Source organism: Gardnerella sp. KA00718, from assembly GCF_049244285.1.
GTDB lineage: Bacteria > Actinomycetota > Actinomycetes > Actinomycetales > Bifidobacteriaceae > Bifidobacterium > Bifidobacterium vaginale.
Genome location: NZ_CP058370.1, coordinates 403,701 through 461,371, shown reverse-complemented (window position 1 = coordinate 461,371; position 57,671 = coordinate 403,701). Strand labels below are relative to the sequence as shown.

24 protein-coding genes, 3 tRNA genes and 1 riboswitch (1 of these 28 only partly in view) are annotated in these 57,671 nt (G+C 41.4%); of the genes, 5 read left to right on the top strand and 22 right to left on the bottom strand.

Annotated features, from left to right (window positions below; all coding sequences use genetic code 11):
• Window positions 1-69 precede the first annotated feature (69 nt).
• A riboswitch (M-box (ykoK) riboswitch) is annotated at window positions 70-230 on the bottom strand.
• A gap of 289 nt (window positions 231-519) precedes the next feature.
• Window positions 520-2,214, bottom strand: a complete 1,695-nt coding sequence (gene pgi, locus HXT55_RS01905; RefSeq protein WP_004114451.1) for a glucose-6-phosphate isomerase — start codon at window positions 2,212-2,214, stop codon at window positions 520-522.
• Between the two features lie 315 nt (window positions 2,215-2,529).
• Here pgi and HXT55_RS01900 point away from each other — a divergent pair.
• Both HXT55_RS01900 and HXT55_RS01895 read left to right on the top strand, forming a co-directional pair.
• Window positions 2,530-2,602 (top strand) — tRNA-Thr (locus HXT55_RS01900).
• A gap of 37 nt (window positions 2,603-2,639) precedes the next feature.
• Window positions 2,640-2,720: transfer RNA gene (locus tag HXT55_RS01895), tRNA-Leu, on the top strand.
• An 86-nt stretch (window positions 2,721-2,806) separates the two neighbouring features.
• Here the strand turns inward: HXT55_RS01895 and HXT55_RS01890 are convergent.
• The 3 genes from HXT55_RS01890 to HXT55_RS01880 form a co-directional block, all read right to left on the bottom strand.
• The gene (locus tag HXT55_RS01890) at window positions 2,807-4,726 is read right to left on the bottom strand and encodes a glycoside hydrolase family 25 protein (RefSeq protein WP_421792310.1); all 1,920 of its coding nucleotides are present in this window, start codon (window positions 4,724-4,726) and stop codon (window positions 2,807-2,809) included.
• 172 nt (window positions 4,727-4,898) lie between these two features.
• A tRNA-Gly gene (locus HXT55_RS01885) sits at window positions 4,899-4,972 on the bottom strand.
• Between the two features lie 215 nt (window positions 4,973-5,187).
• A complete protein-coding gene (locus HXT55_RS01880) occupies window positions 5,188-5,664 on the bottom strand; it encodes a holo-ACP synthase (RefSeq protein WP_004138637.1) in 477 nt (158 codons plus the stop codon).
• Window positions 5,665-6,236: 572 nt separating this feature from the next.
• On the opposite strand from HXT55_RS01880, the gene HXT55_RS01875 reads away from it, so the two are divergent.
• Window positions 6,237-15,458: a Rib/alpha-like domain-containing protein gene (locus tag HXT55_RS01875; RefSeq protein WP_421792308.1), complete on the top strand. Its 9,222-nt coding sequence runs from the start codon at window positions 6,237-6,239 to the stop codon at window positions 15,456-15,458.
• A gap of 1,204 nt (window positions 15,459-16,662) precedes the next feature.
• Here the strand turns inward: HXT55_RS01875 and pulA are convergent.
• The 4 genes from pulA to HXT55_RS01855 all read right to left on the bottom strand — a co-directional run bounded on the left by pulA (window position 16,663) and on the right by HXT55_RS01855 (window position 36,473).
• Window positions 16,663-22,701 (bottom strand): type I pullulanase, encoded by a 6,039-nt coding sequence (gene pulA / locus HXT55_RS01870; protein ID WP_421792786.1) that lies wholly within the window; start codon window positions 22,699-22,701, stop codon window positions 16,663-16,665.
• A gap of 572 nt (window positions 22,702-23,273) precedes the next feature.
• Complete coding sequence (locus HXT55_RS01865; protein WP_421792306.1) at window positions 23,274-32,822, bottom strand: fatty acid synthase subunit beta domain-containing protein; 9,549 nt, start codon at window positions 32,820-32,822, stop codon at window positions 23,274-23,276.
• Window positions 32,823-32,982: 160 nt separating this feature from the next.
• The gene (locus HXT55_RS01860) at window positions 32,983-34,629 is read right to left on the bottom strand and encodes an acyl-CoA carboxylase subunit beta (RefSeq protein WP_421792304.1); all 1,647 of its coding nucleotides are present in this window, start codon (window positions 34,627-34,629) and stop codon (window positions 32,983-32,985) included.
• Window positions 34,626-36,473: an acetyl/propionyl/methylcrotonyl-CoA carboxylase subunit alpha gene (locus HXT55_RS01855; RefSeq protein WP_004138642.1), complete on the bottom strand. Its 1,848-nt coding sequence runs from the start codon at window positions 36,471-36,473 to the stop codon at window positions 34,626-34,628. Before HXT55_RS01855 ends, HXT55_RS01860 begins: the two co-directional genes overlap by 4 nt.
• Before the next feature lie 150 nt (window positions 36,474-36,623).
• On the opposite strand from HXT55_RS01855, the gene HXT55_RS01850 reads away from it, so the two are divergent.
• Window positions 36,624-37,289, top strand: a complete 666-nt coding sequence (locus HXT55_RS01850) for a biotin transporter BioY (protein ID WP_064623523.1) — start codon at window positions 36,624-36,626, stop codon at window positions 37,287-37,289.
• A gap of 530 nt (window positions 37,290-37,819) precedes the next feature.
• On the opposite strand, the gene HXT55_RS01845 is transcribed toward HXT55_RS01850, so the two are convergent.
• From HXT55_RS01845 to HXT55_RS01810, 8 genes are all read right to left on the bottom strand, one after another.
• Window positions 37,820-39,148: an ABC transporter substrate-binding protein gene (locus HXT55_RS01845; protein ID WP_064623451.1), complete on the bottom strand. Its 1,329-nt coding sequence runs from the start codon at window positions 39,146-39,148 to the stop codon at window positions 37,820-37,822.
• Between the two features lie 114 nt (window positions 39,149-39,262).
• Window positions 39,263-41,398, bottom strand: coding sequence for a glycoside hydrolase family 43 protein (locus HXT55_RS01840; RefSeq protein WP_101892057.1), 2,136 nt, complete (start codon window positions 41,396-41,398; stop codon window positions 39,263-39,265).
• Window positions 41,399-41,420: 22 nt separating this feature from the next.
• Window positions 41,421-42,191 carry a carbohydrate ABC transporter permease gene (locus HXT55_RS01835; RefSeq protein ID WP_225622792.1) on the bottom strand — a complete coding sequence of 257 codons (771 nt, stop codon included), beginning with the start codon at window positions 42,189-42,191 and terminating at the stop codon, window positions 41,421-41,423.
• A gap of 49 nt (window positions 42,192-42,240) precedes the next feature.
• Window positions 42,241-43,224: a carbohydrate ABC transporter permease gene (locus tag HXT55_RS01830; protein ID WP_020759438.1), complete on the bottom strand. Its 984-nt coding sequence runs from the start codon at window positions 43,222-43,224 to the stop codon at window positions 42,241-42,243.
• A 296-nt stretch (window positions 43,225-43,520) separates the two neighbouring features.
• Window positions 43,521-44,549, bottom strand: coding sequence for a LacI family DNA-binding transcriptional regulator (locus HXT55_RS01825; protein WP_004116592.1), 1,029 nt, complete (start codon window positions 44,547-44,549; stop codon window positions 43,521-43,523).
• Between the two features lie 411 nt (window positions 44,550-44,960).
• Window positions 44,961-45,983: a linear amide C-N hydrolase gene (locus HXT55_RS01820; RefSeq protein WP_075038664.1), complete on the bottom strand. Its 1,023-nt coding sequence runs from the start codon at window positions 45,981-45,983 to the stop codon at window positions 44,961-44,963.
• Between the two features lie 46 nt (window positions 45,984-46,029).
• Window positions 46,030-47,001: a DMT family transporter gene (locus tag HXT55_RS01815; RefSeq protein ID WP_004114440.1), complete on the bottom strand. Its 972-nt coding sequence runs from the start codon at window positions 46,999-47,001 to the stop codon at window positions 46,030-46,032.
• A 65-nt stretch (window positions 47,002-47,066) separates the two neighbouring features.
• Window positions 47,067-47,810 carry a glutamine amidotransferase gene (locus tag HXT55_RS01810; RefSeq protein ID WP_004114439.1) on the bottom strand — a complete coding sequence of 248 codons (744 nt, stop codon included), beginning with the start codon at window positions 47,808-47,810 and terminating at the stop codon, window positions 47,067-47,069.
• A gap of 275 nt (window positions 47,811-48,085) precedes the next feature.
• Here HXT55_RS01810 and HXT55_RS01805 point away from each other — a divergent pair, with 275 nt between their 5' ends.
• Window positions 48,086-49,072 carry a LacI family DNA-binding transcriptional regulator gene (locus HXT55_RS01805; RefSeq protein ID WP_101892058.1) on the top strand — a complete coding sequence of 329 codons (987 nt, stop codon included), beginning with the start codon at window positions 48,086-48,088 and terminating at the stop codon, window positions 49,070-49,072.
• Window positions 49,073-49,523: 451 nt separating this feature from the next.
• On the opposite strand, the gene HXT55_RS01800 is transcribed toward HXT55_RS01805, so the two are convergent.
• From HXT55_RS01800 to HXT55_RS01775, 6 genes are all read right to left on the bottom strand, one after another.
• Window positions 49,524-51,230: an AIPR family protein gene (locus tag HXT55_RS01800; RefSeq protein ID WP_009994298.1), complete on the bottom strand. Its 1,707-nt coding sequence runs from the start codon at window positions 51,228-51,230 to the stop codon at window positions 49,524-49,526.
• Window positions 51,231-51,659: 429 nt separating this feature from the next.
• Window positions 51,660-53,042 carry a hypothetical protein gene (locus HXT55_RS01795; RefSeq protein ID WP_421792300.1) on the bottom strand — a complete coding sequence of 461 codons (1,383 nt, stop codon included), beginning with the start codon at window positions 53,040-53,042 and terminating at the stop codon, window positions 51,660-51,662.
• Between the two features lie 489 nt (window positions 53,043-53,531).
• Window positions 53,532-54,086: an SIS domain-containing protein gene (locus HXT55_RS01790; protein WP_075038411.1), complete on the bottom strand. Its 555-nt coding sequence runs from the start codon at window positions 54,084-54,086 to the stop codon at window positions 53,532-53,534.
• Between the two features lie 63 nt (window positions 54,087-54,149).
• Entirely contained in the window at window positions 54,150-55,025 is an 876-nt protein-coding gene (locus HXT55_RS01785; protein ID WP_004114428.1) for an ABC transporter permease, read from the bottom strand.
• A 233-nt stretch (window positions 55,026-55,258) separates the two neighbouring features.
• A complete protein-coding gene (locus HXT55_RS01780; RefSeq protein WP_226913175.1) occupies window positions 55,259-56,224 on the bottom strand; it encodes an ABC transporter permease in 966 nt (321 codons plus the stop codon).
• A 59-nt stretch (window positions 56,225-56,283) separates the two neighbouring features.
• A protein-coding gene (locus HXT55_RS01775) for a sugar ABC transporter ATP-binding protein (RefSeq protein ID WP_180372282.1) crosses the window boundary here: on the bottom strand, window positions 56,284-57,671 show its 3' portion. It continues 184 nt past the right edge of the window; 1,388 of the gene's 1,572 nt are visible here — the last part of the coding sequence; the start codon falls outside the window, past its right edge — the gene reads right to left on this strand; the stop codon is at window positions 56,284-56,286.

Below are 57,671 nucleotides of genomic sequence, written 5' to 3'. Positions count from 1 at the left end.
TCATCGTATCATCATTGAACCGGACGGCAAGCAAGAAGACATAAGGTGATTTTTAAATCAAAAGAAATCAGCCTTAATCTTGTCGTTCAAGCTTCAGCTTCGCAGGGCGGTGGTGTTGCATTAGTCGAAGCCTTGAAATCGACAACGACTGTTGACCAACTTGCAGTGTCTCCACTGTGTTGCGGCAGCAACCCGTATCCCCGTGGTAGCCTTACCTACCGACCGTGCTCATTATAAATTATCACTGCTCTTGTGTCAACCTATTTTTGAATCGAAGTGCATTCGCGCGCTACGCTATTCCTCACGGCTATTAGTATCCGCTCGGCTGATTTGGCATGTAAAGTCCACTGGACTTTACATTTGAGCCAAATCACGCTTTGAAGGAGCTTGAAATGCGTTATGGAATTTCAAGCTCAGTCAAAGCGCCCATGCAAGTCGATTAGAGAAAAAGCCTCTTGAAGATTTAATCAACAAGAGGCTTTAAATCAACAATCAAATAAGATTGCTACACACTCACTACTACTTGCGATGAGCGCGATAGAAGCGAATCAAGCTCTGGGTAGAAGCATCCTGAGCTGCCAAAGCATCGTCATCCTTAGAGATTGCAGGAGTAATCTGCTTTGCAAGCTGCTTGCCAAGCTCCACACCCCACTGATCGTAGGAATCCAAGCCCCAAACAGTGCCTTCGACGAAGGTGATGTGCTCGTAGAGAGCAATCAACTCGCCCAAGCTAAATGGAGTCAAAGCTTCGCCGAAGATAGAAGTGGTTGGACGGTTTCCGCTAAATACGCGAGCTGGAACAATCTCTTCTGGAGTTCCTTCAGCGCGAACTTCGTCAGCAGTCTTGCCGAAAGCAAGAGCCTTAGTCTGTGCAAGATAGTTGCCCAAGAAGAGCTCGTGCACATCCTGATCGCCATCTTTAGTAGGATTTGGCGTGTTCACGAAAGCAATGAAGTCAGCTGGAATAAGCTGAGTGCCCTGGTGAATCAACTGGTAGAAAGCGTGCTGGCCGTTGGTGCCTGGCTCACCCCAGAAGATTTCGCCGGTTTCGCTTGTTACAGGAGTGCCGTCCCAGCGCACAGACTTACCGTTGGATTCCATGGTGAGCTGCTGCAAATAAGCTGGGAAACGGTGCAAGTACTGATCGTATGGAAGCACAGCGTGAGAAGCAACCTTGTAGAAGTTGCGGTACCAAACGTTGAGCATACCGAGAAGCACAACAACATTCTTCTCGAATGGGGTTTCAGCAAAGTAAGTATCGATTGCGTGGAAGCCCTTCAAGAACTCTTCGAAGCGCTCTGGTCCAAGAACTACAGCCAAAGAAGTGCCAACAGCGGAATCCACAGAGTAGCGGCCGCCAACCCAGTTCCAGAATCCGAAAGCGTTGGTTGGGTTAATGCCGAACTCTTCAACCTTCTCGAGGTTGGTGGAAACAGCCACGAAGTGCTTAGCAACAGCTTCAGCCTTCTTTGCGTCGCTGCCGTCAATAGCACCGCTCTCCTGAAGCTTGTTAAGCAACCAGGTACGAGCGGTACGAGCGTTGGTCAAAGTCTCCAAAGTGGTGAAAGTCTTGGAAACAATGATGAAAAGCGTGGTTTCTGGATCCAAATCCTTGGTCTTCTCTGCCATATCATTTGGATCGATATTAGAAACGTAGCGAGCGCTAATTCCAGCGTCAGCATATGGCTTCAAGGCTTCGTAAACCATTACTGGACCCAAATCAGAGCCGCCGATACCAATGTTTACAACGGTCTTGATGTTCTTGCCAGTAACGCCCTTCCAAGCGCCGGAGCGAACTTCGTTAGCAAAATCGTAAATGCGACCCAACACTTCACGCACGTCGGCAACGGTATCTTGACCGTCTACCATGAACTTACCAGCATCTTCGGCTGGACGACGCAAAGCGGTGTGCAATACTGCACGATCTTCGGTGTTGTTAATGTGCACGCCAGTGTACATCGCCTTAGTGCGCTCATCAAGCTTAACTGCCTTTGCAAGGTCGGCGAAAAGCTTAAGCGTCTCTGGCTTAATCAAATTCTTAGAAAGATCGAAGTGGAGGTCTCCAGCTTCGAAGCTCAACTTATCCACGCGATTTGCATCCTGAGCAAACCACTTCTTCAGGCTCACGCCTTCGGACTGCAATTCATCATAGTGCTTCTGCAAAGCAGCCCATTCAGGTGTTTTAACGGCGTCAACTGGTGGATTGATGGCCATTTCTTGGTCCTTTCATCTTGAATGAAGTGACGTGATGCCTTGTTTTATCAATCTTTAGGCACACTCGAACACGTTTTAATCACAATAATCATCGAGAATCACAGTGAACTATAAAGTAAACACGTGTAAATGCGCGCAAAGTGGAACTTGTGCATCACTATCTTCCAATTGCCAAGATACTCACAAAAGCGGACAGAAATACACTTTGACTAGAACACATGCGAACATTTGCGGCGCGTCATGCTAGACAAATTGCAAATATTAATATATAGTATTTGATTTGTGCGCGAGTCGCGAATGCTTCTCGGGCAAATTGCCACTTTAGCTCAGTCGGTAGAGCGTCTCACTCGTAATGAGAAGGTCGACAGTTCGATTCTGTCAAGTGGCTCTTAAAGTTTCTTTTTCGCTTGTTTTAGGCGATTTAAGCGCGAGTGGCGAAATGGTAGACGCGCAGGATTTAGGTTCCTGTGTCTTACGACATGTGGGTTCAAGTCCCATCTCGCGCACAAAAATGGACCAGATGCTATTGCACCTGGTCCATTTTTTCTCTTAAACGAAACAACCAGAGAAAATATTAACTCTTAGTCTAAAACTACACTCCAAAAGCATAAGTCTTAGTATCTTTGAGTGTACCATTAGATGTGTAGGCTTCAAAATGTGTCCAATAAATTCCAGGCTTAGGACTCCACAAAGCCCACGGACCCTTAAATTGGCTCACCCATTGTTTGGCGTTATAGTCATATATTTTGATAATCGTGTAACCATTAGGATTATTTGTAGTAGCACCTAGTAAAACATTGCTACCACGCCAAGCCGCATAAGTGCCAGAAATCACGGTATCACCTGTAAAAACAGGAGCCGGTGCATTTTGAATCTCATAATGGAAAGCAATGGTTTTGTTGCCCAAAGGCTTCTTAGTGAACGAATCACGAACATCACAGTGAAGCCAATAATCACCGTTGCTTGTCACCCAAGAAGCCCAATTGCTAACAGACCAGTCAGAAATAGTCTTCCACTGCTTATTAAGCAAATCGTAAGCAAGCCAGCGATATTCCATATGATTGTAAATACTACTACTTGCTGCGGCACCTACAGCTATATCATCACTGCGAATAATCCACGTAAAATCGATGTGAGCGCGGCTTGTAGGCGTAGTTGGCCTAGTACCAAATGCGTTTAAATCAACATTACCTTGAATTCCAGATACAGAACCGCTAGAAGTGTACTGCCAACCACCTAATGGTGTTGTAATGTTAAAAAGCGTAGTGGCACCATAGCTAGCAACCCAGCTTGTGCGATCGTGAATGTATTGGGAATTAAGCGGACCGTTTAAATAATTCGCATAAGAATAAACACCTAGATTAGTGTATCCAGCAGAAGCCAGCTGATTCCACCACGATGCGACAATATTCTGATAAACGTATGGATCAGTAGGTGGTTGATGCCCTGCCCACTCCCATCTTTCCAAATCATAGTAAACAGGGTATGAAAGGTCACTTGGATTAACTCCAGCACCTTGCAAAAGCCTCGCCACATCAGCACCTTCGGAAGCGCCATCAGAAGGCGTTTCAGCGTAGGAATAAACATAAACTCCAAAAGGAATACCTAAACGCTTGCATTCGTTGATATTTCTCACAGCATACTTATCGTAGCCATTATCCCAACCGTAGCTGATGCGAATTATCGCACCTTCTACTCCAGCGGCTTTAGCAGCAGCCCAATCAATTTCGTGCTGATATTCAGAAACATCTATAACACCCCTAGCGTTATAAGCAAACATGTTTCCGTTGCCATCAAAGAATGATTGAGAACCATTGTAATCTTCCCATTCCACGCCATAATTTGTTACAGGCAAATAGGCTTTGCGAACAATACCATCAGTTGTTGTGGCTGTTTTAGAAGACAATATTGTTGAATCTTTTGCTTTAGCAGAAGATTTAGACTCGTCTGGAATAGGCTGATTTGAGCTTATTAGACGAACTTTGGAAGGATTGGCAGAATTTGTAGAATTCGTAGAATTCGTAGAATTGTAGCGCTTAATTGCTTTTCGCAAATCTCCAACAGTAATAGGCGTAAAACGTCTTCCATCGCTCTTAGCAAGAGGATCTGGCTGCTTGTCTTTAGTGCCAATAATTTTAGGATCAGTAACAATATCGCCAGTTTTAAGAGATTTCAAATGACCAGTAGATGTAAGAGCATATTTTGAAGAAACTACTTCGTCACTATTCTTAAATGACGACGCCACTTTTGAAGGCAACTTAAAATCAGGATTATTGGCATCACCATCGGCAAAACCATTCAAACGATTATCTTCAGCAGAATTACTATTCCCATTATCTGCACTTTTTATTGCATTATTTTTGGCACTTCTTAATGAACTTCTTGATGAACTAGAAGCAGAGCCTTCAAAAACACCACGTCCTTCAACATTAATAGATGGAGAAACGTTCATAACAAATGCAGTAGCAACAGAAACTAAACTTGCAATTACACGTACAATAATTTGTCCCACAACTCCTCCAGAGATATGCTTTTACGTGTTTTTACCTCATACAACCATAGCAATATGCGCAAACAGTAAAGAAACAAATCGCAAATCAGAATAACGAAAAAACACAAAAATAACTATGACTAATCACGATATATTTAGAACAATCGGAATCAAAGAAATCACAGAAATCAAGTGGAGCGGATGACGGGAATCGGACCCGCGTCATCAGTTTGGAAGACTGATACTCTACCATTGAGCTACATCCGCAATTGCACGTAATGGAATTTTTATAAGACCCCAAAACAGCGACTCGAACAATTATACAGATGATTTTGACATAAAACAACTAACGACACTCCACTTAGATTCTCAAGAGCGTTGTAGCACACTATTAACATTCCCGCGTTTGTTCCCTTTTTATGCAAATACGACAACAAACGCGGGAAAAATACACAAAACCATACAGTGCAAATCGCAAATATCTAAGCTATTTCTAGAATCACAAACGCAGAGGCGATTGCAGATGCATCTTCAAGCAAACCATCGTGGCTCAAAGAAACATGCCATCTAATAGAAAAACCATTCTGTGCATTAATCATAGGAACCGTGCCTAAAGATTGCATAAGCTTTTCATTAACAGCATCATCAAGATGAACACTTGGGCAACCACGAGAATCATCTAAAATCTCAATACTCGACCACGGTGTGTTATCTAGCGTGTAAGGATATTTTGCATCTTCAAACAAAGATAAAGCCTCGCACCAAGATTTTATAACCGCCTCTTTTCCAGCCCAGCGCGCTGCAATATGCATCGCCTCAGCGTCGTTTTTTGAGTGCGCTCGCATGGCGCACTGTCTAAGCTCTCTCTGAGAAAACAGAGCACGCCAACCATCGCCATCATGCATCTGCTCAGCAAACTGCGCAACGTTTACCAAGTCGTGCCCTATTCCTGCAATCATACACACCTACTTTTAGTACATATACATACTTTTTTATGTTCTACGCAAAAATACTATATAAAATCTTGTATAAAATATATTTAAATCAACAATCACTTGCACGCTTTTACTGCAGTAGCAGACGCCGAAAAAGTCACCGGCAAATGTTTTCCAAAACTACAAAAACGACAGCAAACGCCAGAAAATTACGCCGCTACGACCTGCTTAAGCATGTGTACAAGAAACGCTACAAGTGTGATTAATTCATATGCGAATAAATTACTATAAAACGATAAAATTTTAGATAATTTTAAACAATCCGTCGTTATGACAATATTTTATACATAGAGCACCCCCCCCCCCCGCAGGAAATTTTACAGTTATGGAATACTTAACAATAAAAAAATTACGACAAAATAGTAAAAATACGATATAATATTATGCAGCATGTATATAAGCGTACTTATTGTCTACCGTTGCTTTATGCAAACACAGAATTCGTATTTGAAGAAGAACTAGACACAAGTTTATATACGACACACATTAAGGAACGTTAAATTAAGAAGCACAAGAATAAAGGATTACGGATTATTATGGCAAATAACAACCGCAAAAAGCATGCACGCGAGCAAGTTGAGAGCTCGTTTAAAAACGTTGATTCATCTTCTGCGTATGCAACCATGCGCAAGGTGTCATTGAGCACACTTGCCACAGTTCTTACTGCCGCCACTTGCTTGGGCGGTCAGCCAATCCTCGCATCCTCTAATATTCTTCTTCCTCCAACTACGGCAGCTTTTGCGCAAGAAGTGCGTAACGCAGACCCTACTCCTTGGCTACATACGCCAAACATTCTTGAGTATCAGCGCTACCGTTACTTAAACAGTAGAGGCGAATTTGGCTACGTTGGAGACGACAAAGTTGGCGACTGGGATAGAATCATCAACAAAACCGACATGTATGCACACGTTCAAGGCGAAGGCAATAACAAGTACTTGGTTTTCGACGTGTTCTTTAACAATGACGGCAAATCCATGGTTTCCGCATCAACAAAGCATCAATACGTGTGGCAAATTCCTTATGCAATTGCCGATTTAAGCAACGACGGCTACAAGGGTGACACTATGCGCAATCTTAGTTTTGACTTCTACAAGCGCAATAACAAATCACCTCAAACGTATGCAAATCTTTCACACGATATTGGCTTGTTTGAACACGATGCAAGCAAATCTTTCAATCAAGACTTCTTGAAAGATAGTCAGGATCACAATAACTCAACATATCATTACTCTATAGGCGTACGCCCTGGCGGATCTGGTGCTCAAGATATAAAAGACAACTTCCATGTTAACCCAGATGCTTTGGATTCCGCTATCAAAAAGGCTCTCCCACCAAACCAAAGACCTTATAACAGCTACAACTATGGTATTGGTATAACAACAACTCACGTTGATTACGCTGTACGAATGCATTGCGAGTTAAAGCTTCGACCAGGTGTAACCGATGAAGAAATCAAAAATGCCTTTACTTGGGCAAATAGCAGCTCTTATGGAAGAACTACTCATTCTGCATACACGTTTATTTCTGGTCGCACAAAAGACGAAAATGTGCCACCTACAAAAAGCGATAAAATCCCTCCAAAGCTGTATTTAAACGGCAAGGAGATTGACAACTCCAACAACAGCATAACCGTATATCAGGGAGATATTCCTACAATCACTTTCGGCACATCAGATGACAGCGGAAAGGTTAATAGCTTCTCAGTTAAGGGTCTTCCTAACGGTAATGGAGATGTCACTGAAAACAGTAATGGCATGGAAGCAACTGAAGCTAAGCATCACAACCATGTTGTTAATAGAGTTAAGTTTGAATATAAGAACGGCAACACGCCAGCAAATACTGACTACACGGTTACTGTCTCTGCAACCGACGCTTCTGGAAACAAAGTAGAAAAGAAAGTTACAGTACATCTTAAAAATCTGAACCAGAAGTACAAGGCTCCAACCACTACACCGATTACTGTTGATTGGGGACATAAGGCAACTAATGAAGAATTAAAGAAACATGTTTCTAATATTGAAGGCGGTGGACAACTAGATTTCAATACTTTCCCAGAGACTAAACTACCAGATATAGCTTTTAATGGGAAAGATACTGCTACAACATCCACATCAGCAAAAGTAATATATTCAGACAATTCGTACCATATTGTTACGATTCCTGTAATTGTCAGAAAGCCGCTCGCATTGCAACACAAAAGCGAGCTGAAAGATCACGAAGTTAAAGTAAATGTTGGCGACACTCTTACTAAAACAGAAAACAAGGTTGACGCTAAGCAATATCTTGGCATAACCGATAAGAATGTTAAAGATAAAATTAAGAGCGCAGAGTGGGTGAACGGCGAACCTTCCACAAACGTTGCGGGAAAGAAGACTTACACTGCTAAAGTCACATTTAGCGACGGCAGTACTGCAGAAGAAAAGGTCACTTTCACTGTGCGCCCTAAGAAGCCTACAATTGAGACTGATTTGACTGGTGTTGCAGGCGTAAAGGGCAAGGAAGTTGTAGTTGACGCTGGTCCTGGCACAGCTGGAAGCACTGTAACGCTTAAGAACAGCAAGGGCAATCAAATTGGAACTGGAACCGTTGGAGCTGATGGCAAAGTTACAATTACAGTTGCTAACGGCATTCCTGAAGGAAACATTACTGCAGTAACTACTACTGCAGATTCCGTAAGCTCTGACGCAAGCGACGCTAAGAAGGCTACTAAGGATAACAAAGCTCCAACGCTTACTGCTGATAAAGATAGCGTTACCGTAAAAGTTGGCGAAGATTTGAAAATTCAGCTTACTGCAAAAGATGATGTAAAGATTGAGTCTATTGACACAGCAACAGCAACGATGGCTCTGTTTAACAATGACCCAACAAAGCTGCTTAGTAACCCAACTCGCGCTGGAGTCAAGTACGATTCTAAGAATAATACAGACACACAGAAGAAACTTACTTATACATTCTCCGGCTTTAAGCCTGAAGAGGTTGGCACTTACACTCTTACGTTCTCTGCAACTGATGCTGCTGGTCACAAAACAGAAAAAACTGTGACTGTAAAAGTGGAGAAAAAAGAAGACATTAAGCCGAGAAATATTACTGTTGACTTAGGTCATAAGCTAGACGAAAAAGACGCAAAGAAGGCTATTGCCAACCACAGAAGCTTACCAAAAGGAACTAAGTTTGTTTGGAGCAAAGAAACTAACGGCACTCCAGACACTTCCACTGTTGGCAAAGAAAAGTCTGGAAAAGTTATTGTAACTATTCCTACTAACGACAAAAATCACCCACGCGTTGAAACTGTTGACGTTAAGGTAACTGTTAGGGATAACGAAAGTCCTAAAGTTGCGATTCAGCAAAAGGGCGACGGTGGTACATATAACACCATTAACGGCACACATCTAAGTGGTCCAAAAGACGCACCAGTATTTATTATCAATACGTACCGCGGTGATAAGAACGATATTAAGATTACTGCAACAGACAATAGCGGAGAAGTTACAACTCTTACTTTAACGCCTAAAACTCCAGGCGAGACAGAAAAAGCTCCTACTGGAACTGGCACAACTGCAGATCCTAAGACTTTGACGCTTGACGGCACTACTCCACTCAACACTAAGCCTGGCGAGTATACGCGTACCATCACAGCTGTGGACCCTTCGGGCAACACTAATAAAGTTACTGTGAAGTTTATCGTTAAACCGCAATCAGATAAGTACAGCAAAGTCACAGGAACGCCTGTTACGTACAACATGAGCGACGGCACAAAGCATCCGGATCCTAAGAGCGGCATTGATCCAGAAGCAGTGAAGAAACTGCCTAAGGACGCTAAGTATTCTTGGGCTAAAGAACCAGATTGGAATAAGCCTGGCAAAGATACAACCGCTACAGTCCGCATAACGTTCCCAGACGGCTCAACTAAAGACGTGGAGACAAAAGTTACCGTTAAGGACAATATCGCGCCTGTTATTGAGAACCCTGCTACAAATCAGGTGAAACATGACGATAAACAAATGTACTACCAATTTAAAGTACATAAAGATAAGCCTTTTGATATTGAAATTAAGTCTTACGATAACAGCGGCAAGATTAGTAGCGCAACAATATCAACATTCCCAGGCTACGACGGAAAAATCACTGTTGACAATCAAAACGGAAATTCTGCAGAAAAGCCTGCAACTATTCATATTAAGGGCACTGGAAAGCGAGATCCGAAGTTAACTAATTCGTCCGATAACAAGTGGTCTCGTGATCTTATTGTTAAAGACGAAGCTGGCAATACATCCAAGCTAAAGGTTCAGATTTCCGTATACACGGATGCTGAAGAGCATAATGCTGCTCCTAATGCTACACCAAAGAATCCTGACCAAAACGCTATTACAAACGCGATTATTATTACCAAGAAGGATGACCCGAAGAAGACCCCAATTGATAAGAAAGATTTGACTTTCACAGTTGGAAATATTCCTCAAGATGATGGTGTTCACACTGTTCCTGTAACAATTACATACCCGGATCATTCAACTACAATAGTTAATGTTCCTGTGTTGATTCATAAGGATGCTAAGGATTATGATCCAAAGGGTCAAACAGTTGAAGTTCCATGGAACACTAAGCCAGAAGAATTGACTAAGAAAATCACGTCATTTGATAATGGCGGCGGCTTGACGTGGAATGGCACATCTGGAAAAGATAAACTCAAGTCAGTAGAAATCGTCAACACAAAAGACGTTCCAAGCACCGATAAGCCTGGCGAAAGCCAAGTGCAGGTTAAGGTTACGTATAAGGATGGCTCTAGTGACGTTGCAACAGTAACTGTTAGAGTGCTGAAGCCACAAAGCGAAACTTATAAGCCAGAAGGTCAAACAATTAACATTGACTACAATAAGACGCCGAATGCAGGTATATCCAGCAAGATTACCGGCGTTGGCAAGGATAAAGGTATTAGCTTTGGTAAAGATAAGCAAGGCAAAGATATAACGCTTCCAGAAGGCGCAAGTATTGCTATTGACGACAAAGCTAAGACTGTTCCAGATGGCACTCAGCCTGGTACTTTCGATATTCCTGTAACCATTACATATAAGGATGGCTCTAAAGATCACGCAACAGTAAAGGTTACTGTAGGAAAGCCTCAAAGTGAAACTCATACGCCAAAGGTTGACGGCGGAATCACTAAGAAGTATGGAGAAAGTGGCCCTTCTGACAATGACATCATTGCTAAAGTCACTGTTCCAAATAAACCAAATGGTACAACAATTACAGTTGATAAAGGTCAAACACCTATCGACACTAAGACTCCTGGAACCGTAAACGTTAAGGTTACTGTTAAGTATCCTGACGGTTCTGAGGATCACGTGGAAGTTCCTGTAACAGTTGGCGAGCCAGATAACGAGACCTACAAACCAGGCGCAGAAGCTATCAACAAGAAGCGTAATGATCCAGCACCTACTGCTGAAGACATTAAGAATGCTGTGAAGACTTCTACAGTTGATGGCAAGACTCCAGATAAATCTAAAACAAAAGTAGAGCTTGTAGATCCAAAAACTCCTCTACCAACTACAGATAAGACTGGCACAACTAACGTACCTGTTAAGGTCACATATCCAGATGGTTCCAGCACTGTTGTGCAAGTGCCTGTAGTAGTTACAGATACCGATGCCACTGCAAACACTCCTGCAGTTGACACTGTGGAAGAGCCGTATGGCACTGGTAAAGAAAAGACCAAGAAAGCTGTTACGGATGCTGTAACTGTTCCTGATTTTAAGCCAAAGAAGGATGGCGATAAGCCAAAAGTCACCATCACCAGCAAAGATGAGGATATTCCAGACGGCACAAAGCCTGGCACTTATCACGTTAAGGTTAAAGTCACGTACCCGGATAACACAACTGATGAAGTTACTGTTGATGTGACTATTAAGAACAAGCAGTCGGATACTTTCGAGCCAAAGGTAACACCTGTTGTTAAGCCGTTTGGCAAGCAGGTTACATCTGATGATGTAACAGGCAATGTAACTGTTCCTAATTGGTCAAAAGATTCAAAGGAACAACCAAAGATTGAGTTGAACGAGCCTAACACAAAGCTTCCAGATGGTAAAACTCCTGGAAACTCTACTGTTAAGGTTAAAGTCACCTACCCAGATGGCACGACTGACATTGTTGACGTGCCAGTAACTATTAGCAATAAGCAGTCTGAACTTTACCCACCTAAGGCAGATAATCTTGAAAAAGATAATGGTCAAAAGCCTTCGGACGACGAAATTATCGGCAAAGTAAGTGTTCCTACCTGGCCAACGAACGAAACAAATAAGCCAACTTACTCTATTGCTGATGGCGATAAGTCTAAGATCCCTAATGGAGATAAGGCTGGCAAGTTTGAAGTGCCTGTAACAGTTACGTATCCGGATGGATCAACAACTGTTATTAACGTACCTGTAACTATCAAGGCTCCAACTGCTACAGCTAAAGTTGTGACTGTGCCAAAGGGCGTGGAGCCTAAGCCAGAGGACAGCATTGTCAATAAGGATAAGTTCCCTAATGGCACTAAGTTCGAGTGGGATAACAACGGAAAACCAGACACATCTAAGGAAGGTAACAGCGTAAAAGGCAAAGTAAAGATTACTATTCCTGGATCTGATACTCCTCAAGAAGTTGAAGTAAAGGTTAACGTTGTTGACCCAAGTGCATCTGAAGTCAACGTGCCACAGGGCAAGGATTTGCCAGAAGCTAAGGATGTTATTAAGGATTCTCACGATACTAGTAAGTTCCCTAATGGCACTACGTTCGAGTGGAAACCTGAAGATAAACCAGATACTAACAATCCTGGCGCAAAGAATGGCAAGATTATTGTTACTATTCCAGGTCAAAAGCCTGTGGAAGTGTCTGTAACAGTGAACGTTTTGCCAAAGCCAGAAGCGAATGTTGTGAACGTTCCACAAAATGGCACATTGCCAGAAGCTAAGGATGTTATTAAGGATTCTAGCGATACCAGTAAGTTCCCTAATGGCACTACGTTCGAGTGGGAAGATAGTGGCAAACCAACTACAGATACCGTTGGAGAAAAGACAGGCGGTAAAGTAAAAGTCACCATTCCAGGTGTAAATGGCAAGTCTGGTTATACGATTGATGTTCCTGTAACTGTGAACGTAAACCCTGTGCCTATAGCAAAGGAAACCACCGTCCCACAGAACAGCAATCCTGATCCTAAGAACAGCATTGATAACAACAACAAACTCCCTAAGGGAACCACATTCGAGTGGAAGAAAGATGCTGCCCCAAAGACCGACAAGCCAGGCACTGCTAGTGGCACAGTGATTGTCAAGATTCCAGGGCAAGCACCTCAAGAAGTGCCAGTAACAATTACTGTGACACCAGCACCTGTTGCAAACGACGTAACTGTGTTGCAAAAGAAGAATGGTGACACAACTGACACTACTCCTAAGCCAGAGGATGTTATTAAGAATCATAAGGATCTACCTAAGGATGCTAGTATTTCTTGGAAGAAGAAGCCTGATACCTCAAAGACTGGCAACCAACCAGGCGTTGTGACCGTTAAGGTGCCAGGCGAGCCAGATATTGACATTCCAGTCAACGTGCTCGTTGTGCCAAATCCAGCCGGTAAAACGGTGAGCGTACATGTTGGTGATTCTCCAAGCGCAGAAAACAGCATTGCCAATAAGGATGAGTTACCTAACGGAACCAAGTTTGCTTGGGCAACTAACGGTACTCCAGATACCAAGACAGCTGGAAACAATAAGAGCGGCACTGTCGTGGTAACTATTCCGGGTATCGCAAATCCTGTGAACGTACCAGTAACAGTAAACGTTGTGGCACAGAACAAGCCAGTTATCAACGATGGTAAAGCCGAAAACAAGCCTGGCGATAAAGGTTCTGCAGATAATGGCAAGACAACTATTACTGGTAAGGGAACTCCTGAAGCCACTATCAAGGTTCAAAACAGTAATGGCATCGCATTGAAGGATGGCGATAAAGAAATAACTGTCACTGTAGATAAAGATGGCAGCTTTACCGTTGATGTTCCTCATCAGACCCCTGGAACAACACTCAAACTTGTTCCAAACAAGGGTGGAGTTGATGGTGATGCAACTACTGTAATCGTCACAGCTAAGCCACAAAAGCCAACGATTACGGTACCAACCGACAACCAGAAGAACGACGGAAACGTAACTGTAACTCCGCCAACTGATGACACAACGGTTGTGAAAATTGAAATCAATGCTAAGCCAAATTCAATCAATGGTCCAGAACAGCCAGTTCGCACAATTATTGCTAAGAAGGATAACAATGGTAAGTGGAAGATTGACGGAGACGCTCCAGAAGGCGTAATCGTTAATCCAGATACTGGCGTTGTTACTATTCCAACAAAGAATTTGGAAGACGGCAGCACTATTACTGCAGTATCTAAGAACAAGACGGACAAACCATCTGATCCCGCTACTGCTGTAACTGGCTTTAAGACTCCACAGATTAGTGAGCAAACGCTAAAAGACAATCCAGATGATTCTACTAAACAAATCATCACTGGAAAGACTCTTCCGGGCGCAAGAGTAACTGTTACCGATAACAATGGCAATCAAATCGGAACTGGTACCGCAGATAAAGATGGCAACTTCACTATTACTATCGACAAGCAAAAGCCTGGTGCCATCGTCACCCTCACACCAACCAACGGTAAGGGTGATGGTGCAAAGACAGGCGATAGCGTAAATATTACTGTCAACGGAAATATAACTAAGCCAAAGATTGACACTCCAGCCGAGGGTGGTGCTAGCGTGACGCCTGATCTCACGGATACGCGCGTGAACAAGGTTGTAGTTACTTACACTCCAGAAGGCAGTGAAACAACCGCAACGATTACTGTTGTTGCTGAAGGCGACAAGCATGAGTGGAAGATTGACGGAGACGCTCCAGAAGGCGTAACCGTTAATCCGCAAACTGGCGTTGTTACGATTCCAGCAAACAAGATTAAGCACGGTAGCACTATTACTGCGCAATCAGAAGACAGTAGCGATAAGACTGGCAAGAGCAAGTCAGAAGTGGTAACTGCTAAAGTTGGCGAAAAGGAGAAGCCTGCACCAGAACCAACGCCAACGCCTGCGGGTGAGCCGACTATACTCACGCCACAAGATGGTGTTGAGCAAGGTTCCGCAACTGTTACCCCACCAGCAGACGCTGATACTCTAGAAATCACGTATATTCCAGAAGGCGATACAACGACTCCTGTAACAATTACCGTGAAGAAAGATAAGAATGGTAACTGGACTATTAACGGTAATACCACAACCGGCGTGACTGTTGATCCTAAGACTGGTAAAGTCACCATCCCTGCAACCCAAATCAAGGATGGTAGTACGATTACCGCGCAAGCCAAGAAGAATGGTCAACCATCCAACAAGGCAAACGGTAAAGTAGGAAACAACCCAACCAAGAAACCAACACCAACGCCGGAACCGGCACCGACACCGGAACCAGCACCGACACCGGAACCAGCACCTGCGCCAACCCCAGAACATGAATCTGGTTCTCATGATTCTGATGAACACACTGGCAACAGTGAAAACAACAGGAATAAGAGCAATAACACTCAGTTACAAGCTCCTAAGTCTCCTGTACATCACTCCTCCGGTCATGTTGCGCAATCAAAGTTAACCAATACAGGCTCTGCAATTGCTGCAGCAAGCACTGTTGCTGCACTCGCAGGCGCAATAGGTGCTGCACTCGCAGTCATTATTCGCAGGAAGAAGCGCGACTAAACGTTGGTGGTGCAACAAATATTAAAATTGAATAAATAATATACATATGCTCCGTGATAAAAGGGTTCGCAAAATTTACGACAACTCTTCAACCACGGAGCATTGTTATATCTGTAAAGCTATAGAACTGTAGACTACAGAGGTATAAGCTACAGAGATATAGGTGCGACAAATAGATGCCGTTAAATGATCTGGGTACTGGTAGCGAAATAGCATACCACTGCGATAATGACAGCGTACTACTGGCATTAGGTAATATCAGGCGACATACGCAATGCTACACGTACTAAATATGGCATACTGAACTACAGAGCTACTTACGTAATTTTTAACGCAACTCCAATCGCCTTACATTTTTCCTGCAAATGTGGTCAAATAAAGCCAGAGCGAAAACAGATGCCGTGGAATAACACAGCAAATGTTTCCGCTCTGGTTTCGCACTTATTTCAATGCGTCAATACATCCGCAATTAAGCGTCAATACATTAGCAGCTAAAGCAACAACTCAGCAGTAGCAGCCGCTGGCATCTAGGCGAGCGTCTGGGTTTAGAGCGTAGTACGGTTTCCTTACTTGGTATTGCGCGAGGTTTGAGTATTTCTCTCCTCGCAAATCCCGTCGCTACTCTCCTCTTTTATTGCTCGTATAGAAATACATCAAACCTTCTGAATATCTAGAACTTTTGCGTGGTTTTTATCACCGAGATTCTCGATTTTTCTTGCTACTTCAGCGAATCACCATCAAAGAGCTGCGAATCGACTTGCTTGAGCGCTTAAAGCGTAGCGCGCGAATGCACTTCGATTCGCTGAGCTTGCTCAAAGTTGAAAGCACAGTGTGCTTTCAACGCAAGCGAAGACGTGAGCGCGCTGTAACGCGCGAGCGATACGCTTCATTCAGTGCGAAAAATCTCGAATCTATACCTAACTTGGCGCAACCTTGTAGTGCGTTTGTACCTGATTTACGGCGTGTCGTCATACAATCGCACTACAGGGTTGATCGTCGTTCGCGCGGATTAGCCGTGTGATTCCGAACGTCTATTAGTAGCCGCTCGGCTGATCTGGCGCGTAAAGTCCACTGGACTTTACGTTTAAGCCAAATCACGCTTTGAAGGAGCTTGAAATGCGTTATGAAATTTCAAGCTCAGTCAAAGCAAACGCACTACAAAAGTGCTCTCGCGCGCGACGCTTTAAAACTCAAAGCCACAAATCTATCTAAATGCAACTTTATAACGAGCAATAGCTGCAACAAATGTAAGTATAATGAACAGCGCAAAAGTATAAACAATGTTGCTTCCTGTTTGAAGCATAGATCCACCACGCTTTGAAACACCATTATCTACAACAGTTACTTCAGTCCATGCGATTTGTTTGCCACTCTCGTCTACAAGTAGAACAGTGTGTTTACCAGAGTATCCAGCTGGGAATATTGCATCGAATTGAGGCACGCCATTCACCATTCGTACAGTAACATACTTTGAACCGTCGGAGCCTTTAAGCAATCGCGGAGACGAGTAGATGTATGCGTAAGCATATGCAATACCTTCACGATTCAGACGTTCAATAAACTCGCCGTTTTGAATGCGAATGTTTACTTTGTTCACAATTCCAGCATTCGCAACATTATTGTCTCGTACTAGCAGAGTTCCTCTTAGCTCTGACTTAAGCTGCTGCACTGTTGCCGGTGCAGTAGGAGTTGGAGCAGCTGATGATGGCTTAGCAGGCGCAGATACAGCAGAATTTGAGGAAGATTCAGGTTTTGTTTTAGCTGGTTTAGACTGATCTGAATTTTCATGCACATTCTGCTTAGGTTTTGAATGAGTTTGATATTCAGAAGTAGAGTGAGACTCAGCATTAGGCTTAGATTCAATACTATTATTAGGTTCATGAGCAGGCGTATTAGACTTAGAGCCTTGCTGGGATGCAGAACCTGATTCGGAATTACTAGGAGCAGTACCCACATCTGGGACTAAAGTATGTGGAGCAGGATGATTTTCAGTATCAGAGTCTCCAGGAGTTTGCTCACGACCAGGCGTAGATGAATTTGGCTCATGAGTTCCAGGATGAGTTTCTCCAGGAGTTGGAGTTGGAACTGGCGCTGGCTGAGGAGCCGGATTCACAGGATTAGAACCAGGCTGAGGATGAGGGCCAGGCGCTGGAGCCGGATTTGGCACTACAGGACCAGGAACAGGTGGCTGAGGTGATGGAGTAACAGTACCAGGAGTTTGTTCATTCCCAGGAGTAGATGGATTCGGCTTCTGCGTACCAGGCTTAGATTCATCCTTCAACTTATTGATATCCAAAGGATTCATCTTATATTTGAGAACATCATCAACATTAATATTTGCAAAAGGATTGTCGTTCTTCTTTTCAGCATCCTTCACAAGTACTGAAGTCGAAAGAGCAGAAACCTTGTAATTTCCATTGTCATCTACAGATGCTTCAGGACACACTGACTCATCATTGCTGTTAGCTTTCCCATCAGCAATGCGCACGCGATACTTTCCTTTGCCAATATTCACAGTAAATTCACCACTATTAGCATTGAAAATAAACACATACGTTTTACCGTTGTTGTCAACACTAAATGCGTTAATACCATCGCTGCTCTTAATCCAATGCATATTATTGTTAACATCAGAATATTCAGAATCTCGTAAAGCTGGAATCTCGTTTCTTAGCTTTATCAACGCTTTGAAGTACTCGACAGCATCTTCATTCGTTTTAACTAGATCCCACTTAACGGAATTGTCACCGTCGCCAGCATTGTAACTATTAGCATTACCATTCTTGCTTCGTAAGAACTCTTGACCAAGCTCAAAGAATGGCATGCCATGCGCAAACATTACAAGCGAATTAGCAAGCATTACTCGCTTCTTAAGATTCTTTTCTGTCTCATTAGGCAAGGATTTCTTCAACTTATCGTAAAGATTAAGATTGTCGTGAGCTTCAACATATTGCACAGTCTGACCAGCATTCGCGTAGCGCCTACCAGTGCAGCTTGCGTTTCCAGGCTGGCAACCGTAAAGATTTTGCATTACAAGATTGTCGCTGCCTCTGTTTCCAGACACGAATCCAGCAACATCATCATCTCCTTGACCCTTTACAGCATCACGGAAGGAATCGTTAAAGAACGCAACGCCATTATTTTCAGCAAGCTTATACGCATTAGGCTGAATAGTGCGGTTTCCATAAGGCAATTGGCTCATATCCCAGCCTTCGCCAAGAATAATCGAGTTCGGGTCAATTGCATGAATAGCTTCACGCACTTCCTTAATGGTTTCAAGGTCAATCAATCCCATCAAATCAAAACGGAAGCCGTCAATACCGTACTCTTTAGCCCAATACTTTACAGAGTCAACAATATACTTTCGCATCATTTTGCGCTCTGAAGCAGTATCGTTTCCGCAACCAGATCTATTAGACAAGCTGCCGTCATCGTTGTAACGGAAGTAGTAGCCTGGCACAGTTTGGCCAAAAGCGTTCTTTTGCGCGTTATAAACGTGGTTATAAACCACATCCATAATCACGCGCAAGCCAGCCTTATGCAAACCTTCAACCATTTGCTTTAGCTCCGTAATACGCGTAGCAGGATTTGCTGAATCAGACGCATAGGAGCCTTCTGGAACGTTGTAGTTGATTGGATCGTATCCCCAGTTTTGATGAGGATTATTTTTGTCGTTCTTCTCTGCATAGTCAACTTTAAGATCTTCGTTCACAGAACCAAAATCATACATTGGCATGATTTGCACGTGAGTGATGCCGAGGGACTTCAAATAATCAAAGCCAGTTGGCTTGCCATCTTTTTTAGCACCAGATTGAATTACACCAAGATACTTTCCGCGCTTTGCAACATCTACGCCAGAACTTTCATGAATCGAAAAGTCGCGAATATTCATTTCTGCAATAGTCGCATCAGTTGGACGCTTTCCAAATGATGCCTTACGAGATACAGGTGTTGCCATATTGCCACCGAATACAACGGATCTCATTCCATTTCGCACAGCAGCTTTTGCATAAGGGTCTGGAGAATTATTAACAGTGCCATCTGCAAAATAAACCTTGTATGTATAAGCAGTGCCAGCTTTTGCATCACTCGTAGTAATACTCCACACGCCAAGCTTTCCATCTTCTGTGCCAAGAGTCATATCTTGCTTTTTATCTTCTTGCGCTTTTTCATCAGTTGACTTATAAGTTACTAACTCCACTTTTGCAGCAGTTGGCGCCCAAAGCTTGAAAGTCGTAGAACCATCTTTTACAACAGCACCCAAGTCATCGCCTGTGTACGCATACTTTTGATCAAACTCATCAGTGCGAACAATCTTAGAACCTTTAACAGTTGAAGCAGACACTGTTTTAGGCATTCCACCAACACCCTTAATGTTGATTTCATACATTTTCTTAAGATCTAATTCGTTCTTTGCAGTGATTACGATCCTATTATCCACAACAGCAACTTGCGAAATATCTATTGTCTTGTGTTGATTTTTCTTTGAATCTGTAACATCAGTTACAGTAACATTTTTCTTCTCAACTTCCGAAGGGTCGCCGCTCACGTTTACAGTAAATTCCTTAAAAGACGTAATATCAGCATCAATAGCATTAGCCTTCGTGTTGATTACGTTTGGGCTTAAGTAAACTCTACTATCGCCCTGCATAAGCCAGATTTCAGCATTACCAGTGTTACCATCTTCGCTTAAAGTAATTGCTTTTGCAGGAATTGGGCGATCGCCTTCGCCAGGATCTTTAGAAACCCAATCGTTGCCTTGCATAGAATAGCGCACAATAAACTTTGAATCTTTTATGCCAGAATCATTGTGGAATGTATATTCTGCAATCTTACCGAAATCATCATGAGCCGTAAAATCTTGCTTTACGCCCTTCTCACTACCGCACCAAGTCCAAAGATTCCAACCAGCGTAATCCTTGTTTGTTCTGCGGTAGTGAACAGTAACATTTAATGTTTTAATGCTATTAAGCTTGTTAGAGACTTCAGATGGAGGTTCTGCAAAAGTATTTGAATCTCCTCCGTAAACCCAAGCTTCGCCAACACCATCTTCGATTTGCCAGATATTACGATCTCCGCCGTCCTTATGCCAGTCCTGACCATCAACGGGTTTCTCGGTAATAATAAATCCAACTTTTCCGCTCTCGTAAGTGCCATCAGCTTCAACTGCGTAAGTCTTACCAAAAGCGTCTTGACCATTGAATTCATGCCAAGCACCTTTTATCTCTTGACCATCTGCATTTTTAAGACCCCAGATATAGACGCCCATATGGCGATTGTCACCATATTTTTGCTTATAGTGAATAACAATCTTTGTCTTTAATTCAGTAGGCTTTGAAGATGTGTCCTCAACCTTGCAAGGAATGCTAGCAGATTCAGAACCTTTCAAATCGGCATCTACTACATAAGTTTTCGAACCAGCTTGAATTTCAAAGTTTTCTCTAGACTTATTGTTCTTGTTATACCAATTACTTCCACCGTCATTAAATACAGCAGTAATTTGCTTGCCATTATTAGGAATTGTTCTTGCAAACCAACCATCGCAAACTTTGCGCATTGGTCTACCAGGAACTGCAGTCCAAGATCCATTGCCGATTTGATAATGAATATTTACAGAACTTGGATTACCTGCTTTATTTTTAGCATTAAAATAGACAGTTGTTGACTGGTCTTTAGCATCGTCAACATTGTATTTTGGATCAGATTCATCACGTGCTGGACCAGCTTTACTAGCGCTATCTGCTTTAGAATCCGCATGCAAAGCAATTGCAGAATAAGGAGCAATAGTCGCAGCAACCTTGCCATCTGTAACTTTAACAGTCTTAGAGCAATTCCCCGCAGCATAAACGTTGCAATACTCACCATTTGGCAAATCAGTAGTATACAAAACTTTCTTTGCGTTTGGAGTATTGTTAATTGCTAAGAAGCCCTTGCCTGCGCGGCTAAATGCAATGTTATTATTGTCACTCTCCTGCCAATTAGTGACTTGAGCACCATTTACAGCATTAAAGAAGCCAACCATTCCACGAATCGAAGTCCAACGCTGAGTGCACTGCCAACCAGTTATTGGAGAACAATCTACATCTTCAACTTTATCTTCAGTCGCTCCAGGCGCACCATCATCCTTATGACCATTCTCAAACCTATACCCCGAGTAAATGTTTGGGTTTCCGTAAGGGTAGCCAAGCATAAACGCATTTGCAAGCTCGTAGCGAGGACCATCCTTATAGGTAAGCGTGCGCACATAATTTTCTCGAGGAGTATCCCAATTAGTAACAAAAATTGAAGCTTTATCGCTTGGAACAAGTCCATTAGTAATATTCTTTAGATTCGATATTGAGCCATAAAAATCGTTCTTTAATCGGTAAGAATATTGGAATTCGTTGACTTCGCCTTCGTTTAAATGCTTATCTGGCTGTATTTCTTTAGCTTCAGAAGGATTGCCAATCGTCTCCTGCATCCACCAAATCTTGTCAGGCGTAGTGTGCGCAGCATCAGCAGCAGCTTTCTTAATCGCAGCCATATCTGTTGGAGAAATATGTTTTACTGCGTCGATACGGAAGCCAGCAACACCAAGCTTGAGCAAATGAGCAAAGTACTTACCTAAAGTCTCTCGCACATGCTGCTTTGACGTATCCAAATCAAGCAAGCCAACAAGCCTGCGATTCCACACTTCCTCAGCATTGTTATAGTGCTCAATATTCCTAGCATCTTGATGGAAATCATCCTTTTTATATCCAGCATCTGGGAAATCTTCTTTAGCAGCGCTATATTGGCTTCCACCAACACCCTCTGTATGAGTGTCACCAGCACCAGTCATGTGATTAATAACAGCATCCGCAATGATTTCAACGCCTGCAACTTTGCAAGTGTCAATCATGCTCTTAAACTCATTTTCAGTACCGAGTTTTGACTTTAATTTATAGCTCACAGGCTGGTAAGAAGTCCACCACTGAGTACCCTTTACATGCTCATTTGGAGGAGACACCTGCACATACTTAACACCCTCAGGACCATAAGTTGTTTTGCATTCTTGAGCAATACTCTTCCAATTCTGCTGGAATGCAGTAACAATAACGCCCTTACGGTTAAGAGTTAGATTGCTAGATTGAGGATTACTAGATTCACTACTAGACTCACTACTAGCGCTTGCATTGCCAACAACAGCAAAACCTGTTATTAACATTGCACTCGCTGCAATCATAGAAACTATTTTCGACGCAAGGTGGCGATGAGCGACCATCTGCATATCCTTTCCTCCGTTGGCACAAACATGCTTCTATATTGTTTTATTCCATGCAAAACATGAAAACTATAGGTGACACAACTATGTTTCACTTCTTATTACAACCAACTTTGGTTTACACATAAGATTGCTTATTTTGAACGCAAATCGCCATAAGCACATTGAATTTTTCGCAATTTTGCACGTAAGGAGCTATTGTAACACTTTTGCAATTTTTACAAAAGTCAAAAATACAACTGCTATATCAGTTACGCTTGTAGTCGAATCGACTTGCATGGGCGCTTTGACTGATCTTGAAATTGCATAACGCATTTCAAGATCAGTCAAAGCGTGATTTGGCATGTAAAGTCCAGTGGACTTTACATGCCAAATCAGCCTAACGGCTACTAATAGCCGTTAGGAACAGCGCGGCTAATCCGCGCGAGCAACATTTCCGCATTTTGTTGTTGATTTTGCCGTTTTGAGCAACATTCTCGGGAAAAATCTCCCGACTTTGTAGCTCAACACGCCGATTTGAGCAACATTCTCGGGAAAATCGCTATTGTAGATTAGCCACACTCATGTCTACGCTAGCAATAGTAGCCGCTTGCATCTAGGCGAGCGTCTGGGTTTAGCAGCATAGCTTTTTCTGCTTCGTGACCATCGTAGCGAGTGCCATCCGGAAGGCGCGTGCCATCCTTCAGCAAGTGACGATTCTCAACAGGCTCGAACAAAGCAGATCGACCCATCATGCCTTCCTCAAATCGCCTCTGGCCCGCAGCCAAACGCGCATTCGCCTTGGTACGCCAATTCTTAAGCGCATCCGCACCAGCGCTAGCTGCCACAGAAGCCTCAAACGCACCAGGGTGAACTAATGCCACAAATCCGCTAACGTGACCGAAGCCGAGCGAAGTTGCGAGAGCAGCCTTCACTGCACAAGAACCTGCACCATCACCAATGCGCATCGGCTCACGCAACCAAACCATGTGGTCGTCGCGCGCAAGCTTAGGATCCACGCAGTCAAGTGATGCGTTTCCAGGGATTACGCCACTTCTAAACAGTTGTGTCAAACCGTTGATTTGGAAGATGCACGCACCACCCTTTGCATGTCCGGTCAGCGTCTTTTGGCTGATTACGAACAGTGGATTTCCGTCCGTGCGTCCGATTGCGTGCGCAAGAGTATTGTGCAGCTCGGATTCGTTCGGATCGTTTGCATTCGTAGAAGTATCGTGCTTAGAAACCACAGCAATATCGTCCGGAGTAACGCCGAGAGCTGCCAAATCACGCACGAGCTTAGACTTAGCTCCACCCATGCCCGCAGCCAAAGCACCCAAGCCCGGAGCAGGAATAGAAGTGTGAATACCGTCAGCATACGAATGAATGAATCCGACTACGCCAGCAACAGGTAAACCAAGCTTCAAAGCAATATCGCCGCGCGTAACCAAAATCGTACCGCCGCCTTGTGCTTCAAGGAAGCCGCCGCGTCTGCGATCGTTTGCGCGAGAGAAGAATCGTGGATCGATGCCCTTCGCATACATTTCTTCGCTATTGGCAGTTGCGTTCATATTGCCGAAGCCAACTACGGATTCCACACCGATATCGTCAATTGCGCCAGTTACTACGAAGTCAGCTTTGCCGAGAGCAATCTTGTCGACGCCTTCTTCGAGCGAAACCGCTGCAGTTGCGCATGCAGACACCGGCTGAACCATATTTCCGTAGCCGCCGATATAGGTTTGCATTACGTGAGCTGCAACAACGTTTGGAAGCGCCTCTTGCAATACGTCCGTAGGAATTTCGTGGTTAAGGAAGCGATCCAAGTACAGTTTGCGCATTGAACTCATGCCGCCGAAACCGGTTCCTTGCGTGGAAGCAACCATCGACGGATGCACAGATTGCAAAATCTCCGAAGGCGTGAAACCAGCAGAAATATAAGCGTCTACAGTTGTGACAATATTCCACAGCGCAATCGTGTCAACACTTCCAACCATTGAAGCTGGAATACCCCACTTCAGCGGATCGAAGCCCTTAGGGAATTGTCCACCGACGGTTCTGGTCATTGCAGCCCTACGCGGCACGCGAATCATAGAACCTGCCTTGCGCGTAACAGTCCATTCGCCAGATTCTGCATCGCGAGCAATCTCAGTGTGCGATTCGTCAAGCGCCACGTATTCGCGCGCAATTGTTTCTGTTGGAACGCTGAAACTCACGTCGTGATCGAGGAAGATTTCTGCTTCTTCTTCGTTCGCTCCATCCTTGTAGTCGCCGCCCATGCCGGTTTCGAATGGTCGAATACCGGAACGTGCTACTACTTCATCGCGATATTTCTCTGCAATATCTTCTTCTGGAACAAGCGTGCCATCCGCATCATACCAGCCTGGCTTTGGTGAATCCTGCCAAGTAAGCAAGCCCATATTCCAAGCCAATTCCAGTACTGCTCCTGCAGAAAGCTCCACGGAACCGTCTTCGCGAATTCCAAGTTCTGCTTCGAAACGAGTACGTCCGGAACCCCATGGTCCAAGTTCGCCGACTGAGACGATTACAATTTCGTCTTCTGGACGCGCTGTTACGTTCTTCCAATCAGCCAAGTTGACTCGCGGCTGAGTTGGCACGTAAGGCGTTGGAAGTGCTTTGTTGGTTGATTTAGCAGTTGATTTAACAGAAGATTCTGCAGCTTCTTCTGCAGCTTCCGCAGCTTCAGCACGCTTCTGATCTTCCAGTGCTTCTGCACGAAGAGCATTCAAATCAAGAGGCTCCTTGCCTAATCCACCCGTAAGATCAACGTTCAAAGGCGCGATTGCGGCCTGTTCGCGCGCTTCCTTCGTGCACAAATCGAGCAAACGATCTGCCATTTCTTGCGTTGAGTAGGTAGTTAATCCATGACGTTCAACTACAGCCACAAGCGGATCATTTCCACCCATTAAGCCGGTTCCACGCACCCATCCAATCTTAGGATGCGCAAAAGTCACGCGATCCGACCACACACTTTCTGCATGCGCACGGTTCACAATCGCGTCGAAAGCACTCTTGACTTCGCCATAAGCACCATCGCCGCCGAACATACCGCGGTTTGGAGAGCCAGGTAACACAACGTGCATACGATGTTGTACATCTGTATCTGCTCCAATTTGTGCAAATCCGGCGATTGCACGCTCCACACCCCACAGCATCAAGCGCGATTGCGATTCAAAAAGCGAACCAGAATCAGCCAAAGTACCGTGAACTGGTGGAGCTGCAAACGGGAAGAACATGCTCGGCTCGTAAGCAGGCTTCAAAATAGTAGTAGTTGCGCCGCTAACTTTCTTCGAAACTGTGCCAACCCACTTTACAAGCGCATCGACATCGCGATAACTAGACAAGTTTGCTGGCACAAGCCACAACTTTGCGCCCATTTGAGCGTTTTCGCGATACGCTTTCTTTGCCCAAGACTTAACGCTCGGCTTGAAACTGTGCGAAGTTGCAATAACCGTAGCTCCACCCTTAAGCAAGCCCATTACTACGCGAGCAGCAATCGAGTTAGGAGCAACGCCTGTAACTACTGCAACTTCTCCTGCAAAACGAGTTGCTTGAGCAGTATCGACGTTGTTTTGCGCAAGTTTAGTGCGAGAATCGCGAGCAATACCATTAAATACTGTTGCAAGATTGTTTAATTCGCGAGATTTAGAAAGACTTGCAAACCACTCAGCTTCCGAAGCTACTGCTTCCCCTGCACCAAGGAAACTACCAAAATCATTTAAGATTTCAGAAACTTCATTTACCTGAATATCAACATTCTTTCCAGCATACTTGTAGTACAAGCGAGCAACGTCTTCGCGAGCCGAAGCCCAGCGGTCGTCGAAAAGAATTGCCTTTCGCTCATCAAATCGAGGAGCCACCTGCTTTGGCCAATCTGCACCAAGCTCAGCTTCAACAGCAGACACAACAGCAGCATTTTCGTCACTTTCAGTTTCTGCTTTAGGAGCCTCAACACCAAGCTTTGCTAGCACAAACTTAGCAGTTGCAGCAAGTATGCCATCTGCGCCAACAACCTGCTGAGCGAAAGCGTCAAGAGCTGCAGAATCAACAACAGCACCGCCGGCTGCGCCAGCAGCACCAGGCTGAGAAACGCTAACGCCGTGAGCTTGAGCAACTTGTGCAATTGCTGCGTCGATTAAAGCGTCAGCTGCAGCAGTATTCTTTGCAGGATCAGTTGAAAGTTGCGCAAGATTTTCACCGCGCACGCTAGCACCTTCACGCGTTTGCAAAACCAAAGCCGCAAGAACGTGCGCACGCCAGCCTTCTCCAAGTTTCCAGACTTCAGAGATTCGCTTGTCAATTTGCGTTGGTTTCACACCGGCTGCACCGAAAAGCGCACGCAAACGTTCGCGCACAATATCGGAAAGCACGGCACCAAAAGCTTTATAGCGAGGAGCAACCGAATCAACTAACTTTTTAAGCGCACTCATTGGAGCTTCTGCAGCACCGTCCACGCTTGCCACGCCAAGCTCGGAACTAATATCCATAAGAAGCTGGTTTCTGCGCGAAGATACGCCATTTGTAAGCGTATCAGTTGTATCAGTGTCGCCGATTTGGTCAAGACGGATTTTTGCACTATACGCAATAAGCATTGAGATTGCGTCGGATGCTTTGAATGGCAAGTCTGCTACAGGTCCGCTTGCGGCTGCATTAGCTGCAGGAGCAGCAGAGACAACATTTGCTGCAGGAGCTGCAGGAGCAGTAGTCGCATCAGCAGTGCTACTTGCTTCTTGACTATCTTCCTCAGTAAACACTTCAGGCACAAGCGAATCAGTGTCAGTCATATAAACGCGACCTTCGTCACGACCAACGTTGTAAACAGTCACTTTTTCGCCACTAAACTCCGGCAAAGCAAGAGTTTTAGCACCAAGATTTGCCAAAGTTGGCGCGTTTCCTAAACCAACTTCAACGTACTCTTCAACGCCAAGACCACCGCGAGCGCGATCGGCAAACATAAGAGCCTGCGTTTCAATCCAACGAACTGGAGAAGCGAACTGCCATGAAAGAAGCTCCGTAAGAAGCAATCTACCGAGCTTCTGCTCATCCTCTGCATAAGATTTCCACGTAGTTTCATCTTCCAAAGCTGCTTCAATGCGCTCAGATGGCACAACATCCAAAATCTTTTGCGCAAATTCTCGCGTAAGCTCAAACGGGCAAGCCACGAGGTTTGGAATGTAACGGCCTACAAGCACAGAGTAATCAATATGCTTCGGCAGCAGCGAATCGAGCTTGTCGCGGAATTCTGGCACACCCTTTCGAAGAATTCGAGAGTGGAACGGCACGTCAATTCCTGGAACAAACATGAATGGAGGCTTGCCGCCATACTCTTTAGCCCTCTTGGCAGAATCTTGAGCCAAAGCTTTCAAACCTTTTATTGTGCCTGCTATTGCGTATTGTTGACCTGCCAAATTGTAGTTTACGATTTGCAAGAATTCGCCAGTTTGCTTAGAGATTCCTTCAACGTACGCGTTTACACCATCATCGTCCACACCGAACTGGTTTGGACGCAAAGCACCCATTCGATAGTTGGATCGTCCTTGCTCATCTCGCTCAATCAAGTGATGCATTGTAGATCCGCGGTGGAACACGAGTTCCAACACGGTTTCTAGCGGAATAATTTGAGCGAAGGAGCTTAGCGCATTGTATTCGCCAAGCGAGTGACCAGCAAAATACGCAGGCCAAATATCGCATCCTGCTTCTCTTAAGCGAGCGGTTTGCGCAAAAGCAACAGTAGCGAGCGCAACTTGAGTAAATTGTGTTAAGTTGAGCAAGCCTTCTGGATGACGATATGTTACGCCATTTGCTGTTAATTCCTTAGGATTATCTCGCACTACAGCAAGAATTGAGAATCCTAGTTTTTCGCGAGTGAGTTTGTCTGCGCGCTCCCAAGTTTCGCGCACAGCTGGCGATTTGGCGCGCTCATCCAATGACATTCCTTGTTTTTGAATACCTTGTCCTGGATATACGAATGCTGCTCGCGGCGCGCGTGTAAGTGCGCTCGCTTTAGAAACTATTTGCCCGTTTACTCGGCATGTGATTTCTAGCGCTAGCCCTCCGCGGCGTACTTTCCCTACTCGTTCTACGGTAATTTCTACCTCGTCGTTAAGCTGCACCATGCCGTACATGTTGTACGTCCAGCCAACAAGATCATAGCGTGCGCCTTTTTCATCCAATGCTTGAGCAACATGCTGAGCTGCTGCTGAAAGCCACATGCCGTGTACTAGAGGTGCGGAAAGTCCAGAGATTGCGGCTCCTCTTTTGGATGTGTGTATTGGGTTAAAGTCACCTGATGTGCGCGCAAAAGCTGTCATGTCTTTAGGTGCGCGAATTACGACGCGTCTAAGCGCTCTTCTAGGCGTGTTGTCTACGCTAAATCCGTGTAATTCTGCCGCATCTCCGTATTCTGGAGCAGACTTTGGTAGTGCTGCACTGTAGCTTCGTCCACGAATCGCGAATCGTTCTGTTTCGTGCGCGATTTTTGTTCCGTCTTGCGCATTGTGAATTATGTGTATTGTCACTACTCGCCCAGAAGCTGATTCGGCGTAATCTTCTGCCCAACCAGTGAGGTTTATGCGTGTTCCAACATATTTTTGCAGGTCGTCTGTAGATAAATCTAGTTCTATTAGGTGGTCTAAATGTACTGCGTTGAGTAGTCCTTCAATTACTGGGTATCCGTCTACCATTACAGATCCTAGTGCTGAGTATATTGTTGGCCATGCTGGACCTACTAGCGCGTCTGGCACGATTCTTGATGCTTGCAAACCTTCTGGCAGGCGTCCAGCTGTAGCAGATTCGTGGTCGATTCCTAGGTTTCTAGAAAGCGTGTATGCTGATTTAACCACGCCAAATGGTATTTCGCAGGCTGTTTCACATGTTGTTTCACAGGCTGATTTGTTAGCTTTTCCACAAGCTATTTCTTTTTTAACTTGCTCGCACGCTTCTTGGCTTGCGTCTACTTTTGGCATTTCACTTAAAACATCTCCAGTAATCGCAGTATTTCCAATGCCTGCGGTTGCTGCCAACATGTTATAAACGTGTTTTGGTAGTCGCTCGCGGTCGACTACTGGTATGCTTCCAGCACGCTTTGCGTCTACAATAAGCGGAATTACGATATCTCTAACAGCATGATTTTTGCCGCTGTTCTTTACGCTATTTTTACCACTATTTTCATTGTCGGCTTCGTGCTCATCCCAGAACGTGTCTAGTTTAATGTCTAGATCAAGCTTAATTACGCTATTTTCTTCACTTATTACGGTTATAACATAGTTTTCACTATTATTTTGCGTCTTATAAGCAGGATTATTGGTTACGTGACCAATCCAAGAAATATTCGGACATGAGCGCACATATTCTTCAACATTTTGCGCACAGTCTATTTGGCTAAACGCGTTTTGATTAAAGCCCAGAGGCAAGTCGCAAGCAACCGAACGATTTATAACCGCAGCCTCAAATCTTCCTAAAATATCCGCGATTGGCTCATCCATTGTGATTATGCCTGCAACAGAAATAGGTCCTGGAATTACTCGCACAGCATCCGCAGAATATCGCGAATCTTCCGACTGCCAAAGCTGATCCTGACCCCACCAGCGAAGAAGATCATTGTCAATTACTGGCACAAATGGCATTGGCTTAGGATATTCACGCACCAAGGTTGGGAACCACGCAGCATCCATTGGAACAACGTTCATCGTGCTCGCATTAGGAAAAACTTGCACAAGAGAATCGAGAGCAGACTGAGGATTTTCAGCAACCTGCTTAATATCTGGCAAAATCGAAGTAAATTCGCCAGAATCTTGGCTTATTAAACGCGCTTCAATACGCTGTAACAAATGCAGGTAGCGATCCGCGTAAGTAGGATCTGCCCAAGGATAGCTTAAATCAAGGAATCGCTGCGCAAACTGGGTATATGTCATATTTTCAACATCGCCAAAATATGGTTTTGCAGTAGAGTTAAGCGCGCGAATCACTTCATCTCTGCGGCTAGAAAGCTCTTCTGGATGCTTCATCATATGAACAAGAAGACGACCACAGCGCGCGGACGCATTCTCAATCTCGTAAATATCCGCGTGCAAATGGCTTAATCCGCTTGTTACTCCGCCAACAACCTTTCCAGAAGGCACCCAGCGCTCTCCAATCGGAGCAAACGGATCTTCACTTGCGCCAAGACCTTCCACACACGCATCATTTGCTTCTGTGATTCCAGGCGTCTCCACCAACATGCGCTTAACTTGCGCGCTTGTGTGCGCTTCCTTTGCTGTCATTGCTGCCGTGCCGATCATCACAGCATCTACTGGCATATTTGGCAAACCGTACTTATTGGACCATTCGCCACTAATGTAATCGGCAGCGCGCGAAGGAGTGCCGATTCCGCCACCTGCTACAAGCACCAAATTATTGCATTCGCGCACTTGAGCATAAGTGCTAATCAGCAAATCATCTAGCGACTCCCATGAATGGTGGCCGCCTGCAGATCCGCCTTCTACTTGCGCAATAATTGTTGCTGGCTTAACAGCTTTTGCAATGCGAACTACTTGGCGAATCTGCTCTACTGTTCCTGGCTTAAAAGCAACATACGGGAATCCGTCGGCTTGAAGAGTTTCAACAAGTTCCTTCGCTTCATCTAACTCTGGGATTCCTGCAGAAATTACTACGCCGTCGATTGGCGCTCCAGAAGCACGCTTTTTTGGAACTATACGTTTGCTGCCAAATTGCAAATTCCACAAATAGCGGTCCATAAACATGGCGTTGAATTCTACGGTTGCTCCTTCTTGCAATTGCTTGCTCAAAGAGTCCATGTGTCTGTCGAATACTTCTTCTGTTACTTGTCCACCGCCTGCAAGTTCTGCCCAATATCCTGCGTTGGCTGCGGCGGCTACAATTTCTGGGTCTACTGTGGCTGGAGTCATGCCGGCAAGAAGCACAGGAGCTTTGCCTGTTAGCTTGCTGAATTTTGTTACAACTTTCTTTCCAGCTGGAGTATCGATTACTCGCGGCGCAAAATCCTCCCAGCAGCCAGTACGCAATAATTCAGCTTCTGCAGCGCTAGTTGTGCTTGCTTTTGCGCGCGCGTTCATTGTCCCGACTTCTACTACGCCAGCTCCGCTTCCTTGTAGTAGCACGTTTGTTAGCTTGCCAAGCACTTCTCCTGGACCCATGTCTAGTACGTATAGCTCTCGCGCATTCACGTTATTTAAAACTTTTTCTATTTGCTTCGCCCAATCTACTGGCTCTACTAGCACAGCGTTTGCAAGCTTTAGTGCAAGTTCAGCATCTAATCCTGCGTCCTTTGCCCAGGCTTCAACTTGTTCTACAGCAGGTTTCATGATTGGAGAATGGAATGGCACTGTAACATCTAAATACTCTGCGATTGGCGCAAAAACCGATCCGCCTCGTTCCTTCATTTCGCGCATTTTTTTGGAGCGCTGCGACTCTTTCTGTGCCTGATTTTGCACGGCTTCCATGTCTTCTGGATATCCTGATAGCACAATGTGATTTCGCGAGTTTTTAACTGCGATTGATATAACGCCTCTGGTTCTTTCTACTCGCTTAATCAAGGCTTTTGCCTGTTCAAACGTCACACCTTTTAGCGATAGCATTGGTGTTTTTTCGCCGTTTCCACTGATTTCTAACATTCGCGCTTCGCGGTCTGCTGCTGCTCCGATTATGTATGCGATTGCTATAAGTTCAGCTATTTGGTTTTGCGCGTTTTGCCATGACCCTGCTTTTATACGAGCTTCTACTATTTTTGCGGCTATTATGCCTTGAGAGTGTCCAAGGCTTGCAATTGGCTTGTTTACTTCAAAGTTGTAGCCTAAGTTTGTTAGGTCTCTTACGCTTGCAAGCTGAGCAATTGTGATTCCTGGTACGCTTAATTGTGCGCTGGCTGTGTTGATTTTAGAATTTTCTAAAGAATCGAATACGTTTATGTCACTTCCAGCATTTGCTAATAACTGTGGATATATGTTTGATAGTAAAGTTTTTGCTAATTTGTTATATTCGCGTAATTCTTTATTTAATTCTGCATCGTTTTGTGTTTCTTTTAAGGCTTGCACCCATGGTGTGGATTGTCCTGCGAAGGTAAGAATGTGTGGTGTTTGTGCGAGCTGGTCAAATAAGTATGTTGTCATTTTATTTTCCTTTGTTCGTGGGTTTAAGTTTTATTTTTAAAATTTATTTGTGCTTTTTGGATTATTTGTGTTTTTTGGATTTATTTATCTTTGGTCGCTTTATGCGCGGTTGCTGGCGACTTTTGAGTGCTTTCCGAATTATTCCCAAATTATTCCCAAATCACATTGGCTGGTTTCCATGATGCTTCCCTGTTCTCGAAACACGTTTTTTACTTCTTAAAATCTTCAAAGAATTAGCAATAACATCTCTTGTTTGCTCTGGATCTATCATTGCGTCAATCTGGCCAGTTTCCAGAGAAAGATTCGCGTTTACAGTGGTATTTTCGTAATTCTCAACAAGCTTTTTTCTTAAAGCGTCAACATCTTGTCCGCGCTCTTTTGCTTTTTGCAAATCCTTGCGATGAATAATGTTCACAGCTCCTTGAGCACCCAAAACCGCTATCTGGCTAGTAGGCCAAGCGTAGTTAAAGTCTGCACCCATAGACTTTGAGCCCATTACAATGTATGCTCCACCAAAAGCTTTGCGTAAAATCACAGTGACAAGCGGAACTTGCGCGTTTGCGTACGCGTAAATCACTTTTGCTCCCCTGCGAATAATGCCCGCGTGCTCCTGATCCGACCCTGGCTTGTATCCAGGAGTGTCTACAAGAGTTACAACAGGAAGATTAAACGCGTCACACAATCGCACAAATCGCGCTACTTTTTCGGAAGAATTAACGTCTAGAATTCCAGCATTGACTTTAGGCTGATTTGCCACTATTCCAACAGGATGACCTTCTATGCAAGCAAAACCGACTACTGCGGATGCTGCGTAAAGCTCTTGAACTTGCACAAATTCGCCATAATCTACGATTGCGCGAATAACGTCTAAAACGTCGTACGGCTGGCGATCGTTGCTCGGAACAATAGTCGCAAGCTGCTTAGCGGTTTCTCTGTCTGCGCGCGTGGCAGCGTATGCGAATGTTGGCGGATTTTGATTGCAATTTTGCGGCAAATAAGCCAAGATTGTGCGCGCATAGTCAATGGCGTCTGCCTCGTCTTCGCCCAAATAGTGAGCAACGCCCGAAGTGGAGTTATGCACATATCCACCGCCTAAATCGTCCATGCTAATCGACTCGCCAGTAGCTGCCTTAACAACATCTGGGCCAGTTACGAACATGTTGGAGTGTTCGCGAGTCATGATTATAAAATCCGTAAGAGCAGGGCAATAAACTGCACCACCAGCGCAAGGTCCAAGAATTAGTGAGATTTGCGGAATTAAACCGCTTGCTTCACAAGTTTTTTTGAAGATTCTGCCATATTGCGTAAGCGCGTTAACGCCTTCTTGAATGCGAGCGCCACCCGAGTCGATTAGGGCAACAACTGGAACTCCAAGCTGCAACGCCATGTCTAGAAGATGGCATATTTTCTGTCCTTCAGCGCGTCCAAGCGTGCCGCCACGAACGGAAAAATCCTGCGCATAAAATGCCACTTTTTTGCCGTATACTTCGCCAAAGCCCGTGATTACAGCGCATCCTGCAATATCGTTATTTATGTCTCCACCGTTAAAGCGGCCGATTTCTTCAAACGTTCCCGTATCAAAAAGCAAATCCAAACGCTCTCTTGCTGTGGATTTTCCCTTTGCATGCTGGCGCTCTAAAGCATTCTGCTCGGCGTCTCTAGCAAGGCGAGCCGCGTGTTCTACGGCTGATTTTCCACGCTGAGGCTGCGTAGGCTGCGCATTTTGCATAGTTTTTGCGTCTTTATTAACATCTTTTTTATTAACATCTTTTGCAACTTGTGCAGTATCTTTAGTAAGCGCACTCATTTTGCACTACCGCCTTTAGTCACGTCAATTGTTACAAGCTTTTCGCCTGCTTCTACACCATCTCCAGGCCCTACAAAAATGCCAGTAACTACGCCAGCTGCAGGTGCATAAACGTAGTTTTCCATTTTCATAGATTCAAGAACAGCAAGTAAATCGCCTTTTGCTACGTTCTGACCTTCCGCAACGTTTACGCGTGTAATCACAGCTTGCATTGGAGCAGAAATCACTCCAGGAGCATCCTTTGGAGTTTCCGACTTGTGAGTATCTCCTCTTAATCCTCGTCCTCTAAGCGGCTGCGATGCGCGAACTGTGCCTCTAACTCGCGCAGAGCCAGTAAGATTGTCTACAATATCTTGCGGAATCGTAAGTTTTACGCGCTTATTGTCTACTTCTATTACAAAAGACTCCATTTTAGTTGTCTTATTTTGCGCGTCTTCACCAGACTTATTGGAATCCAAAGAAGCAGGCTGTCCGCCATTTGCCGCTGCAGCAGTGCGGTTCAAATACTTGTGTTCAAGCCATTTTGTAGAAATATCAAAATCGTGATCTTGCGCTGTAAAATCAGGATCGTTAAAAATTTGCTCAAAAAGCTTAGCAGGAGTGGGCACTCCCTCAATGCAAAGCTCCTTAAGCGCGCGTCTTACGCGAGCAATCGCCGCATCGCGATTTTGAGCCGTAACAATAAGCTTGCCCATCATGGAGTCGAATTTTGGAGACACGCTATCTCCAACTTCTACTCCAGAATCCACACGGATTCCAGGTCCAGATGGCCACTCGATTTTTGTTAGTGTGCCTGCGCTAGGCGTAAGATTCGTTGCTGGGTCTTCCGAAGTGATTCTAAGCTCAAAGCTATGCCCGCGCGAAGGGTGATTTTGCGTAAGCTCACCGCCGTCAGCAATCGTAAGCTGTTCGCGCACAAGATCTAGTCCGCTAACTTCCTCACTAACTGTGTGCTCCACTTGCAATCGTGGGTTCACTTCCAAGAAGTAAACTTTGTGTTGAGATGTCACCATATATTCGCACGTGCCCAAACCAACGTAGTCAACAGCTTCAAATAGGTTACGAGAATATCGGTGAAGCTGCGCGTTCTCGTCATCGGTAAGGAATGGCGCTGGTGCTTCCTCAACCAACTTTTGGTTTCGGCGTTGCACCGAGCAGTCGCGCGTGGAATATATGGTGAAGTTTCCATGCGAATCGCGGCCAACTTGTGTTTCCACATGGCGCGCCTTGTCTATAAAACGCTCAATAAAGTACTCGTCAAGGTCGCCGCCTTGCAAAGCGTCGTGGTTCATGTAGAATCCGCGAAGCTCGTCATCGTTGTGCACAACGGTTATTCCGCGACCGCCGCCGCCATCCGTGCGCTTCATCATAACCGGGTAGCCGTGTGTTTGCGCAAAAGTCAACAATTCTCGAATGTCTTTTACAGGCTCCGATATGCCTGGTACGGGCGGCACTTTAGCGCGAGTTGCCACGCGCCGAGCGGTTATTTTATCCCCTAAATCAATAAGCGCTTCTGGCTTCGGACCAATCCACACAGCGCCAGCATCAATCACCTTTTGCGCAAAACTCGCTACTTCCGATAAAAATCCGTAGCCTGGGTGCACAGCATCCGCTCCGCTTTTATGCAAAATGTCTATAATCGCGTCTTCGTTTAAATAAGTGTCTCTGTACGTGTCTCCAGAAAGCGCGTACGCTTCGCTTGCCATCTCTACATACTGTGCTTGGCGGTCGGATGCCGCATAAATAGCTACAGTTTGTATTCCCATTTCTTGAGCAGTGCGAATCACTCTAAGCGCGATTTCGCCGCGATTTGCAACAAGTATTTTTTTGATATTCGTAACCATACGTTACAAGTTATAGGAAATTTGGCTTATAGTATCCGTGAATTTGAACAAAACATTATGCGATTTTTTGTAAACTTCTCCAACGCGCGACTGGTGATTTTTGTCTAATCTTTGATTCAGCAACGAAAAACAATACGAAAGAAGGATATCGTGGCTAATTTTGAATCTAACTCTGATGCAAACTCTAGCGCAAACTCTAGCGCAGTTGCATCTAAGGCTTTTGGCGTTAATCGTTTGGCTGTTCCATTTGCTAAGGCGTTTTTGTTTACTGTTCTTATTAGCGCTGCTACTATGGCTGGCGCATTGCCGATTCCTGGAACTCCTGTTCCTGTAACTTTGCAAACTTTGGTTTTGGCTTTGGCTGGTCTTACTTTGACTTGGCGCCAAGCCGTTAGCTCTGTGCTTATGTACCTTGCGATTGGTGCTGCTGGAATGCCAGTGTTTGCAGGCGGAAAGAGCGGCGTTGTGGCTTTTGCAGGTCCTAGCGTTGGATTCCTTGTTGGATTCGTGTTCGGTGTGGCTGTGATTGCGCTTGTAAAGTCTGCGCTCGAAGGCGTTGTTAATGCCGCTATGCCAGAGGATTCTGTTGCTAAGAAATTTGCACTATTTGGCGCGTATTTTGCCGCATCTGTTGTTGGTTCTCTTGTGATTTACGCATTTGGATTTGTAGGTCAATCGCTTATGATGCACTTGCCTGTTTTGGCAATCGCCGTTGCTTCTACTGGCTTTATTGTGGGCGATATTATTAAGGCTGCAATCGCTAGCGCTGCTTGCGCAGGATTGTATGGCGCGTTTAAACGCAATCACAATGCGTGATTAATTGCGATAAATCGCGTAATGCGTAATGCGCTAATCGTGATGCGTTATGCGTGACTAATCGTGATGCGTTATGCGTGACTAATCGTAATGCGCAATTAATCGCAAGCGTAACGCGCTAACTATCTAAGACCGCAGTCTCGTCGCTGCGGTCTTTTTTGTTCTAAACGCTAATCGCGCAATCCATAATCCCGCGTTTGTTCCCTTTTTAAGCAAATATGACTACAAACGCGTGCAAAAATAAACGATACTTAATACGACGCATACCCTAACTATTCATATGCTATAGGAAAATTCATCGATTTTGTAGAAACTAGATAATAGTACCTATTATGCTTTCTTGAACTATTTTATCTCAGGTACGGTTATACGTACAAATGCCAAAATAGATATTGTGCAATGAACAACATATCTTTCAATATGCGTATTGCCAACTACTTCATATTTATTTCAAAACATGTAAGGCGCCACATTGCATATGCATGAAAGCGCCTTACAATTTGAATATATATATAAAATGAAATCAGAATTTACCGACTAACACTCTCACTTACTGTCTGAATTGCTTTCAACGCAGATTCTACAGTAGCGTCTCCTGTATAGATTTTCTGCATTTGCACTGCAATTTCATCATTAATCTCCTGATAAGCTAACTTTCGCGCAAGTTTTGAACGAGCCTGACCTTCAGTGACAAGATCAATAGAAATCTTAGCCGATTGTGTCGCATCATCTGGAATTTTGACCTTCATGTCTTTATCTACTGGAGCGCCTTGCAAAGTGTTAATCCACTCCTGTTGCCCATCGCCAATAGTCATAAACTCAATGAATTTCATTGCAGCTTCCTTCTTTTTGGAGTCTTTGTTAACACACAAACCGAAGTCAACGCCAGTAGTAGAACCAGAATTTTTATTCCCTATTGCAGGAAATTCAATCATACCTAATTCATCTTTCTCAATTGCAGTTCCCTTAGTCTCTTCATTTGGTAAAACAGCAGAAACATGCCAAGAACCTGTAGGGAAAAATGCGGTTTTACGAGCATAGAAGTAATTATCACGAGCATCTGGATATGTGGATGTTCCTACAGCACCATCTTGGAACAATCCATCAGCTATCATCTTTTTCCAAGCCTTCATGGTTTTAACAAAAGTTTTGTCAGTGAAAGATTTCTTTCCAGCTGCTGCAGAATATATGTCACCCTCTCCATACTGATTTGACAGCCATACAAAAATGTCATCAAGATGCCACCCATCTTTAGCACCAAGAGCAAGAGGCATTAATCCTTTGGATGTAAGAATTTTATTTGTTTCCAAAAGTTCATTGTATGAATGAGGAACCTTAACACCATTCTCGTCAAGAAGAGTTTTATTGTATAAAATATACTCAGATCCAGACGTGATTGTAGGCATTGCAACCATTTTTCCGCTCATATTGGTTGTTTGTTCAACAGCCCCTTTAGAAACTTTAGAATCCCATTCTGGCATGTACTTGTTAGCGAGCTTTTTCATATCCGCAGCAAAACGACCATATTGTTCAACAGTAGACCCAGCCTGTACTCCGAATATATCTGGGCCATCGCCTCCTGCCATAGCTGTTTGTAGTTTTTTCTGATAATCAGACATTTCAGAGGTACGCCACCACTTGATTTTAATATTCGGATATTTCTTATTAAAAACAGAATAAATTCTCTTCCATTGAGCATCAGTAGGCTGCCATGTCCAAAATGTCAAAGTGATAGGCTTATCAGTTGTTCCTAACCCCTCATCAGATTTACTAGCAGAACTTGAACCGCATCCAGCAAAGAGTCCAATTGACATGGCAACTGCTCCTAAAGCTGCAATAATCTTATTCTTTTTAAACATAGTATTCTCCTTGTTTTATTAGCGTCTTTCATCAACGCAATAGTTTTCACTTCTTTGTGATATCTACTTAACCCTGACAAATTGCCAAGATTATAGTGCAATTTATTCAGTTTTTCACACTCCTTTCTCCACGCGTTCTACGGATCTATCAACTGAAATACCTAATGAGGTACGAGTATATCCAGTGATGGAAGCTTCACTAAGGGTAATATCTACTACTTTGTTTCCAATAAATGGCAAGCGCCAACTATGATTACGCACATGAACAAAAAGCATCCTATCAGAAGCAGCAAGGCGCACAGTCCTCAATACTCGTCCTCTAATATCTCTTCTTGCATCATCTTGCAAGTTCAATCTCGACGGTTCTTCACAAGCTATAATAGATTTTCCATCACGCAATAAATCAATACAATTCATACATACCACTAAGCTGTATTCGCCTATATTAATTACTGACTCCGAGCGATCATTAGTAAGCGCAAAGTCTATTACACAACGGTTACCATTAAGCAAATTGCGTAATCTCATTCGCGATGAAGTAACATTAAACGGTTCCACCTCATTGCTTGTAAGACGAAAACGATCGACAACATTAATCTCGTTCACAATATTGCATAAAGACTTTCCCCATAAATTAACATGATTTACAGCAGAGAAAGACGAAATTGCAGAATCATTATCTTTTACAATTACACCACAAAATCCTTGTTCTGAGCTAATATCACTTATCGTCGCTACATAACGACCATCAAAGCGAGCTGCCAAAATTCCGTATTCACGTGATACAACTAGCTCATGCCAATAAGATAAATTTATGTCAGAAGGCAACATAGTATTTATCTGTCTAACTATTCCAGATACACTATCTATCACTTGCAAACAATGCAATCCAACATCAACCAGAACGTAAGTGTAATTATTGTTATCAAAATAACGAGGGATTAAGCCAAATCTAGATCCTAACGGACCATTACCACCCTTCACCCACAAACTAATAGTTAACGTTGAAGAAATAAGAGGAGAAATTGCCGAAAAACCATAACTATCATAAGAAGATATAGAAGGTTGTCCATCAATTTCCAAAACATGTGCAGAACCAGATATTATATTCCAATCCGATGGAATTCCATCAGTGAAATCAGTGCATACATCAGCAGATAAAGGAGCATCACATACGCAATTTGAAGGTCCAGTAGTATCGAGCAATCCCTCTGAATAGTATAGAGGATCTATACGCATAACACGTTTCTCAGTACCATCATGCAATTCATCTGAAGCATCACGACCATGATAAACCACCCAATCATCAACCCCATTTGGTGCTTTTACTATAGAGTTATGACCAGTACCTTCAACCTTATCAGAGCGTATAATAAGTGGATCAAAATGACCATTATTACATTGCTTTACCCATGAAAGCTTGTCTATATGCCTATCAGAAGGAACCTTAGGTAATGTAGCAACTGAATACCCAACAAAATAATCTTCATGTTCATAAGCATTGGCAGAATAGGTGATAAAACCTTTGTCTCGGAAAGTAAAGTATGTAGCACCTTCTACAGTATGCCAATCTCTCCCATCTCCAAAACGATTACGAGCAAAAATTTCTTCATCCATTGTAGGTAAAATTAATGGCTTCGGAGATCCTTCTCGCTTGTATGGGCTTACCATTCTGTCAATCATCACAGAAGTACCAGGTCGTAAATTAGATAAACCACATGCCTGATTATCCGCATACAGCATGTATAACTGATTATCATCTCCAACAACAACCTGTGAATCAATAGCGAATGTATCAAATAGTTCAGCTTTCTTTTCAAATGGACCAAGAGGATTTTTACTTACAGCAACACGCATAATTTCTGTATGAGTATCATTTTCACACTGTGGCATATTTGAAAAATACATATAAAAAATACCATTAATCAAAATTACAGAAGGTGCCCAAAAATTCTTTCTATTATTTTCTGTGTAACAATAACCATGTGATACCCAACGAACCATGTCTGTAGATGTTGAAACTAAAACACCATTTTTGTCAGTAGCATAGCAATAGTACAAATTACGATATCGAATCACAAATGGATCAGGAGCAGTATGTTTTTCACCATCAGAATACTGAACTGGATTACTATAGTGTTTTTCAGTCAACAACATGTTTAAACAAAAATCGGAATTGCACTCATTATGTAATGCACTTGAATTCACATTATTGCTAACATCAACGCATCCTACGTTTAATGAACCCATAGTATTACTCCTATACATTTGCTTAGTTCTTTACTGCTCCAGCAGTAATACCAGACTGAAGCCATTTTTGACTAATCATGTAAACAATTACTGACGGTATTGTCATAAGAATCAATGCAGCATATTCTTGTGAAATCATCTCTGGAGTTTGACTTCTTGTTTCCATAAAATATGTTGATGCCAGAGTGACAGTGTACTTACTTTCATCTCGTATAAGTAACAGAGGAATTAAATACTCATTCCAGCTATATACAAATGTTAGAACTCCAGTAGTAGCGACCATAGGCGTGGAAATTGGTATAAGTATGCGTGAATAAATACTCCAAGTAGAACAACCATCTACTCTCGCGGCTTCAATGATTTCGTTAGGTATACAATCAAAATAATTTTTCCATAGCAAAAGCATTTGCAAAGCATTAAATGCAACAAGTGGAATAATCATACCAATATACGTATTGATCAGTCCAAAAGTTTTTATTGTGAAGAATAATGGCATTGTCACCGAAGCAATTGGAACAGCCATGCAAGCGAGCATTAATATATAAATAACTTTTCTTCCGGTAAATTTCATTTTTGAAAAAGCAAAACCCGCAAGCGATGTTATAAATACAACTATTACGACAGTAGATATAGATATGAGGAATGAATTAAATACTACTTTGAAATAATGTACATTTTCATTAGTTATTACTGACTCATAACTTTTAAAACCGTTGAAGTTAAGAGATTTAGATATTGCAGTAGCTATTGGAAAAAGCCAAATCAAAAGAAAGAATACAAGTACAACATACATAATAGCGGTCGTGCTTACTTTACGTTTCATTGTAATATCCTTTCCTTAATCATCTGTTAGATCGATCATTAATAACAACTTGAATTATTGATAGAACAACAGAAATAATCAGAATCATTACTCCAATAGATGCAGAGAGACCCCCATTAAACTGTTGAACACCTGTCTTATATAGGTAAGTGTTTAGGAATTCAGTAGAACGGCTAGGACCTCCACCAGTGGTTTGAATAACAATATCAAAAGTTTTAAGAGAACCTACAATGCCTAAAAGAATCAAAGTGTTAGTAGTACCAGAAAGATTTGGAATAGTTATTCTAAAAAGAGTATTCCAAAAACCACATCCATCGATTTTAGCTGCCTCGTAAATATCATCAGGAATTGACATAAGACCTGCGTAATAAATAATCATCGAAAAGCCCATCCACTCAAATATATTGATAGCGCATATAGAATAAAGTGCTATACGTGGATTACCCAACCAACTTTGCGACAAGAAACCAAGATGTAGAAAACGCAATGCTTCATTAATAGCACCTACATTAGTATCCATAATTATTCGAAAAATAGCAGCAATAATAACAGGAGCCATCGCAATCGGCATAAAGAAAACTGCTTTAAATAAACTAGATCCTCGTAAACGTTCCTTGAGGATAACAGCAAGAAGCAGACCCAGTGCAGCCTGGATGAACACAGTAACTACCATAAATATTATATTGTTTTTTAACGCTATCCAGAAAATAGAATTTGGAACAAGCAACTTAATATAGTTTTTTAAACCAATAAAGTCCATCTCCTTTGAAATACCATCCCAGTCAGTGAATGAAGTTGCAATTGTAAAACCTATGCAATAATAGATAAAGAAACCTGAAAGGATAACCAATGGAGCTATGAATAAGTATGGACGAATCTTAGTTTTCCAAGAGCCAATATTATTCCCACTATTTTTCATCATCATTTTAGACAAGTCGTTACGATGAACAGCAGTATCATCTATAGAGCCTTTAGTCGTGCAGTTTTCCATTGCTGACATCATGAGAAACCTCCGTTGGTGTTCAGTAAATTTCTGTATCGTTTCAGATTTATTGAACAAAAACTCGCAATAATTAATGAAAAAGCAATCAACAAGAGCAAAATATCTACAGCAACAAACTTACTACTTCAAATATCTTACCCATATCGATGTTTTCATATCTTATCTCTGAAACGATTCAGTTTTTATTTACTTATTTTAAGTATAGAATAATTCAAAATTTTGTCAATACATAATAAATAATATTGAAAATGAATTATTGAAATATATAATATAACTCTCTACTACAGATACACGCGTTAAATACTTGGAGAAGATTTACGGCACACAAGACAACAATCAACATCAATACGCTGTCGAGGAAAACGTCCACCTGATACAACTTGATCTACAATGGATTTAACTGACAATTTAGCAATCTGTTTACGACATGGGTTTACACTTGTCAAAGACGGAATTGTGTACTTTGCCTCATCTATATCATCAAAACCAACTACGCGAACACTTTCAGGAATACTCACTCGCATCTCACGCAACTGACTCACTACGCCCAGTGCTAATAAATCATTCAAAGCAAAAATACCATCTGGCCTTATTCCTTGTGAATACATATCACGTACAGCTTTTGCACCTTCTTCACTAGTCCAATCACCACATTCACGAATCATTAACGGATCAAATGCTATTCCATGATCAGCCAAGGCCATCATATATCCCTTAGTACGCATCGAACGCGAAGATGGTATAATTTCATCTAGCGTTCCACCCACTACTGCTATAGTACGACATCCTGAATTTATAAGGTGATTAGTAGCCTCCATGGCACCAGAATCATTGGCTATTACCACATGCGGGGCTGGGGCATTAAAAATACGCTCACCCAATATCACCAAAGGATAGTTGCCTTTAAGCTCATCAACATCAATCGATGTCATGCATGTTGGGCTCAGTATTAATCCATCTGTCATATTACGCGACATAGCCTTGATTGAGCTAATTTCATGCTCACGATCATTTCCAGTAGATTCGACTATTATTCGATAACCATACTCTCGAGCAGCTTTAATTATTTCCTCGGCCAATTCAGCAAAATATATCTGCGTAAGATCTGGTATTGATAATGAAATCAATCCTGTATGACCACGACGTAAATTACGAGCTTGCTGATTAGCAGAATAGTCCAACTCTTCAATTGCATTCTGAATCTTTTGTTTCGTTGTAGACTTCATAAACGGATAGTCATTAAGATAATTAGACACTGTGGCCATAGACACATTAGCAAGTTTGGCAACGTCGCGTAAAGTTGATCTGCGTGATTCAGCAGACATAATATATTTCCTTAAATAATCGTTTTATATAATATGAAATTAAAGTTCTGAATGGTTTTAGAAGTAAGTGTAAATCATACCTAAGATTTACAGGATAATCTAAATTTACAATAAATAAAATATAACGTATTAATTTGTTTATACATTACTTAATTAAAGAAAAATGGGCATATAAAATTGTCGCGTATTAAAGAACTACAATTAGACTACAAAACCAAGAACACTTCCCCGCGTTTGTTCCCTTTTTAAGCAAATTCGACAACAAACGCGGGCAAAAATAAACGAACGCGTACTAGCGTAATCAACAAAAAACACAATTATATTAAAAACTTAAATTAATACAACAATACAAGGGTGCGCATGCTATGCATATTTGTTACGCAAAAGCATGCACACCCAACTTATTTCTAATTACAATTCTTCTTCAAATGGTTCATATGTCTGTTTCAAAACAAAATCAAAATATCTTACATGATCCCATTCGTCAGGATTACCAAAATGTAATACTTTCAAATTGTGATTATCATACGAAAATGCGTATAAATCTTTATTACTTATATCGTATGCAGACGTATATTGAGTCCATGGAACCAACATCTCATCATCTACCGATATTCGTAGAACTCCCTTAGGGGTGTTCTCCATTGACAACAATTGAAATACTTCATTAATCGCATTCCCGTCATCAACTGGCATAGACATTAATTTTGCATAAGCCGCTCTCAAAAATCGACTTTCTGGTTTATAGTCGCTAGGTATATCGAGTAATCCACTTATGTTCTCATCCAATCCTACATTATTCACAGCTTCATTGTTGTCATAAAGATATTTGCGATTGGTAGAACGTTCAAGATGAGCCTTCAAATTATTAAGATGCCAGTCAAAGGTCGGAGCATTTGTAAATACACCAACTGTATTTTCAAATATTTTAAAACCATTAGAAATAGAAGGTTCTACAACTATAGATCTCCCTGTTTCGTCGGAAAAAACAGCATGTTGCGGAACAGACATCCCCATCATTGGACCAGGTTCATTAACTATTCCTAAATCCGAATTGAGTGAATTAATGATCTCATCGAGAGAACGATACTGAGTTAATATCCATGTAACTAATTCTTCTCCACGAAGCGCAATTTTATTAGAATCATCAATTTCTTTCTTACTCACATATCGGAAGAAGTGATCGAAATAGAAAGACCCACCGCATATTCCGTATTCATTTATTCCATCTAAAATAACAGGGTTCTTATGCACATCTTTAGCCCAAGCAACACCCATTACTGCACATTTAGTAATAAATGGTGTATAGGTTGATTCTATAGATGTACCAGACGGTATCTTCATACCAGCATATTCAAACTCTTGTTCAAAATCTTGGGTTCTTCCCCAATATGAATTTCCTTGTTTGCTTCTTATTCCAATTCCAGTACACATTGTTATTACTCCTTTATAATAACTAACTGAAAATAAAAACTTTTTATCAATTGACTTGTGAGACTAATTCATCCTGATCATTACGAGCAGAAGGTATTGCAGCTATAACAGCACCTACTAGTGCTACAACTGTTCCAATAAGTGTAATAACGTATACTTTTGCACCTAACGCTGGAACAAGCCAGTCGATCAACACAGACCCAAGTAATTGTCCAGCCGTCGAAGCTAGTCCTAGAAGAAGTAGACCTAATCCTCTCACCAATAAAGCCATTAAGGCTATAGACAATAATCCAAGCGGACCACCTAAGTACATCCACCAAGTCAATGGAAGATGGAAAGAAGTCTGACCTGTAGCGATTCTAACAATAAGAGCAATTGCTAGTACGGAAAAACCTACTATAAAGTTCCAAGTTATAGAAACTAACATAGAACCAGTTTCATTAGCCACTGCCGAATTACCAGCAGGTTGCCATCCCGCTAAAAGACCAGCAGCAAATGGTAGAACAGCTAGAAATACAACTGACGGAGCATGCCAGCTTGGTGAAACAACCATAATAGTTGCAACAATTGCAAGAATTGCACCAGATATACGAGGTAAATTAAACGGTTGCTTTGTATCTACACCTATTCCAAATCTATCGCATAATAATCCAGACAAAACCATTCCACAGATTAAGGTTGTCTGGAATGTTGCAACACCAAGTACAGATGCAGATGCTCCTTCAGAAAAAACAACCATAGCTCCACATAATCCAGCTAGCCAACTCCACCAAGGTATATTATTAGAGCGAATTTTCGAAGGAATTGAAGCAAATTGTTGTCTTGTAGACGCTCGAGAGAGAATTATGATAAACATAACAACAAGTCCAGAACCGAATGATACTACTGCGCAAGCATTGCCATCAGCTAATTCTTTTCCCAATTGTCCATTCACAGCAGATTGCATTGGAGAAAGCATACCAGCCAATACCGTTCCAATGAACAATAAAGGAACCATATAACGTTGTTTACTATTCATAATGATTATCTCCTTTCATATAATTCTTCACTCTTATAGTGAATAATAATTTTAATTTGCAATTATTAAATTTCTTTAGAAAGCCACTTGACACAATTAGAAAATAGTTGACCATATCCACTCCATTGCATAAACGCTTCCGGAGCCCAATGAGGAGCTATATCTGATGCAAAAGCAATACTTCTGCCTTTATCTACCTCATTAACAATGAGCAAAGGATTATCATCAACTTTCATGAGAATATTAGAACTTTCTTTAGCTAAAAGCTTTTGATATCCAAGAAGAATTGGAATAGGACTCAAATCATTCACAATTGGATGATTGGATACTATTTTAGGAATTACACCTTGAGGTTTTTCAGCTCTATCATCAAATGGACTTATTTCAACAGGAAGCACATCTTCAATAGATGTACCATGATAATGAGCTTTACCTTCAAATCCAGCAAAGGAAAGATATCCACCTGCCATCATCAGTCCATGACCTTCACGAACCCATTTAGCTAATAAATCTAAACGATTTACGCATCTTTTTCCTTCACCAAATACCCTATTAGGTAGTAAAAATGAATTACTTCCTATATCTGAAAGTATCACAACATCGTATTTGTTTAATTCATCCATTGTCCATGGAAAGTTTTCTGGAACATCATGAGCTTTTAGATGTGTAACATCGTGACCAAACTTTCTAAGAGCATCAAGAAATTCCACGCAACCAATTTCTAATTTAGTGGATGTAAATTCATCAAAACCTTTATATTCTGTAGTAGATGAAATCCAAGATTCTCCAGCTAGTAAAACTTTTGTCATATAAACAGCTCCTTTGCTTTGAATAAATAAAAACATCTCTACTTTGTAAATCTCACACATTAAGGATGTTCTTATAAAAAATAATAAATCTTTTGCGCAAATAAAACAAACACAAAAAACGCTAAAAATATGGGCTAAAAGGGCTTCATTGCTAGAATACTATAATATTTTTGCGCAAATTTTTCTATTGTAAAAGTTTTTGCGCAATAGTAGCATTAACAGTATTAAATTACTTATTAAGCTATTGATTTTTCAATAAAACTTATGGAGTCTATATGTCAATTGTTCAAGTGGCTAGAAGAGCAAATGTATCTACATCTACCGTATCGAGATATTTGCATGGTACGTTAAACGTAGAAGACTCTACAGCACAAAGAATTGACGAGGCTGCACATTTCTATAAATACACAACTAAAATAAACTCAAAGACAACTTACAAAGCACTGGCGCTTGTTATTCCTGGATTAAATAACCCATTTTATAGTGAACTATGTCAACAAATATCCATGGCAGCAGATGGTTTAGGATATACATTAAATATTAAAATATCGCAAGGAAATCCAATAAAAGAAAGAAATATTGTTGAATCCATAATTAAAGAGCAAAAGTATATTGGACTTATATACGCTGGATTAAATAACAATAATATAGCTTTGCGTAAAGTAATACCTTCTGGAATGAATGCCGTTCTAATAGATGAGCAAATGAATGATGAAAAATTATCTAATATATCAACAGTAACTGTTGACAATTACTCTGGAGCATACCAAGCTGTCTGTTATTTACTTTCCCTGGGGCATAAGAGAATAGCCTACGTGTCAGGACCAGATGGATTAAGCACAACCTCAGACAGAAAACATGGCTATTTATCTGCTTTATCAAATAGCAAAATATTATACGATGATTCTTTAATATTTTCTGGTCCATATACTGAGGAATTTGGAGAAAGTATATTCCCATACATAGTAAGTAACCCAGATCCACCAACCGCAATATTCTGTAGCTCAGATATTTCAGCACTAGGGTTACTTGGAGCAGCTGAAAGATATGGATTAAAGATACCAGATGATTTATCTGTAATAGGGTGCGATGGAATTCATATTGGCAAATGGGCGCATCCTAGCTTAACAACATTGCAGCAACCATTTGAAGCTATTGCTAAATCTACTTTAGAATTAATAAGTTTTAATGGAGAAACAAAACATATTCAATTACCATTAACGTTAACTATTAGAAATTCTACTTGCAGAATAAAAAATTAGATCATCTGAAATATACGTTTGTTACAAGCTCTCGTAAAAACAGTAATTCATATTGATACCCACGAAAATATTGGAAATAAGCTCATATACAACGGCTTATTCGGCTACAAAACCAAGAACACTTCCCCACATTTGTTCCCAAAATCGCCAAATATGATAACAAACGCTGGCAAAAATAAACGAACGTGGGCTAGCGTAATCAACAACGTAAATTTAAAACAAAGGATTACGAGTATAGTACTCTTTCAAAGAACGATATGCACTTCTCTTTTAATATAAGAAATTATATTGCGTCCGCTAAAACAACCACTTTTTATTAGAACACATTCTTAAAATAAGCAATGTAAATTTAATTTATAAATCTACATTGCTTATTCTGTATGCGCACTATGTCTTATGAATACTTCTTCATGTCTTATTAACAATAAGACATGACTAAATATTTAAAATATTATTCATTCTTTTTGCACCTCTCAATATCCAAATATTCTTTAAATCCTTTTTGAATCAACTTTCGAGCTTTAGAAATATCATCATTAGCCCTATATTCATCTAAGACTTTTTCTAGAAGATGTATATTCCCTTCAATATCATCTTCACCTTTACTTTGCAAATATATGATGTATAGAATCTTCTGATTGTAGACATCATTTTCATCATATAGTTCCTTATATTTTTCTTCTATTTTATAATACAAATTTATTAAGTTCACTAAATCATCAAATAATGATTTATTTTCTGCGAAAATTTCATCATAATAAATTCCAAATAATTTCTTTTTCTGATTTGTAGCCCTGTCAGGATATCCCTTATACGAATAAATAATCTGAGCTAATTTTTCCTTACTTATCTGACGCTCAAAGTTATTAGACTTTCCTATATCGCCAGTTTTACGAATATATCCTATTCTATTTTCTTCTAATAACTTTTCTATATCTATTTGCACCTTGTTAATAGATTTAAGATCAACATCAGAAATAGCATTTTGACTATTAGTATATTCGGCTATTTGATTTATTAGATCCTCTTTATCTTCGGTTTTAAAGATCCTAACTAAAACTGAGGCTTCTTTTAGATTTTCTTCCTTAAATTCACTGTCTTTAAACTCATAAATACTTCTTAAGGTCTGTCCTCCATTTACAATTTGCATATCTTCTAGCGTGAATATATATTTTGTTTTTGCATTAATGGAATCAACTTTTACATTCTTAGCTGTGATGGTTATACCATTATTGAACATAAAGAATTTATCTGGAGTGTTACGCAAAGTATTAATAATATTTTTATTGTATTTGGAATGACCTAAATATCCTCTAACATTCTCATACAACACGCCAACAGCAAGCTTCATGTCTTTTATTCTCTCAAGATCAGAATTATGATCATAAAAGTCATGAGAATTCCTCAGATTTTCGTCTGAACATGTAATTCTTATTAGATCAGCAATATCTATTTTAGCCAAGTAAGATTTTGACGAGGAAGAAGAATCAGACTCATAAACTAAAAATGATTCTTTATTAATAACAAAGGTTGAGGATATTTCACAATTCTTATCTCGCAAGAAGCCAGTAATATCGTCCAATGATATTGACTTTATACTAACATCATAGTCTTTCATCAAAGAATCTATCTCTGGCTTATTAACATCTGTACCATTACTTTCATTTGATACGACAATTAACTCAATATTCCAGGCAGAGTCTGAATGTATTTTTTCATTGATGCTTTTCATGACATTTTTTGAAATTATAGAATTATCATCTACATTTTCAAAACTATTGTTAAAAGTCATACTCAAGAATTTTGTTGAATCAAGAATAGGACTTATTTTCCCACCTTTTACAGGACTGAAATTATCTCTAAATTTAAAATTGTAAAGGAGAATTTTATTTTCTTCATCGTTAATATATACTGCATCAATACCAAAATCATTATTCTTCGTTTTACGAACTTTATTACAATAGTCAGTATCGATTATCATTCTTTCAATTTCATCTGCGTCAGCGACGCCAGTAGTTAATCCTAATATTAGATAGTAGAATCCAAATCTCTTTTTATCAGCATCAGACAACTTGTAAAAGCGTTCTTTTCCTATAGCATTTTCTAAGCATATTTCCGAACGCTTATTAATCAATTTGAAATCATTAAGACTTGCCATGTTTACTCACTTTAAAAAATAAAAATATTTGATATATACACATTATGAAAACAACGTACTACAACGTAAACTAGATATTAGCAATATAAGTATAAGTAAAATATCTCCCTTGATATAAAACATTAATCTTAGATATTAAATTATAATCCGATACACATTGTCAAACATTTAATTCTAGTTGTAAAAATATGCACACATTATTAGAATAATTTGCATTTTACAACTTGCAGATCATTTTCTGCATATATACTCATAAAGCAAAATACATCATATAAATATATAACAACGGTATTCTAGATATGAAAATGGGGGCTGAGAGAACCCAGCCCCCGAGTGGCTTAGTAAAACCAAACCACTGGAAGTTGCAACTTACTCAGCTCTACTACAGGAGCATACGCTCTTAGTTTAGTAAAGCCAAGTAGGTAGTGCTTAGTGACGCATCTTGCGAACAGCAGCACCCATACCAGCAAGCATAGAAGCAGCCAAAGCAGTCAAAGCAACACCAACACCAGCATTACCAAGCTTCTCGCCAGACTTACCATGACCCTTAGCACCCTTAGCAGCAAGCTCACCCTTAGCAGCAGCTGGAGCATTCTTACCAGCAGCCTGCTGAGCAGCCTTACCAAGCTTGCCACTAGCAGCATCATTCATAGCCTTAGCAGCACCTGGAACATCCTCAAAATTAGGAGCCAAAGGATCAGAAGTCACAACAGGAGGAAGCTTAGAAGCCTCAACACCGAAAGCCTCCGCATCGTTATAGCAAGCCTTGTACTCAGCCAAAGCAGCATTATACTTAGCAGTAGAAGCAACAGCCTTAGCCTTAGCCTCAGCATAATCCTTATTAGCCTTAGCAGTCTCAGCAACAGCAAAAACAACCTTAGCCTGAGCACGATCTACAGCATCAGCAAGACGCTGAGCCAAAACAGAATCATTCTTAGCAGAAACATTGTAAGCTTCCAAAGCATCCTGAGCAGCCTTCAAAGCCTTCTCAGCAGCTTCCTGAGCAGCTACCTTACCAGCCAAAGTAGCCTTAGCCTTCACATACTCAGCATAATCCTTAGTATAAGCAGCAAAAGCATCATCAAGATGCAACTTAGCAGTCTTCACAGCCTCAACAGCCTTAGCCTTATCAGCAGCCTTCACATGAACGCCAGGAACAACAGGCTTTGCTTCAGGCTTGGATGGCTGTGGAGCTGGAGCTGGGGTGCACTGAGCCTTAGCAAGAGCAGCCTTAGCTTCCTTCAACTCATTATCAGCATCAGCCTTCTTAGCCTTAGCTTCGAGAAGCTCAGCACGGGAAACAGCATTGCCTACTTTAGCAGTCAAATCACCCTTAGCAACAGTATCAATTGCTTTAGTCGCACCATCAAAGGTCTTGGTACCAGCATTATCTTTGTAATCATCAGCAGCCTTCTTAGCAGCTTCAAAAGCAGCCTTATCCTCAGCAACCTTTACATTAAGCTGAGCCTTCTTAACACCATCCTGCTCAGCATCAGCCTTAGCCTTGTCAGAAGTATAAGTCTCAATTGTAGAATCATACTTGTCTGCAATAGCTTTCTTAGCATTGTACTCAGCGACAGACTTATCATAATTAGCCTGAGCATCTTCAGCATCATAACCAGCCTTGGTTGCCTTACGATCAGCATCCTTAACAGCCTTCTTAAGCTCAGCGAGCTTAGCAGCATCAGCTGGCTTGCACTCTTCCTTCTTAGGAGCTTGTGGCTCAGCAGCGAATGCTGGAGCGGCGAATGCCATACCGGAGAGGAGGGTGGCGCCAGCAGCGAAAGCGGCGATAACCTTCTTATTCATCATTTTAATTTCCTTTCTTCTTCTCCTCCGTGCTAGGAACACGAAAAAGAATTTGCCTTATGCGGTTTCCCGCGTAGCACCAGTTGAACTAGGGATTCACTGGTTGCTGATTCAAAAGATACAACATGCTTTAACAAAAATCAACCAAAACATTCAGCTTACATTCAGGTTTGTTTTGAAGTTTTTCTGAAAATTCACAATAATATACACAATAAAACGTAAAAATTACGACTAATCATATTTAAAAACAGAAAAATATCCAAGACACGCCGTATATAGAATTTTTTTAAGATTCTTTCAGGTTTTTTTAAGGTTTGCATTTAATTGGCGTGTCGTCTATACGTGCCGACAAACTTTTACAATCATTTTCTGCAAAATAAAACATGTACACAATCAAACAACAAAACGGCATGAAGCTTATGCAAAAGCACAAACTCCATGCCGCACTATAGGAGAAAACTACGGGCACATACTTATACTGTCCACCATAAATCACTCGTAGTTTCGATGACGATAAGACATATCCTCATACGTAATTGATTCACTGCTATGAATAGCATATATAACAGAATCAAGAAATATCCAAGATGCCGTCTCCCACAATGTTCCCATTGGGTGAATCGTAGGAACCAAATCCCCCTTCCCCTTATAAACAGAAGCAGGTATAAAAATAGTTAAATCAGAAAGTTTAGCTGCACTACTATCTGAAACACCAGTAACACATATCAATGTTGCTCCACTTTCTTTTGCCAATCTTGCAACAGTCAACAAATGCTCAATCTCACCAGATCCACAAGTAAAGAAGAAAACATCTCCCTTAGAAATAGATGGTGCTGTGTCATCCCAAATCCAATGACTAGAATACCCAAGATGCATTAATCTCATACAAAATGCCCTACATGTAAGACCTTCACGACCTACACCAGCACAAACTATTCGTCTAGCAAATTTAATTTTTTCTATTACTTCATCAATTGATGAATAGTTCATAACATCAAAAGTTTGATGCAACTCATTTAAAATAGATTCTACATCTTTAGAATTCATAAAAACTCCTTTGTTTTAATAATTTCCCTAATAATTCAATAACATAATTACATGTTATTAATACTATTTTTTAGAAATATTATTATCTTTATTATCATGTGATGATTTGCAATTTACAGATGTTTTATACTCCAAAAGCCTATTGACAATCATCACAAAAATAAGAGCCGCTCCCCATGTAAGATTTTTAATAAATGGAGAAAAGTTTAATATAGTAAAACCAGTTTGCAAAACTTGAAGCATAATGACTGAAAGGAAAAGATTGGCAAACTTGCCTCTACCGCCAAATGGATCAAATCCAGCAAGAACTACAACCAACAACGCCTGAAGCAAATATGTTCCACCAAAACCAACTCTAGCTGAATTCACCCTAGCAACCATAACAAGAGCTGCAATAGCAACAAATAAACCAGAAATTGCATAAGTTATAATAATAGTTCTATTAACTCTATGCCCTGAGAACAGAGAAGCTACAGGATTTGAACCATAGAAATATAGTTCTCGACCATATCTAGTATGAGAGGCAACCCATCCAGTAATCGCATAACTAATTATTCCAATCAAAAACACGGTAGGAATACCAGCTACAGATGATATTCCAAACATGGAATAATCAATCACAGATACTCCTATAGATGAGCCATTGGTAGCAGCTGTTGCAATGCCTGCAAATAAAAGTTGCGTGCCTAATGTAGCAACAATAGGATTCACTCCAGCCATGCTAACTAAACACCCATTAATAACACCACATACAATTGCGGAAAGAAGACCAAGTACAACAGCGATAACTATAGATAAGATTGGCGAACCAATTCTACCCAATTCAGATCCCGACAATATCCATGCAATAACTATTGCAGCAACGTTCATATTCGCAACTACAGATAAATCAATGCCACCAGTTAATACAACAAGTCCCATAGCTAAAGCAAGAAACATAAACTCACCTATTTGGAAACCCATTGATTGTAAAGTACTCCAGTTATATAAAGTATCGCCTAATAAAATATAAAATATAAGACAAACTAATATAACAGAACAATAAAGAACCTTACTAGAGCGCTCAATATTTGACCATACACGTTTAATATTCGATAAATTGAATATATTTAATCCAGCCAATAAATGATTTAACATAATTTAACCAATCAATCTTAAATTTATTTCAAATTTCAGCCAAGAAAGGACATATTCTTACGATTACGCAATTTCTCTCCATAGTAAATAGCAACTACTGCAGCAATCATCACTCCGCCAATAAATAGATTGTTCCACGATGACTTCAATCCCAAAAAGACAAGAGTATTATTAAGTAATTGCGTTAAGGCAACGCCAAGAAAAGTGCCAAATAATGTACCATATCCGCCAGTAATTCTAGTTCCCCCTATAACTACTGCAGCAATAACAGTTAACTCTGTACCCATAATGCTTGTTGGGTCAACAAACTTTAAATTGGCAAATGAAATAATTGCCATTATTGCAGCTAAAACACCCATAAGAGGATAAATGAATAGTTTTATACCAAGAACTGGCAGACCAGCACGTCTTGCAAACTCCTCCGAATTACCTATAGCGTAAATACTGTGTCCCAAAGAAGTATGATTCATAATAAACCATACAAATATGTAGACAAATATAGATATTAGGAAGAATATGGAAATACCATTTTGCTGACCATTCACTGTGAAGGAAACAATATTACATCTTCCAAATTCTAATAAAGAAGATGGCATCTTACTGATAGTAACTGGTTTAGTTCCAACCGTAGTTGTCATTAACCCGTAAAAAATAGAGGATGTTCCCAAGGTAACTATAAATGTTGGTAATTCAAGCCAATGAATTAAAAGTGCGTTTATAGCTCCTAGAACTGCTCCTATAACAGCAGCAATAATAAGAATAACTAAGATTGAGTTTATCTTAGCGTTAACAGCAAATACAACTGATGTATATCCAGACATAATAGCTACAGCTGGAAAAGATACATCAATACCTCCAGCAATCATAATAACGTATACTCCTGCAGCAAGTATCGCCATTGTTGCACCATTACGCGTCAAATCTGCAAGAGTTCCCAATGTAAAGAAGTGCTTATTCACAACAGAAACAGTCATGGCATACAAAATTATTATTGTGAGCAATGTCTTTTCCATAGAATTTGGTCGTTTTACATTAGGCAACAATGATCTTAATTTTGGGATCACAACGCACCTCCATTTTGAACAAAAGAAACAGCTTTGTCTGAAGAAGATATAAAACTTTCATTGGATTTATGAGAATTATCTCTATCTGTAGATTCCCTGAAAATCTTAGAAAATCCAGGTTCTAATTCATCACCAGTTATTTGAGTAGAAACTTTTCCTTGTTTAAAAATGTAAATTTTATTGCAAACAGCAAGGAGCTCTTCTTCCTCATCAGATATAACTATAACCGATATGCCTTTCTCAGCTAGTCTGCGTATGATCTGATAAATTTGAGATTTAGATCCAACATCAACACCAACGGTTGGAGAATCTAATATCAACAGCTTTGGGTTAGTTGCAACCCACTTACCTAAAAGAACTTTTTGTTGGTTACCTCCAGATAAAGATTTAGCCAACAAACTGAGATCATGTGTATTAACTTGCAAATCATTGAGGATTTCATCCCCAACTATTTTTTCTTCATTTTGATTTACAATTCCAAAACAGTTAGATATCCTACTCAAAATTGCAGAAGCACAATTACTTAAAAGATTACTATCTTGGAAAAGACCTTGCTTATACCTATCTTCAGGAACTAAAGCGATACCTCTTTCTATAGCATCACGAGGATTATTTATATCAACAATTTTTCCATTAATCTTCACAGAACCACTAGTTATATGATTAAGGCCAAATAGAGCAAGTGCTGTTTCTGTTCTGCCAGAACCAAGCAATCCACTAAATCCAACTACTTCACCAGGATTTACACTCAAAGTAACGCCATTAACTCTAGAAGCTTTTACATCTTCCATATTTAATGTTGGAACAACTTCCTTGTTCATGTCATAATTATTAGGAATACCGAATTGAACATCATGACCAATCATAAGAGAAGATAATTTTCTAGGATTTAAGTCCTTTGCATTATAAGTTCCAACTAATTCACCAGATCTAAATACTGTGATTCTATCTGCAACAGAAAAAACTTCATCAAGCTTATGCGATATAAAGACTACAGAAACTCCATTCAATTTTAGATTTTCTATAGTCTTCAATAATTCTTCAACTTCTGAATAAGTAAGAGCAGTAGTAGGTTCATCCATAAAAATAACTTTTGCATTAAGCACTAATGCTCTAGCAATAGCTACCTGCTGACGAGCAGCCATTGATAAATTCTCTACTCTTTCATAACAATTAATATTAGCTCCTATACGTTCGAGTGCTTCTTTTGCAACCTTATCAGCCAAAGAATTATTTATAAAAAATCTGCGGTGATGGACTTGCTCTGGCAAACAAATATTATCCTTTACCGTCATCGTGTTAAACAATGATAAATCCTGATGAATAACAGCTATACCGAGATCGATTGCTTGTCTAGCAGTTAAAGCAGAATAATTCTCACCAT

Coding starts and splice junctions, on each gene's coding strand:
- pgi (WP_004114451.1), bottom strand. CDS start 2,214: ATGGCCATCAATCCACCAGTTGACGCCGTTAAAACACCTGAATGGGCT.
- HXT55_RS01880 (WP_004138637.1), bottom strand. CDS start 5,664: ATGATTGCAGGAATAGGGCACGACTTGGTAAACGTTGCGCAGTTTGCT.
- HXT55_RS01875 (WP_421792308.1), top strand. CDS start 6,237: ATGGCAAATAACAACCGCAAAAAGCATGCACGCGAGCAAGTTGAGAGC.
- pulA (WP_421792786.1), bottom strand. CDS start 22,701: ATGGTCGCTCATCGCCACCTTGCGTCGAAAATAGTTTCTATGATTGCA.
- HXT55_RS01865 (WP_421792306.1), bottom strand. CDS start 32,822: ATGACAACATACTTATTTGACCAGCTCGCACAAACACCACACATTCTT.
- HXT55_RS01860 (WP_421792304.1), bottom strand. CDS start 34,629: ATGAGTGCGCTTACTAAAGATACTGCACAAGTTGCAAAAGATGTTAAT.
- HXT55_RS01855 (WP_004138642.1), bottom strand. CDS start 36,473: ATGGTTACGAATATCAAAAAAATACTTGTTGCAAATCGCGGCGAAATC.
- HXT55_RS01845 (WP_064623451.1), bottom strand. CDS start 39,148: ATGTTTAAAAAGAATAAGATTATTGCAGCTTTAGGAGCAGTTGCCATG.
- HXT55_RS01840 (WP_101892057.1), bottom strand. CDS start 41,398: ATGGGTTCATTAAACGTAGGATGCGTTGATGTTAGCAATAATGTGAAT.
- HXT55_RS01835 (WP_225622792.1), bottom strand. CDS start 42,191: ATGTATGTTGTACTTGTATTCTTTCTTTTGATTTGGCTTTTTCCAATA.
- HXT55_RS01830 (WP_020759438.1), bottom strand. CDS start 43,224: ATGATGTCAGCAATGGAAAACTGCACGACTAAAGGCTCTATAGATGAT.
- HXT55_RS01825 (WP_004116592.1), bottom strand. CDS start 44,549: ATGTCTGCTGAATCACGCAGATCAACTTTACGCGACGTTGCCAAACTT.
- HXT55_RS01820 (WP_075038664.1), bottom strand. CDS start 45,983: ATGTGTACTGGAATTGGAATAAGAAGCAAACAAGGAAATTCATATTGG.
- HXT55_RS01815 (WP_004114440.1), bottom strand. CDS start 47,001: ATGAATAGTAAACAACGTTATATGGTTCCTTTATTGTTCATTGGAACG.
- HXT55_RS01810 (WP_004114439.1), bottom strand. CDS start 47,810: ATGACAAAAGTTTTACTAGCTGGAGAATCTTGGATTTCATCTACTACA.
- HXT55_RS01805 (WP_101892058.1), top strand. CDS start 48,086: ATGTCAATTGTTCAAGTGGCTAGAAGAGCAAATGTATCTACATCTACC.
- HXT55_RS01800 (WP_009994298.1), bottom strand. CDS start 51,230: ATGGCAAGTCTTAATGATTTCAAATTGATTAATAAGCGTTCGGAAATA.
- HXT55_RS01795 (WP_421792300.1), bottom strand. CDS start 53,042: ATGATGAATAAGAAGGTTATCGCCGCTTTCGCTGCTGGCGCCACCCTC.
- HXT55_RS01790 (WP_075038411.1), bottom strand. CDS start 54,086: ATGAATTCTAAAGATGTAGAATCTATTTTAAATGAGTTGCATCAAACT.
- HXT55_RS01785 (WP_004114428.1), bottom strand. CDS start 55,025: ATGTTTCTTGCTTTAGCTATGGGACTTGTTGTATTAACTGGTGGCATT.